The following is a 57,381-nucleotide window of genomic DNA, read 5'->3' on the forward strand; positions in this document are numbered from 1 at the left end:
TTTTACTTCGGGAACCACGTGGTTCGCCGCGCGCGACATTGTAAGTAACGGTTAAGGTGTCTTTATCAAACATCGCGCTTTGGAAGCGGGCGTAAGGACACATGTATTTACACACTTGTTCGCGCATCCACCCCGCATTACCGTAGGTTGCGAAGCCATAAAAGAATATCCAGAAGGTTTCCCAAGGGCCTAATGTCCAGGCCAATACTTCCGCCGATAAATGATGGATGGGCGTGAAATAGCCGACAAAGGTGAAACCCGTCCACAATGCGATCGCTAGCCACAGTCCATGCTTAATTAATTTAAGCGAGATTTTTTTGGCGGAAATAGCACCATTATCAAGACGAATACGAGCATTGCGGTCTCCTTCGACCTTACGCTCAACCCACATGAAAATTTCGGTGTAGACAGTTTGCGGACAAGCGTAGCCACAAAATAAGCGCCCCGCTACTGTCGTAAATAGGAATAAGGATAATGCGGAAATCACCAGCAAGACGGTCAAATAAATGAAATCTTGCGGCCAGATGACCAGACCAAAAATATAGAATTTACGTGCGGTCAGATCAAATAAAATCGCTTGGCGATCATTCCAATTCAACCAAGCGCCGCCGTAAAAAATTAGTTGGGTGAACCAAACTAGAACCCAACGCCATTTAGAAAACCATCCGTGGGTGATACGTGGATAAATTTTTTCGTGAACCTCAAACAGAGTTTGCTCGCCATATTGCGAAGTTGTCGCGGCAAACTCTTCCTTGGTGTATTGCTTAATTGGCGTTGGTTCCATTTCTACCCTAGTTACTTACTGCTTTTGTTTCTCAATCGCTTCTAAACCGCTAGCATTCGACAGGCTCCAAACATAGGCAGTTAGAAGATGAATCTTGGCGTCACTGAGTAAATCTTTATGCGCTGGCATGTGGTTGTTATGACCCAAATTAATGCCTTCCATGATGGTATTAATGTCGCCACCATAAAGCCATGTTTTATCAGTCAAGTTTGGTGCGCCTAAAGCTTGGTTACCCTTACCATCCGCACCATGACAAGCCGCGCAAGCCACAAACTTGGATTTGCCGAATGCTGCTTTAATTGGATCATGGGCAGAGCCAGATAAACTTAACACATAGTTAGCCACATTCCGCACATCATCATCGGTTCCCACCACTGCAGCCATTGGCGGCATAACACCGTTGCGGCCTTCGCGAATTGTGGTCTCGATTGTTTGAGGATCACCACCATAGAGCCAATCGTGATCGGTTAAGTTTGGAAAGCCTTTGCTACCTTGCGCGTCGGAGCCATGGCACTGTGCACAGGTATTCAAAAATAGGCGTTCACCGATTGCGCGCGCTGCAGGGTCTTTGGCAACATCTTCAATTTTCATGGCCAAATACTTATTAAATAAGGGACCATATTGCGCCTCGCCGTCTTTGACCTCTTTTTCATAGGCGCCGACTTCGCTCCAGCCCAAAGTACCTTTGAAACTTCCCAAGCCTGGGTACAAAACGAGATAACCCAAGCCAAATACGACGGTGATATAAAACAACCACATCCACCAACGCGGCAAAGGATTATTCGCCTCTTCTAAATCACCATCCCAAACGTGACCTGTTGTACCGACTGGTTGCGGCTTGCCATCCGCATCCAATGGAACAGTAATTTTCGATTGGGACCACAATAGAACGGCACATCCTAAAATACTAATGATGACGAGGATGCCGATCCAGATGCCCCACCATTCGTTAAAAAAATCAGCCATGATTAGTCTTTTCCATTATCGTTATCAATCAGGGAGCGTCCAATGGCTTCAAACTTGGCTTTGTTGCGAGTGCTAAAAGCCCAGTAAAGAATACCAATAAAGACAACCAAACTCAGGACAGTAAAAATACTGCTTAATAGCGAGAAGTCCATGTGAGTTCCTTTCTTAATTTCTATTTTTAATCGCTGTGCCTAACACTTGCAAATAGGCGATTAATGCATCCAATTCCGTCTTATCTTTAAGCTGTTCTGGTGCACCCTGAACATCTGCTTCGGTGTACGGAACACCCAGTGTTTGCATGGCGCGCAGTTTTGGCTGGATTTCGGATGGATCTAATTTGTTTTTCGCTAACCAAGCGTAGGCTGGCATATTCGATTCCGGCACAACGTCACGCGGATTGTTCAAATGAATCCGATGCCAATCGTCGCTATATCGTCCACCCACCCGCGCTAAATCTGGGCCAGTACGCTTACTACCCCATTGGAATGGGTGGTCATAAACAGACTCACCAGCCACCGAATAGTGACCGTAACGCTCGGTTTCAGCACGGAAAGGGCGAATCATTTGTGAATGGCAGCCGTAGCAGCCTTCTTTCAAATAAATATCGCGGCCAGTTAATTGCAGCGCGGTATAGGGTTTTAAGCCGGTGACCGCTTCCGTTGTGGATTTTTGGAAAAACAACGGAACGATCTCAACCAAACCACCGACGCTGACCACCAAGATAACCATTACCAGCAGCAAACCAACGTGGCGCTCGATAAGATCATGACTAAATTTGCTAATACTCATTCAATTTCTCCCGATGGTTTAAGCGTGTGCCAAGGCTGGCGCTGGAATGACTGGATTGACTGCTTCACCACCAATCGCCGTTTTTGCCACGTTATATGCCATCACAAACATACCTGAGATGTACAACAGACCGCCTGCAACACGAATGATGTAGTAAGGGTAAGTTGCTTTGACGCCTTCGATAAATGTGTACATCAACGTACCGTCTTCATTCACACTACGCCACATAATTCCTTGCATCACACCGGCAATCCACATCGCGGAGATGTACAACACCACGCCAATAGTCGCTGTCCAGAAATGCACTTCGATCAACTTCACGCTGTACATCTGAGTCTTACCAAACAAGCGTGGAATCATGTAGTACAAGCTGCCGATGGTGATAAATCCAACCCAACCTAACGCGCCCGAGTGAACGTGACCAATACCCCAATCTGTGTAATGCGATAACGCGTTGACTGTTTTAATCGCCATCATCGGGCCTTCAAATGTCGCCATACCGTAGAAGGATAAGGAAACGATTAAGAAGCGCAGAATTGGATCGGAACGCAACTTACTCCAAGCACCAGACAACGTCATAATCCCGTTAATCATGCCGCCCCAAGAAGGTGCCAATAAAATCAGTGAGAACACCATACCGAGCGATTGCACCCAATCTGGCAAAGCGGTGTATTGCAAATGATGCGGACCGGCCCACATGTAGGTGAAAATCAATGCCCAGAAGTGAACAATCGATAAGCGATAAGAATAGATTGGACGTCCGGTTTGCTTCGGAACGAAGTAATACATCATGCCTAAGAAGCCAGCGGTTAAGAAAAAGCCGACCGCGTTATGCCCATACCACCACTGCACCATCGCGTCTTGCACACCGGCATAGACTGAATACGATTTGAGATAGGAAACTGGGAGTGTCATTCCGTTGACCACGTGCAGCAGCGCGACGGCCAAAATAAAACCGCCGTAGAACCAGTTCGCAACGTAAATGTGGGTGACTTTACGCTTAGCCAAGGTTCCAAAGAACACCACAGCGTAGGCAATCCAAACAATGGCGATCAGTATAGTAATTGGCCATTCTAATTCCGCGTATTCTTTACCGCGGGTATAACCCAAAGGTAGGGTCAGAACAGCGCCAACGATCACGGCTTGCCAGCCCCAAAAGGTGAAAGCAGCTAGGCGATCTGAGAATAGGCGCACATTACAGGTACGCTGAACAACGTAGTAAGAAGTTGCCATCAAAGCGCAACCGCCGAAGGCGAAAATGACTGCATTGGTATGCAGTGGACGAATTCGTCCGTACGTCAGCCAAGGTATGCCGAGGTTGAGTTCTGGCCATGCTAATTGCGCGGCAATGACTACGCCGACTAGCATCCCAATCACACCCCAGACAACGGACATAATGGCAAATTGCCGTACCACACGGTAGTTATAAGTAGTTTCTATATTTTGGCTCATGATCTCGCACAGGTGGGTTAACTGTTGGTAGCTTAGACTTAAGTAATCTCAGGCGGATTGACATAAATCAAACCGATTGGAAACATTACTAATATGAAACACAGAAACAAATTTGAAGCATCAGCATCTGTGTATAAAAATGTAACTTTATAACTCAAACACTGTGAATTTGCAAAAATCGTAACGAAGACAGAAATTAAATGCACTGAACACACTACAAAAACTAGGGAATCCAACTACACACAATTCAAACTGGAGAGGCATTACTTCGGAGAGGGTTTTAGTGTAATCCGAACCAGCGATTCAGAAAACAAAAATTATGATTTCCACAAAATATAAATAAAGATTTACTGCGCTACGTCATTTGCAGGCCGATCTTTACACAATCTTTACACCCACCCTTCAAACCTATACAGCAACTTTACCCAGCTTTCCGTATTGTTCTAGCATCTAACCCCCTGGAGCAGATCGCATGGACACTTATTACCTGGTTGGCATCGTCGCGTTTGCCGCTATCACACTTTTGATCGTTAAAGGTTGCAGCCTACTTGGAGGCAAACAATGAGTATTTTGCAAATTATCGTCGCAGTGATCGCCGCCCTGCTTTTTGTTTATCTGGTTTATGCCTTGTTAAAAGCGGAGACGTTTTAATGAACTCATCTATCCACTTTCAGTTAGCACTGTTTTTAATCGTTTTATTGATACTGGCTGTTCCGCTAGGAAGCTACATTGCCACCGTCATGAGCGGCGAGGGCAATCTTGCGACCCGCCTTTTACGTCCGGTCGAGAAACTAATTTATCGGGTATGTGGCGTTGATCCAGAGACCGAAATGGGCTGGAAAAGCTATGCCTTCGGCTTAATCCTATTTAATTTGCTTGGTGTGTTAGCGGTCTATGCGCTGCAACGTTTGCAAGGCATGCTGCCGCTCAATCCTCAAGGAATGGCGGCAATTAGCCCTGACTCCTCATTTAATACAGCCATTAGTTTTGTGACCAATACCAACTGGCAAGGCTACACACCCGAAGCAGCCATGAGTTACCTGACCCAGATGCTCGGTTTGGCGGTACAAAACTTCTTATCCGCGGCGACGGGCTTGGCCGTTGTTGTCGCGCTAATTCGCGGCTTTGCGCGACATAGCGTCTCGACGATTGGCAATATTTGGGTCGATATGACCCGCAGTGTGCTGTACATTTTGATGCCCTTGGCTTTCGTCATTGCGCTCGTATTTATGGGGCAAGGCGTGATTCAGAACTTCGACTCCTACAAAACCGTTACCCTATCCGAGCCGTTGACGTACACCCAACCCAAAGTCGATGCTGCTGGCGCGCCAATCTTGGATGCCAACGGCGTGGCGGTGCAAGAAACCTTAACGACAACGACACAAACCTTGCCGATGGGCCCAGTTGCCTCGCAAGAAGCGATCAAAATGGTTGGCACCAACGGCGGCGGATTCTTCAACGCCAATTCTGCTCACCCTTATGAGAACCCAACTCCGCTGAGTAATTTCGTGCAAATCATTGCGATCTTTTTGATTCCGGCGGCCTTGTGTTTGACCTTCGGAAAAATGGTCGGCGATATTCGTCAAGGTTGGGCGGTGTTAGCGGCGATGACGATTTTATTTGTGGTCATGGCTTATTGCACCAACGCCGCCGAAATGGCTGGCAATCCCGCATTAAATGGCATGGGAATTGACCAAGCTACGCAAGTTAGCGTGGGCAATTTTGCGCAAGCCGGTGGCAATATGGAAGGGAAAGAAACCCGCTTCGGTCTGGTCGCCACCAGTATATTTGCAACCGTTACTACGGCAGCTTCATGCGGCGCGGTGAATGGCATGTTGGATTCCTTTACTGCCCTAGGCGGAATGATTCCAATGTGGTTGATTCAATTGGGCGAAGTTGTGTTCGGCGGCGTTGGTTCCGGCTTATACGGCATGCTCATTTTCGCGATTCTGGCCGTCTTTATCGCGGGCTTGATGATCGGGCGCACGCCAGAATATTTAGGCAAAAAAATCGAAGCTTTTGACATGAAAATGGTCTCGATTTCGATTCTGATCGGGCCGTTCTTGGTATTAGTTGGAACTGCCGTGTCGGTCATCGTCGCGGATGGGAAAGCGGGCATTCTCAATCCCAATTCGCACGGTTTCACCGAGGTTTTGTATGCCTTTTCTTCAGCCGTCAATAACAACGGCAGCGCCTTTGCTGGGCTGACATCGAACACGCCGTTCTACAACATCATGTTGGCGATTGCGATGTGGTTTGGGCGCTTCTTGGTGATTGTTCCTGTGTTGGCGATTGCTGGTTCTTTAGCGCGTAAAAAGCGCTTGGCGACCACCTTGGGTTCCTTACCAACGCACGGTCCTTTATTCGTCACCTTATTAATTGGTAGCGTGATTATTGTTGGCGCATTGACTTACATCCCTGCTTTAGCACTCGGGCCGGTGGTTGAACATCTGATGTTGTACTCGGGGCATTAGGCCGAGCTCCAACTCACACAACATGACATCGATACTCAACACTATTTTTTGCACTTTGACCCAGTTAAAGACGGATTGCGAAAGTTCTTATGACACACAAAATTAATCAATCATTATTGAACCCCGACATTTTAAAAGTCGCGTTGGCGGATGCGTTCCGCAAATTATCGCCCCTCACCCAGATCAAGAATCCGGTGATGTTTGTGGTCTATATCAGCAGTATTTTGACCACTGGCTTAGCCCTGCAAGCCCTTAATGGCAATGGCGAAGCACCAGCCGGATTCATTATCAGCATTTCGTTATGGCTGTGGTTTACCGTGCTGTTCGCCAATTTTGCGGAAGCCTTGGCGGAAGGTCGCAGCAAAGCACAGGCCGAATCCTTACGCGGCGCGAAACAAGATGTCGCTGCCAAAAAATTACAAACGGCGGATATCAATGCCACCCGCGTTTCGGTCAAAGGATCGACCTTAATCAAAGGCGACATCGTTTTAGTCGAAGCCAATGATGTGATTCCCGCTGACGGCGAAGTCATCGAAGGCGCAGCGTCGGTCGATGAATCGGCCATCACGGGCGAATCGGCGCCAGTTATCCGCGAATCGGGCGGCGATTTTAGCTCGGTCACCGGCGGCACTCGCGTATTGTCGGATTGGATTATTGTGCGGGTATCGGTCAATCCTGGTGAAGCATTCTTGGATCGTATGATTGCCATGGTTGAGGGCGCTAAGCGTCAAAAGACGCCGAATGAAATTGCGCTGACTATTTTATTGGTCGCGTTGACCATCATCTTTTTGTTGGCGACCGTCACCTTGTTACCATTTTCGTTATTTAGCGTCACCGCAGCAGGCGCAGGCTCACCGATCACGATTACGGTTTTAGTCGCATTATTAGTTTGCTTGATTCCAACCACAATCGGCGGTTTATTGTCCTCAGTTGGTATTGCCGGCATGAGCCGCATGATGCAAGCCAACGTGATTGCCACGTCGGGTCGCGCCGTGGAAGCAGCGGGCGACGTGGATGTGCTGTTGTTGGATAAGACCGGCACGATCACATTAGGCAATCGCCAAGCATCGGATTTCTATCCAACCATAGGCGTTAGCGCAGAACAATTAGCCGACGCAGCGCAGCTTTCCTCATTAGCCGATGAAACTCCCGAAGGACGCAGCATCGTTATTTTGGCGAAACAAAAATTCCAACTGCGTGAACGCAATATTCAAGCATTGGGCGCGACTTTTATCCCCTTTACCGCCCAAACTCGCATGAGCGGCGTTGATCTGAATGAAAGCGAAAACGGCGCAGCGCCAGTCCAACGGCAAATCCGCAAGGGTTCGGCTGAGGCGATTCGCCAGTACGTGCTTAATTTAGGTGATTCCTTCCCTAAGCATGTCAGCGATTTGGTCGATGTGGTAGCAAAAAAAGGTAGTACGCCCTTGGTCGTCGTGGAAGGTAGCCGCGTCTTAGGCGTGATTGAACTCAAAGACATCGTTAAAGGTGGCATCAAAGAACGCTTTGCCGAGCTGCGCAAAATGGGTATCAAAACTGTGATGATTACAGGTGACAACCGTTTAACCGCCGCCGCCATTGCCGCCGAAGCAGGCGTGGACGATTTCTTAGCCGAAGCGACGCCGGAAGACAAATTAAAGCTAATCCGTAGCCACCAAGCCGAAGGCAAATTGGTAGCGATGACCGGTGACGGCACCAATGACGCGCCCGCCTTAGCGCAAGCCGACGTGGCTGTGGCGATGAATACCGGAACCCAAGCAGCCAAAGAAGCTGGGAACATGGTGGACTTGGATTCCAACCCAACCAAGCTGATTGAAATCGTCGAAATCGGTAAGCAAATGTTGATGACGCGCGGCTCGCTGACCACCTTCTCGATTGCCAACGACGTGGCTAAATACTTTGCGATTATCCCAGCTGCGTTCGCCACTACCTATCCGCAGCTCAACGCGTTGAACGTGATGCACTTAGCGACGCCATCCAGCGCCATCTTGTCGGCTGTGATTTTCAACGCGTTAATCATCATCGTCTTGATTCCGTTAGCGCTAAAAGGCTTGAAATACCGCGCCTTAGGAGCTGCTGTTTTGTTACGTCGTAATTTATTGATTTATGGTTTAGGCGGATTAATTGTTCCGTTTATCGGCATCAAGCTTATTGACGTCATCCTGACTGTATTCGGCTGGGCTTAATTGCTACACCACGCTTAACCAAGGACTATTTATGAAAACTCTTATTCGCCCTGCGCTCAGCTTATTTATCCTATTGAGCTTGATCACTGGCTTGCTTTATCCACTCGTTACCACCGCCGTGGGGAAAGTATTTTTCTCCAACCAAGCCGATGGCAGCTTGATTGAAAAAGACCATAAACTGGTCGGTTCTACCTTAATCGGTCAAAGCTTTAGCGGCACGAATTATTTCTGGGGCCGCCCTTCTGCTACTGGACCGATGCCGTATAACGGCGTTAATTCTGGCGGCTCCAATTTTGGCCCTTCTAATCCTGCTCAAAAAGCCGCGGTTGCCGATCGGATTAAAGCCTTGCAAGAAGCCGATCCAGAAAACAAGCTGCCAATTCCCGTGGATTTGATCACCGCATCCGGTAGCGGCCTTGATCCTGAAATCAGCCCCGCCGCCGCTTACTACCAAGTTGGACGTATTGCCAAAGCCCGTAACTTGAGTCCGGACACGATTAAAAAATTAGTGGCCGACGCAACCTCAGAGCCACAATGGGGAATTCTGGGTGAAGCGCGGGTGAATGTCTTAAAGCTCAATTTGGCACTCGATCAACAGCATTAAGACTTGCTTGGGGGAATCTCTTGCCCCACCTATAATAGAAATAATTTCAAGCAAAGCCGTTAAACCATGAGCGATACCCGCCCAAATCCGGACGAACTACTCGACAAAATTCAGCGTGAAGATGCCAAGCAGCAGCGCGGACATTTCAAGCTGTTTTTTGGTTCGTGTGCCGGCGTGGGAAAAACCTTTGCCATGCTGGCGGCCGCCAAAGTACAAAGCGCACAAGGCGTTGATGTGCTGGTGGGCGTGGTCGAAACCCACGGCCGACGCGACACCATTGCAATGACAGAAGGTTTGGCTATTCTGCCACCGCAAAAAATCAACTACCACGATAAGTTGCGCGACGAATTCGATTTAGATGGTGCGTTAAAACGCAAACCAGCACTGATCTTGATGGACGAATTAGCGCACTCCAACATTCCCGGGGCGCGTCATCAAAAGCGTTGGCAAGATGTGGAAGAATTATTGGCGGCGGGGATTAATGTCTATTCGACTTTAAATGTTCAACACTTAGAAAGCTTGAACGACGTAGTCGGTCAAATTACCGGAATCCGAGTCTGGGAAACCATCCCTGATCGCGTCTTCGATATGGCCGATGAAATTACCTTGGTGGATTTACCGCCGGACGAATTATTGCGCCGCTTAAAAGAAGGCAAAGTCTATATTCCACATCAAGCGGAACGCGCTTCTAAGAATTTTTTCCGCAAAGGGAATTTAATCGCTTTACGCGAATTAGCCCTACGCCGCACCGCCGATCAAGTCGACACGCAAATGCGCGACTACCGCGCCGACCAATCTATCCAAGACGTGTGGCAAGCCAAAGAGCGCTTACTAGTCTGCATAGGCCCGCACGATTCCAGCAAAAAATTAGTCCGCAGCGCTGCGCGCTTAGCCGCGAGTTTGAAAGCCGATTTAATTGCGGTCTATATCGAAACACCGAGCTTGCAAAAACTCTCCGACGCCAAGCGCGAATCGATTCATAAAACGCTCAAACTGGCGCAAGAATTGGGCGCGGAAACCACCACCTTGTCGGGCGAAAAACTCGCTCCGGTATTACTGAGCTACGCGCAAAGCCGCAACGTCAGTAAGCTGGTAATCGGCAAATCGTTACGTCCTACGTGGTCACGGATTTTGCGTACCAGTTTGGCCGACGAATTAGCCAGTCGCACCACTGACGTTGATGTGTATGTGGTCGGACACGACTTCGATACCGAATCGCTTAGTCAAGGCAATCACAGCGAGTACGACAATTTAATTGGCATGCCAGCGGGCCAAATGAGCGCACCCAAAGATTATTTGTGGGCTGCAGCGATTTGTATCGCGGTCACTGGCATTACAGCAGGCTTGGTTAATATTTTTGATTTAGCCAATGTAATCATGGTGTACATTTTGGCCGCGGTATTTGTGGCGATTAAATTTGGGCGCGGCCCGAGTATTTTTACTTCGTTTTTAAGCGTCGCTTCGTTCGATTTTTTCTTTGTCCCACCGCGTTTCTCGTTTTCAGTCTCGGATACGCAATACCTATTTACCTTTGCCATCATGCTGGCGGTGTCACTCATCATCAGCAACTTAACTGCTAATTTCCGCTATCAAGCGCGTATTGCCAGTTACCGCGAACGGCGCACTAACGCCTTAAATCTAATGAGTAAAGCGCTCTCCTCGGCCTTAATGGTTGATCAAATTATTGAAATTAGTAACGAGCATTTGGTGGGTGTGTTCCAAGCCAAAATCGCGTTGTTACTGCCCGATAGTCACGAAGCGATTCGCCAACCGTTGGTCAATACCAGCACCGTGCCTGAGCATTTGGATTTAGGCGTGGCGCAGTGGGTGTACGACAATCAACAACGCGCTGGCCTTGGCACCAATACCCTGCCCGCTAATCCTTTGCTCTATATCCCGTTGCAAGCGCCGATGCGTACCCGTGGCGTTATCGCCATTGCGCCGAATGATCCGAAACAGATTTTTCAACCGGAACAACAACAATTGCTCGACACCTTCGCCGCGCAAATCGCCTTAGCCTTAGAGCGGGTGCATTACGTGGACGTGGCGCAGGATGCGCTCATCAGCATTGAGGCTGAGCGCCTGCGTAATTCCTTGTTGTCCGCCATTTCGCACGACCTCAGAACGCCGCTGACGGCCATCGTTGGATTGTCCAGCACCTTAGCCGCACAAAATCAACTGAGCGAAAGCACTCGTCAAGAACTGATCAGCGGCATTAATGAAGAAGCTCGCCACATGAACAGCTTAATTATTAACCTGCTCGATATGGCGAAACTTCAATCCGGCAAAGTCCTGCTCAATCGTCAATGGCAGCCAATTGACGAGGTAATCGGCAGCGCTTTGCGCTTATCGAGCCAAGTGACGGCTAAAAATCATATTGAGCTTGAGATACAGCCGCATCTGCCGCTGATCTCGTTTGATTCGGTGTTATTGGAGCGTGTGCTGTGCAATCTGATTGAGAACGCCGTCAAGTACGGGCACGATCACATCGTGATTAAAGCCAATATGACTAATAACGACTTGATTGTCAGCGTGATCGATAACGGGCAAGGTTTTCCCGTTGGGATGGAAGAAAAGATCTTCGATAAATTCACCCGCGGCGAAAAGGAATCAGCCACTCACGGCGTTGGATTGGGTTTAGCGATCTGCAAAGCCATTATCGAAGCGCATCAAGGTCGTATTTGGGCGACGAATTTACCGACCCAAGGTGCTAAAATCAGCTTCTCATTGCCCATCGGCAATCCACCACAAATCGAAAGCGAATAAGCCCTGCGCCCATGACTAGCGAATCCATTATTAATCTGGTTTTAATCGAAGATGAAAAGCAAATCAGACGCTTTCTCAGTGCCGCACTGACCAACGAGGGCATCATCGTGCACGAGGCCGAAACCGGCAAACAAGGTTTAATCGAATGCGCCACCCGCAAACCAGATATCGTGATCGTGGACTTGGGCTTGCCCGACATCAGCGGGATTGAGGTAATCCAGGAAGTGCGTAGTTGGAGCGAAGTACCGATCATTGTTTTATCGGCCCGAACGCAAGAACAAGAGAAAGTCGGCGCACTCGATGCTGGCGCGGACGATTACTTAACCAAACCATTTGGCACGGCAGAACTGATTGCGCGAATCAAAGCGCATCTGCGCCGCCGCCAGCCCAGCACCGGCTCAAACGATCACTTATTTCACTTCGGTGATGTTAACGTCGATTTTTCGCTGCGCACGGTCAGCAAAAATGGCGAAGCGGTGCATCTGAGTCCGATTGAATATCGACTGCTATCGGTGCTAGCGCGCAATGCGGGCAAGGTACTCACGCATCGCCAATTGCTCAATGATGTTTGGGGACCCAACCATTCTGAGAGCAACCATTATTTACGGATTTACATGGCAAATTTGCGCCAAAAATTAGAACACTCGCCAGCCCAACCTAAGCATTTTTTGACGGAAACAGGAGTGGGATATCGTTTGGTGGTCGGAGACGTTTTAGCGAGTTAGAAATCACTGCTAATGATGATTATTGAACTGGTTTGAAACGCTGAACATGGCTGAAAATCTTCATTGCAAACATAAAAAAAGGTAGCCGAGGCTACCTTTTTTTACTCCATCGATTCGTTCTTAAGACGCTGCCTTAACCGGCGCGGTTGGAGCCGCTGGCGCAGAGGCCTCAAAGTGCTTGATCACTTTGACCTTACCTTTTTGCTTGAGCAATTCAATGTAAGTGAACAAATCTTCCGAGCCAGCGACTGCTTGCACTTGCTTGTTGATTTCAGCCGTTCTGCCAGGATCGGCGGCGGCTTGTTGCACTTTATTGATGCGGAAAACTGTGTAGCCTTGGCCTGGCACTTCAACACCGACGAAAGCCGGTAATTTACGGGTGTCGGCTTTCATCACCGCTTCAAAAGCTGGTTTTGGTAAGCTTGGCGGCTGCAAACGTGAAACTACTTTGGCTTCGCTAAATTCTGTTGCATCGACTGGGTTAGCAATCAACGCCGCCAATTTAGTTTCACCGGCTTTTTTGGCCAATTTTTCTGCTTCAGCAGCCACTACCCGAGCAGTGACCACGTCTTTAACTTCTTCCAGCGGACGTTTGCTCGCCGCTTTGTACTCAACGATATGAGCAGAAATTAACGTGTTCGTCCCGACTTCCACGGCTTCGGTATTGCGCTTATTTTTGATCGCATCGTCAGAGAACAATGCTTTCAAAAATTTTGGATTCGCCAATAGCGGATTGGTCGTAGCCAATGGGCTTGGAGTGCGTGTTAAGTGGTCCGCTGATTCAATCGTCAACTTCAACTTCTCTGCCGCCGGCTTCAAGCTGTCCGATTGCTCGTACACGGTATTGGTAAATGTTTCCGCCAATTCAGCAAATTTCTTAGACGCTTTTTGCTTTTTAATGTCTGTCGCAATTTGCTCTTTAACTTGTTCTAACGGCTTAACCGTAGCCGCTTTAATCGCCGTTAAATGAATGATGTGGAAACCAAAATCAGACTGAACCAAGCCGCTGATTTCGTCTTGTTTCAAGCTATAAACAGCTTCTTCAAACGGTTTGAGCATCATGCCTTTGCCGAAGAAATCCAAATCACCGCCCTGCGCTGCTGAACCTTCATCTTGCGAATACTGCTTGGCGAGTTGGGCAAAATTGCCTGGCTCTTTGCGCACCAAGGCCAATACTTCTTCGGCTTTAACTTTAGCGGCGGCTTTATCGGCTGGGCTAGCGTCTTTGTTGACCTTGATCAAAATATGGCTAGCACGACGTTGTTCGTCGGAGGTGTAGTTTTTCAGATTTTGCTCGTAGACCGATTTGATCTCTTCGTCGCTTGCGACCATTTGTGCTGCAATGGCGTCACCGCTGAGAACCACATAATTGATCGACGCGGTCTCAGGCAAGCTGAATTGCGCTGCATTGGCATCGTAGTAGGCTTTCAACATCGCGTCAGTTGGCTTTACCTGAGCAGTGAAATCATTTGGTTTAAAACCGATCGCCTGTACTTCACGTTCCTGCGCGGTGATGGCTTCGACTTGGGTAACGACAGTTTTAGGAATAAATGCGCTGCCTTCAACGGCGTTGATTAACTGTTGTTGCGCTAAATCTTGACGCAAGCTGGCTTCGTACATTGCCGGCGTCATACCACGCGCTGCTAAGGCGTTTTTATAACTTTCGGTATCGAACTTACCGTCAGGTAAAGTGAAGCCAGGAATCGCTGAAATATTTTTGTGTAAAACGCTGTCCGAAATCATCAAGTTCGCATTTTTCACTTCGGCTTTGATCGCGTGCTGGGAAATCAAATTATCCAATACCGATTGTTTGGCATCTGGCGTGTTGAACATTGTTTCGTCAAACTGGGCACCGAAACGCTGGCGCATTCTGTCCATTTGATCGCGTAATGCATCATCAAACTCTTGTTGCGTAATATTTTGTCCCGCAACTTTTGCCAAAGCGACTTCGGCTGGATCGCCGCGCAAGTAGCTTGAAATGCCCACGAGAGCAAAAGATGGAACGATAAATAACAGCAAAATAAACTGCATTAAACGCTGGTGCGTACGAACATATTCAAACATGGTGGGGATCACTCATTCACATGCTGGTGGGCGCGTTGGCCGCCACAATCGGTGGCCATTGCATATAAAAAAAAGGAACTTGCGTTCACTTTTTAAATTTCTGGGCAAATAGGGTTGTGGTTTTAACCACTTTACTTACCGAAAAACCGCTATTTCAACCAATTCTTGTATTTTCTTGTATTTATAAGCTGTTGAAATTGTTAAACCTAAGCTATTTCTGTACAGCTATAAACGACCCGCGATTCTAGCAGTGTTTTGAAGACATTGACAACCAAACAGCCTAAATTCCTCGTTCGGACGTTGCTGGGAAATGCAGTAGCAATATTTACATTTCCCAGACTAGCGGACTTATTTAGAAACTATCAGCGGGAACCCGCACCCAGCCTTCCATCAAGACCCGCGCGCTGCGGCTCATGATGGCTTTAGAAACACTCCAAGCGCCCGATGCGGGGTCTTGCAATGCTTCCGCCCCAACCCGCAAGGTGCCCGAAGGATGTCCAAAGCGCACCGCCTTAATGACTCCGCCACCCGCGGCTAAATTGACCAAGGTGCCGGGAATGGCCGCGGCGGTTCCAATCGAAACCGCTGCCGTTCCCATCATGGCGTGATGCAATTTGCCCATCGATAAAGCCCGCACTAGCAAGTCGATCTCATTGGCGTTGACTTGCTTGCCGCTGGAAGACACATAATCCTTAGGCTTAGCGACGAAGGCCACTTTGGGCGTATGTTGACGCTTTGCGGCTTCGTCCAAATGCTTGATCAAGCCCATGCGTAATGCGCCATGTGCGCGAATTGTTTCAAATTTGGCCAAAGCCGCCGCGTCGCTATTAATGGCCTCCTGCAGTTCAGTGCCGGTGTAACCAAGATCTTCGGCATTGATAAAAATGGTGGGAATGCCTGCATTAATCATGGTGGCCTTAAACACGCCAACGCCGGGCACGTCGAGTTGATCGACCACATTCCCAGTTGGGAACATCGAACCACCGGCATCGCTACCCTCCTCGTCAGCCGCTGGGTCTAGAAATTCCAATTGGACTTCCGCGGCGGGAAATGTGACGCCGTCTAATTCAAAGTCGCCCGTTTCTTGAACCTGACCGTTAGTGATTGGAACATGCGCAATAATGGTTTTGCTGATATTGACCTGCCAAATCCGCACCACCGCAACACCGTTATCTTTGCCATCTAATAGCTTTTTGGCGTCCAGCAAGCAGCTAGAAATCGCGAACGAGCCAACTGCTGCCGACAAGTTGCCGCAATTGCCGCTCCAATCAACAAAGGCTTTGTCGATCGCGACTTGACCGAATAAGTAATCAACATCGTGATCCGGCTTGCTGCTGGCAGACAGAATCACGGTTTTGCTGGTGCTGGAGGTCGCACCTCCCATGCCATCAATTTGTTTGCCATAGGGATCGGGGCTACCAATGACACGCAATAACAAGGCGTCACGCGCTGCTCCGGGCGTTTGGGCTGAGGCCGGTAAATCCTGCAGGCGAAAGAACACGCCTTTGCTGGTGCCGCCGCGCATATAGGTGGCGGGAACTTTAATTTGGGGAACCGTGGACATAGTAATTACTCCTGAATTCAAACTTACATCGAATGCGACGAACGTAATGGAAAACTGGCTGGTAAAACTTCACCAGCCAGTTTTGATGCATAAACAATCGCTGCAATTAAGCTGCTTTAGTCGATTCTAAAAAATCCTGCGCGAAGCGTTGCAACACCCCGCCAGCTTCATAAATCGAGACTTCTTCGGCAGTATCCAAACGGCATGTCATCGGCACTTCTAATCGTTCGCCATTGCGACGATGGATGACCAAAGTCAGTGTCGTGCGTGGTTTGCGTTCACCAATCACGTCATACGTTTCTGTGCCATCTAAACCGAGAGTTAGCCGATTGGTGCCAGCTTTAAATTCCAAAGGCAACACGCCCATGCCGACTAAGTTGGTGCGGTGAATCCGTTCAAAACCTTCCGCCGCAATCGCTTCGACCCCTGCCAAACGGACGCCTTTAGCGGCCCAATCACGCGACGAGCCTTGGCCATAATCTGCACCAGCAACAATGATTAATGGCTGTTTGCGTTCCATGTAGGTTTCAATCGCTTCCCACATGCGCGTAACTTTGCCTTCTGGCTCAATGCGCGCTAACGAGCCGGCTTTGACTTTACCGTTCTCAAGCACCATTTCATTTTTCAAGGTTGGATTGGCGAAGGTCGCACGTTGCGCAGTCAAGTGATCGCCGCGGTGGGTGGCATACGAATTGAAGTCCTCTTCCGGCAAACCCATTTTGGCTAAATATTCGCCCGCCGCGCTGTCCAACATAATCGCGTTTGAGGGCGACAAATGATCGGTCGTAATGTTGTCACCCAAAAGCGCCAACGGACGCATGCCAGTTAATGAACGTGCGCCAGCCAAAGCGCCTTCCCAATACGGTGGACGGCGAATATAAGTCGTTTGTGGACGCCAATCGTAGAGCGGGCTGACCGAAATACCGTCGTCCGCTTGTTTCGCAAACATCGGGATGTACACTTTGCGGAACTGCTCAGGTTTAACGCTGGAAGCAATAATCGCATCGACTTCAGCATCGCTAGGCCAGATATCTTTTAACGTCACTGGCTTGCCATCTTTATCGATGCCCAAAACATCTTTTTCAATATCAAAACGAATCGTTCCAGCAATCGCGTAAGCCACAACCAATGGCGGCGAGGCCAAGAAAGCTTGTTTGGCGTAAGGATGAATCCGTCCGTCAAAATTGCGGTTGCCCGATAACACCGCGGTCGCGTATAAATCACGCGCAATGACTTCTTCTTGAATCACTGGATCAAGCGCGCCGCTCATGCCGTTGCATGACGTGCAGGCATAGGCCACCACGCCAAAGCCGAGTTGCTCCAATTCGGACAACAAGTTGGCTTCTTCCAAATATAACGAGACTGTTTTGGAGCCAGGCGCTAACGAGCTTTTTACCCAAGGCTTGCGGGTTAAACCACGGGCATTGGCGTTACGTGCAATTAAGCCAGCAGCAATCATATTGCGCGGATTATTGGTGTTGGTGCAACTGGTGATCGCGGCAATGATGACTGCGCCGTCGGGCATTTTTCCGGCTTCATTCTCGACTACGCCGCTGATGCCACGCTCGGCTAATTCGGATGTTGGAACGCGGTTGTGCGGATTGGACGGGCCGGCAATATTTCTTACCACACTGGATAAATCGAATTTCAATACACGCGGGTATTCGGCTTTGGCTAGGCTATCAGCCCACAAGCCGGTTTGTTTGGCGTAGATCTCGACCAAATTCACCAAGTCATCGTCGCGTCCAGTCAGTTTTAAATATTTGATCGTTTGCTGATCGATGTAAAACATCGCTGCGGTTGCGCCAAATTCGGGTGCCATATTGGAAATCGTCGCGCGGTCACCTAGCGTTAAATTGCTGGCACCTTCACCAAAAAATTCCAAATACGACGACACCACTTTTTGCTTACGTAAGAATTCCGTGAGCGCCAAAACAGTGTCAGTCGCCGTAATACCTTCTTGCGGCTTACCGGTTAATTCCACGCCAATAATATCGGGCAAGCGCATCCATGAGGCGCGGCCTAACATAACGCTTTCCGCTTCCAATCCACCAACGCCAATTGCAATTACGCCCAACGCATCGACCATCGGCGTATGACTATCTGTACCGACCAAAGTATCGGGATACGCCACGCCATCTTGTACTTGAATCACGGGCGACATGCGTTCCAGATTAATCTGATGCAAAATCCCATTCCCCGGCGGTATCACGTCCACGTTCTTAAACGCTTTTTTGGTCCAGTTGATGAAATCAAAACGGTCTTCATTGCGACGATCTTCGATGGCGCGATTTTTATTGAACGCATCCGGATCAAAGCCGCCACATTCCACCGCTAAGGAATGATCAACCACCAATTGCGTTGGCACGACTGGATTGACCAACGCGGGATCACCGCCTTGCAAGGCGATCGCATCGCGCAAACCAGCCAAATCAACCAAGGCGGTTTGACCCAAAATATCGTGGCAAACCACGCGCGCTGGGAACCAAGGGAAATCCAATTCCTGCTTGCGCTCGATTAATTGTTTTAGCGAATCGGTCAAGGTCGCGGGGTCGCAACGGCGCACTAAGTTTTCGGCCAAAACGCGCGAGGTATAGGGCAGTTTTTCATACGCACCAGCTTCAATCGCATCGACCGCAGAGCGTGTGTCGAAGTAATCTAATTGGGTGCCGGGTAGAGCTTTTCGATGTGCAGTATTCATAGCGCAATCTACATAAATGAGAGTGATTTTTGGCTCAACGACACTTATTACCGCCGAGCCAAAGAATAAGAAATGACGATCAAGGACGAGTTACTTACGATCTTTGATGGGCACAAACGCCAAATCTTCTGGGCCAACGTAGTTCGCGCTCGGGCGAATGATTTTGTTATCGATACGCTGTTCGATAATGTGCGCGGCCCAGCCAGAAGTGCGTGCGATCACAAACAACGGCGTAAACATTGCTGTCGGCACGCCCATCATGTGATACGAAACGGCGGAAAACCAGTCCAAGTTAGGGAACATTTTCTTCGCATCCCACATGACTGTTTCTAAGCGTTCGGCAATATCAAACATCTTGGTGGAACCCGCTTGTTGCGATAATTCGCGCGCCACTTCTTTAATCACTTTGTTGCGCGGATCGGAAATCGTATAGACCGGATGTCCAAAACCAATCACCACTTCTTTGTTCTCCACGCGCTTCTTGATATCGGCTTCCGCTTCGTCTTGGTTGTCGTAACGTTTTTGAATTTCAAATGCGACTTCATTAGCGCCACCATGTTTTGGCCCACGCAATGCGCCAATCGCGCCGGCAATCGCGGAATGCATGTCTGAGCCAGTTCCGGCGATCACGCGACCGGTAAAGGTGGAAGCATTAAATTCGTGTTCAGCATACAAAATCAACGAAGTATGCATCGCAGAGACCCACTCAGCCGACGGTACCGTTCCATGCAATAAATGCAGGAAATGTCCGCCTATCGAATCATCCGAAGTCTCAACGTCAATGCGGCGACCGTTGTGGCTGAAGTGGTACCAGTACAGCAACATCGAACCAAAAGAAGCCATTAACTGATCGGCGATATCCCGTGCGCCCGGTAAATTGTGATCGTCTTTTTCTGGCAATGTGCAGCCCAATACAGAAACCCCGGTGCGCATCACATCCATAGGATGAGCTGATGCTGGCAGGGTTTCTAGAGCAGCTTTTAAATTGGCTGGCAAGCCGCGTAACGCTTTTAGTTTGGCTTTGTAGGCGGTCAATTCTGCTTGATTTGGTAACTTGCCGTGCACCAGCAAGTGCGCGATTTCTTCAAATTCGCAAGTCGTTGCCACATCCAAAATATCGTAGCCGCGATAATGTAAATCGTTACCTGTTTTACCTACTGTACATAACGCTGTATTACCCGCGGTAACGCCAGATAATGCGACGGATTTTTTAGGTTTGAAAGCTGGCGCGGTGTCGGTGGTTTTATCGGTCATTTTTAGTCCTTAAATAGCGATTTGCTTAATGAGATGTCAAAAATAGTGTGCGGAAAGCGGTCAGTTATTTTGTCTTTTGCTGCAAAAATAGAGCATCCAATTTTTGCTCAAACGAGTGGTAATTAATACGCTCGTACAATTCCATCCGTGTTTGCATGGTATCGACGACATTTTTTTGCGTGCCATCATGACGGATCGCGTTGTAGACGTTTTCAGCCGCTTTATTCATCGCGCGGAAGGCGGACAATGGATACAAAACGATTCCCACGCCAACCGACTTTAATTCTTCTACGGTATATAACGGAGTCGCACCAAATTCGGTAATGTTGGCCAAGATCGGCACTTGCAATTTATCGGCAAAAGTACGGTACATCGGCAATTCAGTAATCGCCTCTGGGAAAACCATGTCCGCGCCAGCCTCGACGTAGGCGTGAGCACGTTCTAGAGCGCGCTCCAATCCTTCATTCGCCAAAGCGTCAGTGCGCGCCATAATGACAAAGTTAGAATCGGTGCGCGCATCCACGGCAGCTTTAATCCGATCCACCATTTCTTGTTGAGTTACGATCTCTTTGCCAGGACGATGACCGCAACGCTTTGCGCCGACTTGATCTTCAATATGCATTGCCGCCGCACCAAATTTGATCATGGACTTAACAGTGCGCGCCACATTAAAAGCGGACGCGCCAAAGCCTGTGTCCACGTCCACCAATAAAGGCAGATCGCAAACATCGGTAATGCGTCGAACATCCGTCAACACGTCATCCAAATTAGAAATACCCAAATCCGGCAAGCCGAGTGAACCCGCAGCCACACCGCCGCCCGACAAATAGATCGCTTTAAAACCAGCTCGCTTAGCTAACAAGGCATGATTAGCATTAATCGCACCAACGACTTGTAATGGCGATTCTTCTTGAATCGCTTTGCGAAAGGCCGCACCAGCAGAATAGTGACTCATTGATTACTCCTTCAGGATGGAAAACGTTGCCACAGCAATAGCAAGCGTCATGCCAGTTTGCAACAACACTGGCTTGTTCCAATAGAATCAACGGCTTAATTCACTTTTACGTATCAAACGGACGTTAGGACGAATGACGATGGTTCAGATTGCTCCGCAAACCGTTGCAAGTGAACAGGCATGAAACAAGTTGAAACAGAAAGAAATGGTTGGCAAATAACAGAAACTTGGTGAAGGCACGTTCAACGATTAGTCGGAATTGAGAGTAATTCAGAGGATTGAGCGTAAGTTACTCTCTGGGATGGGATATCCGGTGCCTGCGAAAAATCTACTTTGATTTGCATGCTGTAAGCTACTGACTCGCTCGCAGGCGAAGCGCTTTGATCGCCACCGAAATCAGCTCAGGTGGATTTCTCCACACCTTGAAATAAAAATGCCTGCTTGCGCGGGCATTTTGTATTTTGGCGGAGTGGACGGGACTCGCCTACAGGCTGCAGGCCGCCGATTCGCACACAGGCGAATCGCTTCGATTCCCACCGAAATCAGCTCAGGTGGATTTCTCCACCCCTTGAAATAAAAATGCCCGCTTGCGCGGGCATTTTGTATTTTGGCGGAGTGGACGGGACTCGCCTACAGGCTGCAGGCCGCCGATTCGCACACAGGCGAATCGCTTCGATTCCCGCCGAAATCCACGCAGGTGGATTTCTGCACACCTCGAAATAAAAATGCCCGCTTGCGCGGGCATTTTGTATTTTGGCGGAGTGGACGGGACTCGAACCCGCGACCCCCGGCGTGACAGGCCGGTATTCTAACCAACTGAACTACCACTCCTGTATCGAGTATGCAATTTTTCGTTTAACTGGTGGGTGCTGAGAGGCTCGAACTCCCGACCTACGCCTTGTAAGGGCGCCGCTCTACCAACTGAGCTAAGCACCCAATCAAACTACTAAAATGCAACAAGGGCATTAGTTTACCGCATCTTTCAAACCTTTGCCAGGTTTAAATTTAGGAACTTTTGCAGATTTAATCTTGATTGCTTCGCCAGTACGTGGATTACGGCCTACGCGAGCGGCACGTTTTCCAACTGAGAAAGTACCAAAACCAACTAAGGTTACAGTGCCATTTTTTTTCAACGTTACTTTAACTGCGCCAATGACTGCATCTAAAGAACGGGTTGCAGCAGCTTTAGAGATATCTGCAGTTTTAGCAATGTGTTCGATCAATTCGGTTTTATTCACTTACATCCCCTAGCAAAAGTTAATTACAGTGTCGATGCCTGTCTAATCGATCTAGGCACCGCCTCTCATCATATTAATTTGGATTTTTTTTCGTTTTCACTATTTTCCACCGTGACAGCAGAAAATCAGCCTTCGTATTAAACAAGCCCTAAAGCACAGTGTCAAGCGGTTTGACCAAAAATTCCCTGCCAAATAAAAAAATAATTAACGAAAATCGCAGACCGCTGGCGAATCAGTATAATTCGAGGTCTTCACGCGCAGACAGCGCCTTTATTTTCTCCTTACAAATATGAATAAACCTACTAATTCGCAGCAAGTTGGCAGCCTTATCGGCACACCGTTATCCCGCACCGCAACCAAAGTCATGCTGCTTGGCTCAGGTGAATTAGGCAAGGAAGTTATTACTTCTCTACAACGATTAGGGATTGAGGTAATCGCATTGGATCGTTATCCGGATGCTCCCGGACATCAAGTGGCACATCGCTCTCACGTGATTGATATGACTGACGGCAAAGCCTTGGCCGAGCTTATCGCTTTGGAAAATCCTGATTTAATCGTCCCTGAAATCGAGGCGATTGCGACGCCAACTTTGGTTGAGCTTGAAAATGCCGGCAAGGTTCGGGTAATTCCAACCGCCCGTGCTGCATGGCTGACGATGAATCGCGAAGGCATACGCCGACTGGTAGCGGAAGAATTGAGTCTGCCAACTTCACCATATCGTTTCGCAGACACTTTAGATGAAATGCGCGCGGCTTGTGATGCTATCGGCTATCCATGCATCGTAAAGCCAGTGATGTCATCGTCGGGTAAAGGGCAATCAAAAGTCGATAACGCTAGCGAAGTTGATGCAGCTTGGGAATACGCGGCAACGGGTGGACGGGTAAAAAATGGGCGGGTAATTGTCGAAGGATTTGTCGATTTTGATTATGAAATCACCCTGCTCACAGTGCGCGCAATCAATGCAAACAGCCAAGTAGAAACGCAGTATTGCGAACCGATTGGGCATGTCCAAGTACACGGCGACTACGTTGAATCTTGGCAGCCTCAAATCATGCATCCCAAAGCGCTCGAAAACGCGCGCCACATTGCTAAAAAAGTTACCGATGACTTGGGCGGACTTGGATTATTTGGCGTCGAATTATTTGTCAAAAACGAGATGGTGTGGTTCTCAGAAGTCAGCCCACGTCCGCACGATACCGGCATGGTAACCATGGCCTCGCAAGTTCAAAATGAATTTGAATTACATGCCAAAGCAATCTTGGGACTTCCTGTCGATACCAGCCTGCGCTCCCCTGCCGCTTCGGCGGTGATTTACGGTCAACATAACGCTAAAGCGATTGCGTTTGAAGGCGTGGCCGAAGCCTTGGCGATTCCGGGAACTGATATCCGCCTGTTTGGCAAACCAGAATCGTTTGAGCGTCGTCGGATGGGCGTTGCGTTGGCGACTGCCAAAGACACCGACACTGCGCGTGTCAACGCCAAACAAGCGGCGGCTAAAGTTAAACCGATGATTGTGGATTAATCATTTTTACGCCTAACGGCCAGAGATTTACGACTTCAATCCACATCTCTGGTTTAAGCCTCGTTATCGCCTACTGTCCCACTTATTTCTACAGGCTTTTGCTTGTTTGCCCAAATATTATTTTACCGATTTACGCAAAAAGCCTATAGTTTGTCCCTCTCATTCCCTCAATTTGAATTATGAACTACGACGTTGCAATCATTGGAAGTGGCTTGGCTGGTTTTTCAGTCGCCCTCAATCTGGCTGAGAATCATAAAGTCGCAATTTTTTCTAAGCGCGCTTTGCTCGATGGCTCAAGCAGTTGGGCCCAGGGTGGAATTGCCGCCGTGCTGGATTCCCACGACAGCGTAGAACAACATCTGTCGGACACGCTGATCGCTGGTGGTGGCTTGTGCGATGAGGCAGCTACACGCTACATCTTAGAAAATGGTCGCAGCGCTATCGATTGGTTAATCGACCAAGGTGTGCCATTCACGCCTGATGCGGAAGCTGAATTAGGCTACCACTTGACACGCGAAGGCGGACATAGCCAACGGCGCATTATTCACGCGGCTGACGCAACCGGCCAAGCCGTTCAAATGACGCTAGAACAACGCGTTCGCAATCATCCCAATATCAGTTTGTTTGAACAGCATTACGCTATTGATCTGATTACATCAGACAAATTTGCCGACCCAAATAGTCCAAATAGCAGCTCGCCGCGCTGCCTTGGCTTGTACGTACAGGATGTCGAAACCGGCAAGGTGCATACGGTCGCGGCCCAACATACGGTATTAGCCACTGGCGGGGCTGGCAAGGTTTATTTGTATACCACCAATCCTGACACGGCCACCGGTGACGGCATTGCTATGGCGTGGCGCGCTGGCTGTCGAATCGCCAATATGGAATTCATCCAATTTCATCCAACCTGCTTGTACCACCCTTATGCCAAATCTTTTTTGATTTCAGAAGCGGTGCGCGGCGAAGGCGGATTATTAAAACTGCCAGCAGAGGCGGGAGCGTCTGCTGGCAAACGTTTCATGCCGGCGCACGACGAACGCGCCGAATTAGCTCCGCGCGACGTGGTGGCTAGAGCCATTGACTTTGAAATGAAAAAGCGCGGTTTAGATCACGTTGATTTGGACATCACGCATCAGCCGCCAGAATTTTTAAAAGAACACTTCCCAACAATCTACGCGCGTTGCTTAGAACTTGGTATCGACATCAGCAAGCAACCGATTCCGGTGGTGCCGGCGGCGCATTACACCTGCGGCGGGATTGTGACCGACATGACTGGTCGCACTGACTTGCCGGGCTTGTACGCTGTTGGTGAAACTTCTTACACCGGTTTGCATGGCGCTAATCGACTCGCTAGTAACTCACTTCTAGAATGTGTAGTCATTGGTAAAGCGGTTGCCGAACAGATTGCTGCTCAAGAATCAGTTGAACTGCCAGAATTGCCAACTTGGGATGAAAGTCGAGTCACTAACGCCGATGAAGAAGTCGTGATCGCCCATAACTGGGACGAGTTGCGCCGCTTTATGTGGAATTATGTTGGCATCGTGCGCACCACCAAACGTCTCGAACGGGCGCAACATCGGATTCGTTTGCTCAAAGAAGAAATCGACGAGTATTACGCCAACTTCCGCATTACCAATCACTTATTGGAATTGCGTAACTTGGTCGATGTGGCATCGTTAATCGTCAACAGCGCCCTATCGCGCCGTGAAAGCCGCGGCTTGCATTTTAGTCGCGATTTCCCCGACACCTTGCCAAAAGCGATACCAACGGTATTACCGCCGCAGTTACGCGAAAAAAGATCGAACGCGGACCGTCGGCACTAACTATGAGCAACCAAGAGAGCATTTATTGCTCTCTTTTCCCTTGATTTTATAACTCCGCACCGCTACTCCAACCATCCAAAGCCGCTATGCCAAATCGTCCAATCACCCTACTTGTGCTGTACTACTCTCGTCACGGATCTACCAAAAAAATGGCGGAATTCATCGCGCAAGGAATAGAAAGTGTCCCAGGTTGCAGCGCTCGACTGCGCACGGTGCCAGCGATCTCTACCGTCTGCGAAGCAACGCAACCCGATGTGCCGAGCGAAGGCGCGCCATATGTTGAATTAAGCGATCTACAAGAATGTGCAGGCTTGGCGCTAGGTTCGCCAACCCGTTTTGGCAACATGGCTTCTGCGATGAAATATTTCTGGGATGGCACGGTCGCGGACTGGCTGTCGGGCAGCTTGATCGGGAAACCAGCTTGCGTGTTTACCTCGACCGGCAGTTTGCACGGCGGACAAGAATCTACCTTGCTGTCGATGATGCTGCCGCTACTGCATCACGGCATGATGATTCTGGGCATTCCCTATAACCAACCGGCGCTGATGTCCACCTCTAGCGGCGGAACCCCCTACGGCGCAAGTCATTGGGCTGGTGCTGATGGCAGTAAAACCATTACCGAAGACAGTAAACAATTGGCCATTGCGTTAGGCGTCCGTCTAGCAAAAACCGCGCAGCAACTTGACGCAGCACAACACTAAGACACGATGACTCAACTTGCCACGAACGAAAATTATTTAACCTCCAGCAAAGCTTCATTGTTTGCTTACGGTGCCGCAGTGAGCTTGATGTTCATCATCGCTCTCGGAATCGCGCAAGAAATGTGGATCGCGCCGTTGCGCCCTGGCGGCTCTTGGCTAGTGCTAAAAATCGTTCCTTTATTGTTTTCTTTGCGCGGCGTTCTCAAGCGCGACAACTACACCATGCAATGGTCATCCATGCTGATTTTGTTGTACTTCACCGAGGGAATCGTGCGCGCCAACTCGGACAAGTTAGCATTATCGGCTCAACTCGGTTGGTTGCAGGTGGCACTTTGCTTAGCGTTTTTTTATTGCACTCTGCGCTATTTACGCCCAATTAAACAAGCTGCCAAAGCGGCAGCAAAATTGCGTGCTGCTTCGGAAAGCGAGGCTCCAGCAATTGCTCCAACGCCTTCCAATTCCGAATCGACTCCGACATGAACACCTTTCTAGAGCGCTGCCAACAAATCGTCGGCGCAGATTTTGTGCTTACCGACGACGCTGAAAAGCTCAGCTATGTCACCGATTACCGCCAACGATTTATCGGCCGCGCGTTAGCTGTGATTAAGCCAGCAAATACGCTTGAAGTTGCCGCTATCGTCAAATTATGCGCGGAGCATAAAGTTGCCATCGTCCCACAGGGTGGCAACACCGGCTTGGTATTAGGCAGCGTGCCCGATCAGTCGGGTAATGCCATTGTTTTGTCGCTGTTGCGCCTTAATCAAATTCGCGCCATCGACGCCATCAATAACACCATTACCGTCGATGCTGGCTGTCGCTTGACCCAAGTCCAAGATGCCGCCACATCAATACAGCGACTTTTCCCCTTGTCACTCGCATCCGAAGGCACTTGCACGATTGGTGGCAACCTTTCAACCAATGCCGGCGGTACAGCGGTTCTACATTATGGTAATTGCCGGGCCTTGTGTTTGGGTTTGGAAGTGGTAACCGCCCAAGGCGACATTTGGGACGGGCTGCGTGGGCTGCGTAAAGATAATACCGGCTACGATTTACGCGATTTATATATTGGCGCGGAAGGCACCTTAGGCGTTATAACTGGCGCGCTGTTTCAGCTTTTCCCGCTGCCACAAAGCCAGCTCACAGCGCTGGTAGCGCTTAATTCGGTGGCGGATGCCGTTGCCCTATTCCATCTAGCACGCTCTAACAGCAAAGATACCGTGTTAAGCGCGTTCGAGTTAATTTCTAGTTTTTGTTTGGAATTGGTGGGCAAACATTTCCCCGCCATCAGACAACCGACATTAGCTGCCCATCCGTATTACGTTTTAATTGAATTATCAAGCCAAGAGCCAGAAGCCAACAGCGTGACTGCGCTAGAGAATCTCATCGAACTAGCGATGGAGCAAGGTATTGTTCACGATGCAGTGCTGGCGTCATCATTGACGCAATCGAACGCTCTCTGGCAATTGCGCGAATCGATATCGTCCGCGCAAGCCGCCGAAGGAAAAAATATCAAGCACGATATTTCTCTGCCTATTTCAAACATCGCTGCGTTTATCGATGCAACTGACGCACAACTGCAAAAGCAATTTAGTGGCTGCCGAATGGTGACGTTTGGTCACCTTGGCGATGGCAATTTGCATTACAACGTTTCAGCTCCCCTGAACGATTCGCACGACGAATTTTTAGCGCAACAAAGCGCGGTGAATCGAGTCGTATATGACAGCGTGGCTCATTTCTGCGGCTCGATTTCTGCCGAACACGGTTTGGGCGCGTTAAAACACGACGAGATTTTGCGCTATAAAAGTCCGGTTGAAATGCAGTTAATGCGCCAGATTAAGCAGGCTCTCGATCCCCACAACATCATGAATCCCGGGAAGGTGGTGACGCCTTTCTGATAAAGGCGTTATGCACACACCATTTTTTAAATCCGCCGTATTTAGCCACCTAATTTTCTGCTTATGCTTGGCCAGCGCATGCCTGTCAAACTCAGCATTCGCGATTCATAAATGTGTCAATAAGGGACAGGTCACCTATTCCGACCTTCCGTGTCCTGCCGGTTCCGATACGCAACCATTCACTCAAGCCATTCCACCGCCGGTTGATCCGGCAGCGGCTAAAGCGCAACATCAATCCAACGTAAAGCAATTAGAAAAAATCGACAAAGCGCAAGAGACGGAACGGCTGCGCGAACAGCAATTAGCAAATCTGCGCGCCACGCAACTTAAGCGCGAAGAAAAACAGCGACAACAACGCGAGCGGCAATGCAAGCGTCTGGATGTCCAATGGCAGCTTGCGCGAAAGCGATTAAGCGCGCCTTATTCCAATCGCTACGAACTCGACAAAATTAAAGAAAAAGACCTAGCCGAGCAATATCGCGCACTCTGCAAGTAACATTTTCACCAATAATTCCCCATCGACTCCACTCACAAAATTAAAAGAAATCCTCTACTCGCCTGCCGCTTGAGCTAGCAAAAACTTGATCGGCATCAATTTCTTGGCGCGTTCAAAGTGCGACGATCAGTGATCCCATCTAGGCAGAGTAATCACGACTAGATAATGTCAACTAAGCACTCAGGAGTAACTAATGAACGCACCAAGCAACACCTACATGATAGGCGGCGGTATCGGCACACTAGCGGCCGCCGCTTTTATGATCCGCGATGGCAACGTTGAAGGCAAAACCATTACCATTTTGGAGGCACTGCCGCTGCTCGGCGGCAGTTTAGATGCGGCGGGTTCGCCTGAGACGGGCTACTCGCTGCGCGGCGGACGCATGCTGACCTTTGATAACTACGAATGCACCTGGGACTTATTCAAAACAATTCCGTCGTTGAAGTCACCCGAAAAAAGCGTTTATCAAGAAACTGTCGAATTTAACGAGCTCTACAAATCCTACTCGCAAGCCCGTTTAGTCGATAAACAGCGCGCTAAAGTGCCAGTCGAATCGATGGGATTTTCCATGCACGACAGATTGGAATTACTCAAACTCAGTGAAGCCAGCGAAGAACAACTTGGCAATAGCTGCATCACTGATTGGCTATCACCGAGTTTTTTTGAGACCAACTTTTGGTTTATGTGGTCCACCACCTTTGCCTTTCAACCTTGGCACAGCGCGGTCGAATTTAAGCGCTATTTGCATCGCTTTATGATGGAATTTGCTCGCATCGAAACGTTGGGCGGCGTCAAGCGCACTATTTATAACCAATACGATTCCTTCGTTCAACCGCTGCGCCATTGGCTGGCGGAACATGGTGTGCAGTTTGAAACTGACTGCACCGTGACCGATCTCACAACCAGCATCAATAATGGCTTAATTGTCGTCAACGAAATCCATTGCCTAAACAAATCCATCCCAACGACCATCCGAGTCGATGCCGATGATTTGGTATTTTTCCAAAATGGCTCGATGACGGACGCTTCTAGCATAGGCAGCATGAGCGCGGCTCCCGCCAAATTAAACAAAACGACTAGCATAGGCTGGACATTATGGGAAAAATTAGCGAAACAAAGTCCGGCATTCGGCAACCCTGCGGCGTTTAATAGCTGTGTCGCACAGTCTTATTGGGCCTCATTCACCGTAACGCTAAAAAATACCCAATTTATCGATCAGATCATTAAGTTTAGTGATAACCAACCGGGCACCGGCGGGCTTGTGACGTTCAAAGATTCCAACTGGCTCATGTCGATTGTGATTCCACATCAACCGCATTTCGCCAACCAGCCCGACGATGTGCAAGTGTTTTGGGGCTACGCCTTGTTCCCAGATCGCATCGGCGACTACGTTGCCAAACCAATGTCGGATTGCAATGGCGAAGAAATCTTGCGCGAATTATGCGGCCATTTACGCTTTGATTTAGATGCGGTGAGCGATGCGATTTGCCTTCCTTGCCGCATGCCGTATATCACCAGCATGTTTATGCCGCGCTTAAAAAGTGATCGGCCTTTGCCTGTGCCATTAGAGTCAAAGAACTTGGCGTTGATTAGTCAGTTTGTTGAAATTGCCGATGATGTGGTGTTTACGGTCGAATATTCCGTGAGAGCGGCGCAAATGGCGGTCTATCAGTTACTGCACATTGATCGTCCAGTTCCACCGATTATTGCCCACGATAAATCGGTTAAGGTGCAATTTGAAGCACTGATCAAAGCGTTAAAATAAGCCTAAATTAATGCCTGCTCTATAAAAAAAAGCGAATCAACCGATTCGCTTTTTTAGTTTAACGCCTGCCATTGCTACCAAGTGGAATATGGCTGACGCTGCAAATTTGAATTCAAATAACGTGCATCGTCGCTGACTTCTGCGCCTATCCAATCAGGTTTAGCAAAAACTTGATGCTCGCTTTCCAGTTCAATTTCCGCCACCACCAAGCCTTGATTGGCACCAATAAACACATCCAATTCCCACAACATGTTGTCAAACGGAATTCGGTAGCGGTATTTTTCAATTAATGGCTGATCGCATAACTCCAGCAACTCCTGCGCATCTTTTACTGGAATTGCATATTCCCATTCACCGCGCGAAATACCCTGCGTTGCGCCTTTAATTGTGAGCATCGCTGCGTCACCTTCAATCCTAACCCGCACGACTTTTTGCTTACTGGCCGTCAAATAACCTTGGCGCATTAATTCACCCTTGGGCAATGAAGCCCAAGGTGTGCCTAGTACCAAAAACTTGCGTTCAATTTCAGTTGCCATGTGGGTCGCTTATTTACGGGACAAATGCTGCAAAATTGGTTGCAACATTGCTTCGCCTAATTTAGCGCTCCGCTCGCCATCCCAACCGACCAATACGTCGGGCAAATTGGCGTTATCTTTGAACGGCAATTCCAACGTCAGTGACACGCATTTGAAATGGTGGCCGACGTATTTAGAAGCCAGCTTTAAAACATCTTCGTAATATTTATCGGTGGGATAGCCATACTCCGTTTGGAAATCTGGGCTCGCTGCGACGAAATTTTGCACGAAAGCATTTTGTTCTTCCGTTTGTTTTTCCGTAAAGCCTTGGAGCATTTCGCTACCAGCTACAAACACATAAGGCAGACCTTCGTCACCGTGAATATCCAAGAACAAATCACAGCCGGTTTCATGGATTTTATTTTTGACGTGGAATACTTCTGGACTGGTTTCTAAACTTGGCGTCATCCATTCGCGATTCAAATTTGCACCAGCCGCATTGGTGCGCAAGTTACCGCGCACTGAACCATCCGGATTCATATTCGGCACGACATACAACACCGCTTTTTGCAAAATTTTGCGCCCAATTGGGTTGGCCGGATCGAGCAATCCATCAAGCATCCCTTCGACCAGCCATTCGGCCATGCTTTCACCGGGATGTTGACGCGCAATCACCCAGACTTTTTGCTCGGCATCTTCATCTCCAATGACCAACATATTCAGATCGCGGCCATCGACAGTGTTGCCTAAATCTTCAACGCGCACAAAAGGCGAATACGCTGCGCGTCCTAATAACGATAAATGGCGTTCCCACGAATACGGCTCAAAGTAGGCGTAATACACGCTGTCTTCGGTTGGCGTGTGCTTGATGGTTAGCACTTTTCCATCGTACTCGGTATCCACCCGGAACCACTCTTCGCGGTCATAGCTCGCCACGGCGCGGTAGCCCTCCCAACCCGATGGATAAGTCGCTTGACCGGCATTCAAAATCCGTAAGCTGCATTCTTGATCGCGTGCGCCTTGCAAACGGAAATAAAACCATTGCATAAAATCAGCGTTGGAATCTTTACGCAGGTTTAAATCGATTTGGCTGGCGTGCGCTGTGCTAACAACTTCAATAGCACCGGCATCAAAGTGGGAACTAATTTTGATCGGCATAATTATCGGGATCGTTCGGATCGGAGAAATGAAAAGCGCTATTCTGCGCCGTTTCAACTGTTTTCATCAAGCAATCCATAAAATTTAATCGTGACGCTTCAGTCAGCCTAGCCACAGCCCTAAAAATTTACTATAATCTGCGCCTTGTCGGGGCGTAGCGCAGCCTGGTAGCGTACATGCATGGGGTGCATGGGGTCGTGTGTTCGAATCACACCGTCCCGACCAAATCAACACATTCAGTTCACTTCGGTAATTCCTCTTCATTTCCCAGCTCTTCATTCATGCTTGTCTTTGGTCGCTAAAATCGATATTGAAGAGCGCATGCGATTTGGCGTTCTCGTCACGCCATAGCACAAAAACTAGTCACCACCTTTCTTGCTTGCTTGCGACGCCGTTAAATTAAATCGGCATAACGGTTCGTCTGGTTTGGTAACGTCGGAGGTGAGCGAAAAACCAGCTTCAGCAGAAACTACATAACGACTGCACCTGAATTGCTATTTCTGTCTCATTTGTGAAAATGTTTGAAGTTTTAACAAAAGTTACTAATTTGAATAAAAATTTCAAAATTAACTAAATTAATCCGCTTAAATTTTTTTAAAAAATCAGATAACCGCATAATATTGCAAGAATACCCTCAAGCAACTAACAAACGCGCATTTATGACGACATTTAAAATGCCCTAAATAGGGTATTTACAGTCGTTAAATGGCACGATATTCTGACTTAAAGTACTATTCGGCAACATTGGAGTGAGCCCGATTGCAATACCAAAGGTCAGAATTTTTAATTATTCATCCACGCAAGGGAATTCTTAAATGCCATTAAATGAAAAAAATAGCCTCGCCGCTGAGTCTCACGATGTCCATCAGGAAGAGAAAGATAACGCTTGGCTAGATCGCACCAACAAAGAAATCGCCGCGGCGGTCAATCGTGGCATTGCGGTGGCTAGGTTGGAGGGAATTCCAGCGGGCGCAAAGATCATGTTTGAAGCCGGCGTGCCAATGGATGTCAGCACACGGGTTTTGGTCAACCAACTCAAACGTCGCTCGTCCGACTGGCAATAAATCGGCAACTGAGTCGCTTCCCAAATCAAAACGGCGATAACACTAACCATGTTATCGCCGTTTTTTATCAACTAAACCAACTGCTGATTACTTCAGCGGCTGCAAGATTTCCGTCAAACGATCTGGCGTGCCTTCGATGCGCACCAAATGTGGGTACTTCAAACCTTCGTGATAATCAAAGCTGTAAGTACGATAGCGATCGTCTTTTTTGATCAGCAATTCGACCGGCTCTTTGCTAGTTTTCGCTGCTTTGATCGCCTCTTTGATCAGCTCTGGTTTAAAGCTACGGCCATTCACCGCTACCAACGTAGCGCCATTGGTCAAGCCCTTCTTAAACGCCAATCCGCCCCAAGTCACATTGTCCAAGCGACCTTCTTTGCCGATAGAAAAACCGAGCGAATAGGTTAAGTCAGTAACGTGACGCTCGTCTTCCATCATCTTGGTCGCTTCGCTGCGCTCTTCGGTGTAGACCAATTTCCAGCCGCCACGAGTCAAACCGTCCTTAGGACCTTCTTTGGCATGTTCATCCAAACGAGTACGTAAGAACTTGGCCCAGTCGTAAGCCTGAATACCGTTTAAGGTTTGCACCACATCCTCAAAGGTATAAGTCAGCGCGACATTGCGACCATTTTCAACACCAAAAAACGCTTTAGCGAAGTCGTTCAAGGATTTTTGCTCACCGGATAACTCGCGAATTTTGGTATCCACATCCAACCAAATTAATTGTCCTTCGGAGTAGTAATCTTCTGGACGCTGCCACGATACCCAAGCCAATGGGCCGCGTTGCGAAATAATCGGCATGTTGGTGGTATCTTGCAAGGCACGCCATGTGCGACCAACGCGCGCGTCGTAAGTAGCGGCAACAGCCGCCAAAGAATCACGCACTTGTTCCACAGTTTGCAAGCCGGAACGCGCTGCTAACACTTCGCCCCAGTATTGTGTTTGCCCTTCATAGACCCACAATAAAGAATCCTGCATTGGGACATTAAAGTTTGGCGTCCATAAGTCAGCTGGACGGCGGAATTTACCGTCCCATGAATGGGTAAATTCATGCGGCAACAAGCCACGCGCGCCCCAGGCTTTATTCCACTCGGTGAAATAATTTGATTTCACGCCGTTTTCACTCGATTGATGATGTTCCAATCCGATGCCGCTGAATTCATCCGATAAGGACAACAAGAAATCGTAGTGCACGTAGTGCTGCGAACCGTAGAGTTTGTAGGCTTGCTGAACCAAAGTGCGATGTAATTCGATCTGCTCTGGCTTGGCTTCTAATGCCGCTGCGTTGTCGGCGACCAGATTTAAAAATACCGGCACTTTTGCACCCGGATCCAAATCGATTCGTTTGAAGTATTTACCGGCAAACAACGGCGAATCAACCAATTGATCTAAATCCGTGAGCTTAAATTGGGCTTGCGCACCGACTTGCTTCTCTAATTCCAACGCCGTGCCAAATTTCCATTCGTTAGGCAGCGTCAGGTTAACTTTGTAATTGATATCGCGTGCGTAGTAACCAGCGGGATACAACACTACCGCATTCCATTGCACGCCGACGATTTCTTGGGTTGCGGTAATGCGGCCTTGATTGCCTTCAACGGGCGATAAAAATTGGTAGTCAGCGTCGATAAATTTCACGCCTTCTGGAATATCTAAGTGGAACGCATACATTTCAACCGGATCGCGTTTCCATTCAATGGCTTTGCCATTGCCAGTGATGAGCAAGCCGCCGAGTTGCGTCAATGGGCCTGACGGTGAATGATGACCAGGCAACCATTGCGGGTAAAACAATGTCAGCTGACCCGCACTGACTGGAATCCGCTCATGGATTTTAAAAATCTTTTGATCCAAATTGGTCGCGTCCACATCCAGCACGATTGTGCCGGGATAGGCTTTATCAACTGGAGCTGGGATGCTTTGAGCCGAGGCAAAGGGAGCGGAAGTGGCGGCTAAAACGGCTAAAGTTAGCGCTGATTTATTAAACGTAGCCAGCACATTACCAGCGACGTTTTTTTGTTTTGATGCGGATGACATAGATCTCCATTCTTTAATTCGAGTAATAGGTTTTAGGCGTGCTTCCCATTGATTAGCGGCAAGCAAGCCCGATCAATGAATTTATTATTTTTTGCTTCAACATAACGTTTTACTTCTTTTTGTTTAAAACAAACATGACTTAGGTACTGGGAGCGGGTTTGTTCAACCTGCCTTAGATGCCCTTAGGCAATAAAGTTTCAACTTTTTTTACGTAAAGCAATATTACTTGAAATAAATTTCCCGAAACGATTTTTTGCAGATAACAAAACTCACAATTTTTCTACCAGAATTGCCAGATTAGAAAAAGTCTTGCAATAAATATTATTATGGGAAATACTCTGCAGCACTTTCTTACTCAAAAGGTAAAACAATGAATTTCACCGAATCGATTAGTACCTGTTTTAACAAATATGCCGACTTCAATGGTCGCGCCAGCCGTTCCGAATATTGGTGGTTTGTGCTGTTTTTATTTTTAGCATCGGCTGCACTGAATATGGTGAACCATTCTGGCATGCTCGGCGGCTTGTTTTCCCTAGCAACCATATTGCCGCATTTGGCCGTAGGTGCCCGCCGCTTGCACGACACCAATCGCAGCGGCTGGTTGCAATTGCTGTGGATTATTCCCGTGATCGGCTGGATTCTGTTGATCATTTGGATGGCGCAAGAAAGTCAACCTGGCACGAATCGCTTCGACTCCGCCGCGTAACACTGCCACCACCAGTTAAACATTCTGCCCGGATAGTCGGTTCTAAGCGACTTTCCGGCAGGATGATTTAATTGTTCTGACGTCGCTAAATTCAGCCCTGATTGCCGCCTTGGTCACGCCATCAACTGGCCCTATAATCGAGCCTCATTCATTCTCTAGTTCATCCCATCCTGCCTTTCATGAGCGTCGATCACTACGAAAACTTCCCCGTTGCTTCGTTTTTATTACCCGCCCGATTGCGTCCTGCAGTCGAAGCGTTGTACCTCTTCGCGCGCAGTGCCGATGACATTGCAGATGAAGGCGACGCCACCGATGCCGAACGACTCGCTGGGCTGAGCGCTTATGAGGCGCAATTAGCGTTGATCGAGCGCAACGAACTGCCCACCGATGTGCAATTTCAGCGCTTGCAGCAAATAATTCGGCAATACCAACTTCCAATCCAACCGCTATACCAATTATTGTCCGCGTTTAAGCAAGACGTGGTGAAAAAGCGCTACGCCAGCTACCCCGACTTGCTCGATTATTGCCAACGCTCGGCCAATCCCGTTGGTCAGCTTATTTTGCATTTATACGGTGCGGCAACAGCACAAAATTTTCGGGATTCGGATGCAATATGCTCCGCTTTGCAGTTGATCAATTTTTGGCAAGATGTCGCCATTGATTGGCAAAAGCAGCGAATTTATATCCCACAAGATGACTTGAGGCGCTTTGCCGTTACTGAATCCGATATCGATCAACAATGCTCACACGATGCATGGAAATCGTTAATGCAATTCCAAGTGCAACGCAGTCGCGAGTTAATGCTGTCCGGCATGGGGCTCGGGCGCAGGTTGCCAGGTCGCTTGGGCTTGGAACTGCGAGCGGTGATCCAAGGTGGATTAAGAATTTGTGAAAAAATTGAACTTGAGCAACATAACGTGTTCCAACGCAGGCCCAAATTAGGGCGCTGGGATTGGCTGGTAATTGGCTACCGGGCAATCTTTAAATGAACTGAGGCATAACATTTAACCAAGAATGGCTTTTTTACGATAATAAATTCAAGTATGATACGGTCACAAAACGACAAAGCCCGGAGAACGCTGCAACATTGCGACGCAGCAAAATTGTGCAAAGTTAAGTAGAATCAAGGTTTAACAAATTCCCAATCGCAACACTAACTAGACAAACCAACAGTCAGCATGTTTTCTTTAACGCAATCTAAAGCCCGCACTCGCTTTGCCTTTAAGTTTAAGGCAGCGACTTGGTGCGCACTGATTGCTTTAATTACCGCGCTCGCTTTTGTCTCGCTCGTTACGACCGCGGCAACCCACCTGCACAGCACAGTTCAAGAAACTCAGGACTGCTCGATCTGCGGCGTTGTGACCAACAAAATTGGCAGCGGCTTGACCAGTTTGTCGCTCTCCGCAACCCAGTTTTTCTTATTATTTGCGGCCCTCGTCGTCGCCTTACGCAGCGCTAATTACATAGCGCCTGCAGAGCTTCCTCCAAGCTGCGGCCCACCCCGCGCCTAATCCCCTCCCCTTTAAAACGCTGCGCCCGTTGTCCTAGCTCGATTGGGTTAACACCAATCGGCCATTGACAGCGCGGTAGCGAAGCACTCATTTCCGTCAACTTGGCAGCGTACCGATTCATCGGCCTGCCGCGGCCCTGCTTGACATAGTTACCCAACACGTCATTTCGTAAAAGATTAAGGCTTACCATGCAACACCAATCCAGTATTCCCGCGCGCCGCACACTTTCATTGGCTATCGCTACCATGTTAGCCGCCAGCGCCAGCTATTCATCCCCGCTCAAGGCCGCTGAACCGGATGCAGATCAATCCACTGTGACGCCTGCCACCACCTTGCCAGTACAAAATACGATTGTTATCACTGCACCAGAGCACTTACGCAGCGCCCGCACCGAATTGCTGCCTAACATCGGCACCACGGTTTATTCGATTGATAAAAATATGATCGACAATCTAGGCCAAGGCGACAGCACGCCGTTTGACGATGTGTTGTTGCGTATGCCGGGCGTAGTGCAAGACTCCAAAGCGTCTGGCTCGCTGCACATTCGCGACGATCACGGCAATGTCCAGTACCGCGTTAACGGGGTTGAGCTGCCGGAAGGCATTTCAGGATTCGGTCAATCGGTTGATACCCGCTTTATTTCCAATATTGATTTTGTGACGGGCGCACTGCCAGCTCAATATGGCTTGCGGACTGCGGGCATTATCGATATTCAAACGAAAGAAGGAAATATAGAACCCGGCGGACGTATCGGTATTTTGATGGGTAGCAACAATTATGTTGAGCCAAGCGCGGAAGTCTTTGGTGGTAAAGGCGGTTTTAGTTACTACTTGTCGGGCAGTTATACCCAAAATTCCATCGGTATCGAAAACCCTACGCCAAGTAAAAACCCCATTCACGACGATACGCATCAAAGCAAATCATTCGGCAATCTTTCCTATTATTTCAACGATGATTCGCGCGTCAGCTTACTGTTTGGAACCTACGATGGCCGCTTTCAAATCCCGAATAATCCCCAACAAACGGCGCAATACTCATTGGCTGGTTACAGTGATTTAACGACTGGTTTTAATAGCTATCCCTCTGCCTCATTGAATGAAAATCAAAAGGAAGAAAACCGCTTCGTGGTGCTGTCGTATCAAAAAAGTCTGGGTAATTTGAATTTCCAAGTTTCGGGCTACCACCAATTCTCTAAAACGCTGTACACGCCTGATCCAATCGGCGATTTGATTTATAACGGTATTGCGTCAGAAAACATGCGTAGTAGTTCTTCCAATGGACTGCAATTCGATAGCAGCTACAAACTCAACGATCAACACACAGTACGCGGCGGTGTGGCGTACAAAAATGAAGTAACCCATAGCAATAACAGCTCGCAAGTCTTTGCGGTAGACGGTGAGATCATCAGCACCACGCCATTTACGATTATCGACAACGCCAGCAAGACCGGCACGACCGGTAGTTTTTATTTGCAAGACCAATGGACTCTGTCGAAACAGCTCACCTTGAATTACGGTGTACGTTACGACCAAGTGTCGGCTTACATTCAAGAACATCAATGGAGTCCGCGTTTAAATTTGGCGTTTAAAGCAACTGATAGCACGGATTTCCATGCGGGTTATTCGCGCTATTTCACACCGCCGCCACAACAATTACTCGCGCCTAACAGCGTCAACAAGTACGACAACACCTCTGCGCAAGGTGAGATTTTGTATTCCGACCCAGTCAAGGCAGAGCGGACTAATTATTATGATTTGGGCGTGAGTCACAGAGTGAATGACAAACTCTCGCTGACTGCTGACGTGTACTACAAGCAAATCAGCAACTTGCTCGACGAAGGCCAATTCGGCCAAGCCTTGATTTTGTCGCCCTTTAATTACGCCAAAGGCTATGCCAAAGGCTTGGAATTATCGGCAATTTATAACGATAAAAATTGGGGGGGCTTCTTAAATTTCTCTATGCAGAAAGCCCAAGGAAAAGACATCATCTCGGGTCAAGCGACGTTTGCCCCAGACGAATTAGCCTACATCGCCAATCATTACGTTTATCTAGATCACGACCAAGCATTCTCCGTTTCTGGCGGCGCAAATACAAAATTAGGCGAATACAAACTAAGCGGCGATTTCATTTACGGTAGCGGCTTACGCAATACACCGGACGGTGGCGCGCCGAATTCGGCCTCATTGCCGGACTACGTGGTCTTCAACACCAATCTAACGCGCAATTGGAAGAACAGCCCCATCGGTAACGTCGAAGCGCGGGTAGCGTTATTAAACTTATTTGATCGTTCCTATTTATTGCGTGATGGCACCGGCATCGGCGTGGGCGCGTCGCAATACGGCGCTCGTCGCACTTTGTTTGTCGGGATTTCGACTAGCTTTTAAAGGAGTAGCCCGCTCATCGATGATGCAAAATCGATGAGCGGGAATGAAAACGCACCAAAGTTTTACCATTGACTTGATGCACAGAAATACTATTTAATACGGCGGAGCTACGGAAACGTTAAATCAGTTCACCGCCGATCCCCATTAAATAGAGCGTCGTATTCCAACGACGAAACCATCATGACAAAACTCGCTGCGCTCCCCATCGCTTTACTAAGCGTCTGCTGTACCCTGATTTCCCCTTCCCAGGCCGCCGAAACGAAACTTAGCACCATTGCAGAGCGATCGGGATTTCAGAAAACTGGCCGCTATGCCGAAGTGATCGAACTCTGCACAAAATTCCAGCGAACCTATCCTAAGCAAGTCCACTGCACAGAATTCGGTCGCACTCCAGAAGGACGTCCCATGTTGGCCTTGATCGCCAACAATAACGGCGTATTTAGCGCCAAGCAAGCCAAACAGCGCGATCTGCCCGTGCTGTTGATTCAAGGCGGTATTCATGCGGGCGAAATTGATGGCAAAGACGCCGGATTTCTTGCGCTACGCGAATTGCTCGACAACAAATCACCAACCAATCCGCTCACCAAGCAAGTCTTGATCTTTGTTCCAGTATTCAATGTCGATGGACACGAACGCTTTGGTCGCTGGAATCGCCCTAATCAAGTCGGACCAGAAGAAATGGGCTGGCGCACCACGGCGCAGAATTTAAATTTAAACCGCGATTACGTCAAAGCCGATGCGCCTGAAATGCAAGCGATGTTGGGCTTGGTGAATCAGTGGGATCCCTTGGCTTATATCGATTTGCATGTCACTGACGGAGCCAAGTTTCAACACGATGTATCGGTGCAAGTCTACCCAGCACAAGTCGGTAGCAAACCGATCAAAGCGGGCCAAAGCGACGAGTTACAGCAAGCAGGAACGCAATTGCGCGATAGCGTTTTGGCCGATTTAACGGCACAAGGATCGATGCCTTTACCGTATTACCCGTCATTTGCGCAAAACGACGATCCGAGTTCGGGATTTATCGACAGCGTTTCCCCTCCCCGCTTTTCACATGGCTACTTTGTGCTGCGTAATCGTTTCGGCATGTTGGTTGAAACGCACTCGTGGAAGGATTACGCCACCCGAGTGCGCGTGACCCACAATGCGATTGTTGCGGTGATTAAGCAAATTGCGCTGCACGGCGCCCAATGGCAAAAATGGGCCAAGCAAGCAGATTTCGATGCGAGCAAACTGGCTGGCTTGCCGGTCATCATGAGCTACAAAACGGACGAAACCGCGCGCACTATTGCCTTCCAAGGCTATGCCTACACGCGCGAACCTTCCGATATCTCGGGCGGTTTAATGACGCATTACGACGACACCAAACCACAAACCTGGCAAGTACCGATGCGCGATCAACTGGAAGTCGATTTAGCCGTCGTTGCGCCCAAGGGCGGCTACCTTGTTCCTGCGGCAGAAGCAGGCTGGGTCGCGCAAAAACTCACTCAACATGGCATTGAATTTCATCTATTAAAACAAGCGCAGAACCAAGTCGAACTGCAAGCGTTTCGTGCGGATAAAACTAGCTTCTCGGCTGGCTCATTTGAAGGACATCAAACGTTAAAACTACAAGGTCAGTGGAAAGCAGAAAAACGTTCGGTCGCCGCTGGCGCGCTGTTCGTTCCCATCGCGCAGCCCAAGGCACGCTTAGTAATGACCTTACTAGAACCGCAATCGGTTGATTCACTCGCGGCGTGGGGCAAATTCAATAATGCCTTTGAGATGAAGGAGTACATGGAAGAATATGTCGCCGAAGACGTTGCACGCGCTCAATTGGCAGCCGATCCGCAGTTAGCTATCGAGTTTAAAAATAAACTCGATAGCGATCCCGCGTTTGCCAAAAATCCGTTCGCTCGCTTGCAGTTTTTTGCACGTCGGCACGCTTCTTGGGATGAGCGTTTCAATCTATATCCGGTATTGCGCAGCGACTTTATTCCAAACTGAGGTCAATGGCTTTGCGAACGTAACCTAGCTATTTAGGACGAAAAGAAAGGGCAGATTTCTGCCCTTTTCTATTTCATGCGACTCGTATCCACTTATTTTAAGAATGGATAATCGGTGTAGCCTTTTTCGTTACCGCCGTAGAACGTGTCACGATCCGGTGTATTCAATTCGGCACCTTGTGCAAAACGCGCTACCAAATCAGGATTAGCGATAAATGGACGACCAAACGCGACCGCATCAGCCAAACCTTGCTCGATCAATGCATTGCCTTCCTCCGCGCTGTAATTACCGCAGCAAATCAATGTGCCATTAAACGCAGCGCGCATTTGTTGACGGAATTCATCCGATAACACCGGACCGCCAACCCAATCTGGCTCGGCGATATGCACGTAGGCGATACCGCGCTCGGACAATGCTTTTAATAAATACAAAGCCATTGCTTCTGGTTCCGCGTCCGCGATACCGTGCGCGTTAAAGTGCGGCGATAAGCGAATACCAACCCGATCTGCGCCGATTTCAGCAATCGCTGCATCGACTACTTCCAAGGTCAAACGCGCACGATTTTCTAAGCTGCCACCATAATTATCGGTACGCTGATTACTGTTGGTCGCCATAAATTGCTGCAGTAAATAGCCATTGGCAGCATGCACTTCCACCAAATCAAAGCCCGCACGTTTGGCGCGCTGGGCTGCTTGGCGATATTGAGCGACGATGCCTGGGATTTCACTGTTTTCCAAAGCGCGCGGCATTTCTGGTGCGACGTTGGACGGAGTACCATCCGGCAAAATCACAAAAGAGCGGCTGTTCTCAGGAACAATAGCGGACGGGGCTACAGGCTGCGCACCGTTTTCTTGCAATAGCGGATGAGAAATTCGGCCGACGTGCCACAGTTGCAACGCGATATGTCCACCTTCGGCATGCACCGCATCGACCACTTTTGCCCAACCCGCTTCTTGGGCATCGGTGTAGATGCCCGGCGTCCAAGCATAACCTTGGCCTTGGCGCGAGACTTGACTCGCTTCGGTGACGATTAAGCCAGCCGTGGCGCGCTGCTTGTAGTATTGAACATTCAATTCGCGCGGCACATCACCAGCACCGGCGCGTGAACGTGTTAATGGTGCCATGACGACACGGTTGTTTAATTGAATCGAACCCGTTTTAACTGGGGAAAGTAATTTTTTATACATGAAAACCTCGAAATACTAGACTGGTCGTCTAGTCACTAGTTAAAAAAATGAGCGATACCATTTCGCTCAAACCTTACTAACTACACTTTAAAATCTACTTAAAAACCTCTAACTGAAACCAACCTTAAAATCTTGCTGGGAAAGCTATTTCACCCCAACAAGCCAATAATTCATCACAACAACAATTCGGTCTGCTGCAAGGCCAAATCCAACGGCAACAAACTGCGTTTAACTTTTGCCACCAAGGACGCGCCGACCCACATCGAATACAGTGTTTCAGCTAATTCCACTGGGTCTTTTTGGGCTGATACGCTGCCATCGGCTTGCGCCAGTTTGATCGCTTGTGCAATCTGGCTAGTAATCCGTTCCATTCCCTCGGCCAAGGTGCAACGCATCGGTTCGGATAAATCCGATACCTCAGCAGCTAATTTAACCGCTAGGCAAGAATTATGACCTTCGTGGGCGGCAGACTTTTCGCGCCAATACGTGAAATACGACAAGATACGGTCGCGCATTGAGCTGGACTCATTGGCAAACAAGGTTGTGAGCCGCTCGTCATAATCGGCAAAATAGCGCTCTAATAAGGCAACGCCAAAACCTTCTTTGGATTGAAAATAATGGTAGAACGAGCCTTTGGGAACTTTTGCGGTTGTCAGAATTTCGCTCAACCCTAAATCCGAGAAGCCACGGTTAACAATCAAACTCTCGCCCACCGCGAGAATTCGTTGTTTGGTATCTTGAAATTGAGCAATTTTTTCCATAAGCAGTATTTTATTAGACCAGTCGTCTAGTTGTCAAGTAAACCGAACTTTTTACTCCCAAAACAATCGTGGCAAGCTATTTTTCATTCACATCTATATTTGATTGATAAAGCGCAGCCTTTCAGATACGCTAGCTTTTTTTGCAATAAAACAAATCGCGACACTCCGCTTCCGAGACAATTCACCATCGAATAATCGCCATGACTGCACAAGCAACTTCCGCCACGCCAACATTGCTACCGAATCGCCCACTAAACTCAAATGACATTAAAGTCCTGTCGCTCGCTTCGCTCGGTGGCGCACTCGAGTTTTACGACTTCATTATTTTCATCTTTTTTGCTTCAGTTTTTAGCGGGCAGTTTTTCCCAGCCGATTTAAGTCCATTTTGGAAAACCTTAAATACTTACGGCGCTTTCGCCATTGCTTACTTCATGCGCCCAGTCGGTGGCATTATCATGGCGCACTTTGGTGATTTAGTTGGCCGAAAACGCATGTTCACGTTGTCCATCGTGTTAATGGCGCTACCAACCTTATGTATCGGCTTCTTGCCAACGTTTGAACACATAGGCTACGCGGCCCCGATTTTATTATTGGCGATGCGCATGCTGCAAGGAATTGCCATCGGGGGCGAAATCCCAGGCGCGTGGGTATTTGTGTCTGAACACGTTCCGGCAAACCGAGTCGGTATCGCCAACGGAATGGTTACCGGCGGATTAACCGCGGGTATTTTGCTTGGCTCGTTAATGGCTTTATTGATTAATTCGAGCTTTTCCAAAGCCGACATCACCGACTACGCTTGGCGCATTCCGTTCATCGTTGGCGGATTATTGGGCTTTGTGACGGTCTATTTACGTCGCTACTTACACGAAACGCCCATCTTCAAAGAAATGCAGGCACGCAAGGCGTTGAGCGAAGAATTGCCAATCGCAACGGTCTACAAACACTTCAAACCACAGATTTTGCTCTCCTGTCTAACAACCTGGTTGCTCACCGCGGGAATTGTTGTGGTGATTCTATTTGCGCCGGAGCTGATGAAGTCCGATATTTTTAACGTTCCACCTAAAGTCGCGTTAACTATGCAGAGCTTTACCATCATTGCTTTGGCGATAGGCTGCGTTTTTACCGGACATATGTGTGACAAGCACGGCGCTGGTAAAACGTTTGTAGTGATGTGCATTGGGCTGGCCATTAGCAGCACTATTTTTTATCACAGCATTGGCAACGTGGATTATGTAACTCTCACTGTGATGTATGTGGTGACCGGATTTTTCGTCGGGATTGTTGGTGGAGTACCGAATATTATGATTCTGCTCTTCCCTGCCAAGATTCGCTTTACCGGCATTTCTTTTTGCTACAACGTGTCGTATGCCATTTTTGGTGGCTTAACCCCACTGTTTTTAGGAATCGCCAACAAGAGCTATCCATTAAGCGCGTCGTATTACGTTGATTTCCTCAGCATTGTTGGCGTTTTTTGCGGGCTGTATTTAGTAAAGAATCGCTTAAAGCTTGCAAACTAATTTGAAACGAAAACAAAAAAGCCGACTGAAGTCGGCTTTTTTATAGGTCCATGCTTTATCCGAGGATAACAATCCGTTGAAGAGCTTCAACGAATAAATAAGAAGTTGGCGAGCCTGATCTGCGGCACTTACGGGAAATGACTGTGGCTGCTTCGTTCCCGACCTGACCAGATTGGTCACACCGCAATGCGCAGGGACCCGCCAGCGCGCATTATACTGTAAGTCCGACTGAATGGGAACCTTGGATTCCCCGTCGATTCTCAATCAGATTCCGACCATTATTACAAACCGAGCTCCTGCCAAATACTATCCACCCGCTTCTTCACGTCCGGCGACATGGCAATCACTTGCCCCCATTCGCGATTGGTTTCGCCCACCCACTTGTTGGTCGCATCCAAGCCCATTTTGCTACCCAAGCCGCTCACCGGCGAAGCGAAGTCCAAGTAATCGATCGGCGTATTGTCCACCATTGTCGTATCCCGAAGGGGATCGACCCGCGTGGTAATGGCCCAGATGACTTCCTTCCAATCGCGAATATTCACGTCCTCGTCCACCACGATGATAAATTTGGTGTACATAAACTGGCGTAAAAAGCTCCACACCCCAAACATCACGCGTTTTGCATGACCCGGGTACGCTTTTTTAATCTGCACCACCGCCATGCGATAACTACAGCCTTCGGGTGGCAAATAAAAATCGGTGATCTCTGTGAACTGCTTTTGCAGCAATGGCACAAAAACTTCATTTAATGCCACACCCAAAATCGCCGGTTCATCCGGTGGTTTGCCGGTATAAGTGGAGTGGTAAATCGGCTTTTCACGCATAGTAATTCGATCAATCGTGAAAACAGGGAAATAATCTTGCTCGTTGTAATAGCCGGTATGATCGCCATAAGGACCTTCCAGGGCGTGTTCATAGCCGCTTGGATGCGATGAGTCGGGATAGATATGTCCTTCCAACACAATCTCAGCTGAAGCGGGTACGCGCAACTCGCTGCCAATTGCTTTCACTAGTTCAGTCCGGCTGCCACGCAACAGTCCTGCGAACTGATATTCCGACAAACTATCCGGCACCGGCGTTACCGCTCCTAATATAGTAGCGGGATCAGTTCCTAACGCGACCGCAATCGGATAAGGCTTACCCTTGTTAACGATTGCATGCTCACGAAAATCCAGTGCGCCGCCGCGATGCGCCAACCAGCGCATGATGACTTTATTGCGCGCTAAAACCTGCTGTCTATATATACCTAAATTTTGGCGCTTCTTATGCGGACCTTTTGTGATCACCAAGCCCCACGTAATGAGTGGGGCGACATCGCCCGGCCAGCAATGCTGAATTGGCAATCGGGCCAAATCAACTTGATCGCCTTCCCACACGATTGTTTGACATGGCGCACTACGTAATTCTTTGGGAGCCATATCCCACATCGCTTTAACTAGACTGCCCATCCCAATCAAGTCTTTAAATCCTTTGGGTGGTTCAGGTTCTTTTAAGCTCGCTAAGACGTGACCGATTTTGCGTAAGTCACTCAAATTTTCTGCGCCCATTCCCATTGCCACACGCCGTGTGGTGCCGAATAGGTTCCCTAACACGGGCATATCAAAACCGGTAGGTTGATTGAATAAAAGTGCAGGACCTTCAGCGCGCAAGGTTCTATCGCACACTTCGGTCATCTCCAAAACGGGAGAAACAGGGGTGTTTACCTCTTTTAACTCCCCTTCTGTTTTCAATTGAGCAATAAAATCGCGTAAATCGACATATTTCATACAAATTTTAAGTTTTTCTAAGGTTAAACGGCTCAATCAAGAAAAAATGCCAAGTGATTGATTTCATTGTTATTTATTGCGGCGCAGCATAAATATTTAGATTTAAAAGTAATAGCTTTTAATTTTTATAGTATTGACTCGATATAAACAGCCCCCTACAATTCGCCCAATTCAGAAATAGTTCGGATTAAGCAATCAATGCCTAAGCAGAATTATTTGTTTTATTCGGGATTCCATTAGATTTAAGGATGGTTGCAGTACCAGCCCTGACACGGCACCCCCGACAAGTTGTTTGACACTGTGGCGACGAGCGTTTGCGCGAAATCACGACAGTGCATGATGTTAGGCTAATTTGTTAGCTTACGCCAGACAACTCCGGCATCTGGATTGATTAACTTACATGATCGGCCAATAGAATTGACCGCTCCTCCAAAGTTAAAAGTTATGGTCGCCTAGACGTAACGCCAGATGATGTATCTGACTCGCATTATTTGTCTACCGCTAGATATTCAGCGGTATCCGAGCAAAGCGACATTTCAGGAGAAAAAATGTTTCAACAAATGTTTAACCCGACGCCCAGTTTTAGCGAACCCGGCGTCCAGCTTCAAATCGTTGTGCCGACCAAGCGCAACTTTGTCCTCACGATGTTGCATCACGCCTTGATGGTTTTGGGTGTGGCAGCAATTACAGCGCTGGCGATCATGTTCTTCAAACCAGAGCTTACAGACGAATTCCAATCTATTTCCCCCTTCTTTAAAGAAACCGAAATGGATGATGCGCCACCAATTTCACTGGCCACCATTGCAACCGATACGGCAACATCCGCAGCGAGCAATATACAAGACGCTCAATTGATTGGAGATGCAAGACAGCAGCAATCCGTCACGAATTGGCTATCAAAGCGTTATCGCGTGGCCAACGATGCGACCAACATGCTGGTGTCCGCAGCGTACTTGACCGCCAAAGATATTAAGCTGGACCCACTGCTGATTCTGTCGGTAATGGCGATTGAATCGGGGTTGAATCCTTTTGCTGAAAGCCCAGTTGGCGCACAAGGCTTGATGCAAGTCATGTCCAAGGTGCATCAAGAAAAGTTCGACGATTTGGGCGGCGTGAAGGCTGCTTTAAATCCAGTTGCTAATATCCGCGTTGGGGCCCAAATTTTAAAAGAGTACGTCACTCGCGGCGGCTCAGTTGAAGCGGGTTTAAAACTGTATGTTGGCGCGGCCATGTCGGATAACGACGGCGGCTACGGCAATAAAGTCATCGCAGAGTACAAAAAGCTCAAAGATGTGGCTAACGGCAAAAACGTGCCTATCTATAACACGACAAGTACAGCAAGTGCACCGAGCGCAGTGTCTAAGCCAGCCGTGATTAAGGTCACCGATAAGTTGACTGAAAGTCGCGCTGAACCAGAGCGTTTATCAGCGATTTGATTTTTGCTCGCTTGGGCAAGAACGAGAACGAAAAAAAACGGCACTTAATTAAGTGCCGTTTTTTGTTAGCTGAAACTAACGATCAATTACTTGCCCGCGTCAATTTCGACTTGGCGCAATTGGCCTGACAATTTATCCAATACGCCGTTGACGTATTTATGCCCATCGATCCCACCGAACGACTTGGTCAATTCAACCGCTTCGTTGATCACGACACGATACGGAATCTCTAAATGATTCTTTAATTCAAACGCGCCGATTAATAAGGCGGCATGTTCAACTGGCGACAATTCGGTAATCGGACGATCTAATAGGGGCGAAATCACAGCGCGTAACGCCGCCACATCTTTAATACTGCCATAAATGAGCGCGTCGAAATGCTCTTGATCGGCTTTGTCAAAGCCATGAGCTTGACGGATATGCGCTTCAATCACGGCAACATCTTCGTGATTTAATAGCCATTGATAAATTCCTTGCAGAACAAATTCACGGGCTCGATGGCGCGGTGAACGGCTTTTACTTGGATTTGCGTGTTGGGTTTTGGTAGTCATTATTCTTAAATTCCGAATTAGGCGTCGTAGTTGGCGTCTTTGGCAGTTTCAGCCAATTCTTCCAACGCCAGAGTTAAATTGGCCATTTCAACCGCAACACGGGCAGCGTCACGGCCTTTTTCATGCATGCGCGCGATGGCTTGCTCGTCGTTTTCGGTCGTCAATACCGCATTAGCGATTGGCAGGCCAAAATCTAAACCGATGCGAGTAATGCCAGCGCCTGATTCATTGGAGACTAATTCAAAATGATAAGTCTCGCCACGAATCACGGCACCCAACGCGATCAATGCATCAAATTGCTGAGTATCGGCCAATTTTTGTAATGCTAATGGAATTTCTAAAGCGCCCGGAACGGTAACATGCAGGATGTCTTCACCGACCACGCCCAATGCCAACAACTCAGTCACGCAGGCGCTGAACAAGCCTTCGCCGATTTCTGAGTTAAAACGGGCTTGAACGATGCCTACGCGAACGCCTGCACCGTCTAAATTCATTTCATAAGCTCCAACTGTCATCGTATTCTCTCTTGCGCACTGTGCGCGTTAGTATTAATTAAAAAAGCTGCGATCAATTTGCGTTTTTTTCTTGATAGCCAACAACTTCCAGATTGAAACCGGTCATCGAAGGCATTTTGCGTGGGCTGGATAATAATTTCATTTTTCGCACGCCAACGTCTTTCAAAATTTGAGCGCCGATCCCGTAGGTGCGCAAGTCCATGCTGGCGGCGCGACCTTGTGGCTTAGCTTTTGGCGTTGATAACGCTGAAAACTGAGCGAACATTTGTTCGGCAGATTCTTCGCAATTCAATAGCACCAAAACACCGCTGGGTGCAGCTTGAATCGCTTGCATCGCTGATGCAATATCCCAAGAATGCGTAGTGACCTTGCATTCCAATAAATCGAGCAACGAAACTGGTTGATGAACGCGCACCAAGGCTGTTTCATCGGCCACGATATTGCCCTTCACTAATGCTAAGTGGGCCGAGCCGCTTGGTTTGTCGCGGTAGGCGATCGCTTTGAATTCGCCATGTGCAGTCGTCATAGTGCGCTCTGCCACGCGCTCGACAAAACTCTCGGTCTGGCTGCGGTAGTGAATCAAGTCGGCAATCGTGCCAATTTTAATATTGTGCTGCTGACTAAATTCAATCAAATCGGGCAAACGGGCCATGCTGCCATCGTCATTCATGATTTCGCAAATTACGGCGGCGGGAATCAAACCGGCTAATTCAGCGAAATCGCAACCCGCTTCGGTATGGCCGGCACGCATTAACACGCCGCCTTTTTGCGCGCGCAACGGGAAAATATGCCCCGGTTGCACAATGTCGCTAGCGCCGCGTTTAGGATCGACCGCCACTTGAATCGTTTTGGCGCGATCTGCGGCGGAAATACCGGTCGTGACGCCTTCGGCGGCTTCAATGGAAACGGTAAAATTGGTGCCGTAAGCAGTACCGTTTTTGGTCGCCATCATCGGCAATTGCAATTCGTCGCAACGTTCTTCGGTCAGCGTTAAACAAACCAATCCACGGCCATATTTGGCCATAAAGTTAATTGCTTCTGCTGTAACGAATTCGGCCGCCATGACTAAATCGCCCTCGTTTTCGCGATCTTCTTCATCGACTAAAACGACCATGCGCCCTGCGCGCAATTCGGCAACGATTTCTTGAGTGGTGGATATAGACATTTATAGTGTTTGGATGATGTTGGTGTAACGAATTTCTTGCGGAGTAGCTCGCGCTAACAGGCTTCATTTAGTCAAACTCTGCCTATCGGTAATGCAGCTATTCGACTAATAAACTTGTGGAATTCGGGCAAAGCGACATTTTATAGGATTTAGCAACCCGCGTTGTACTAGATCATGACGGATTCGGGCAGAACTCCAATTAATTTTGACTAGAACTACAATTTTATACAAATAACATTGCTGCACTTACAATTTAGCAAGATTTTGGACGTAGTTTTGACGTAAACTTCTGTTCATGCAATTTTCTCCCGTTGTTGCATGAGTGAACTTGATCCCTGCCTAGTGCAGGGATTTTTTTGTCCGTGCTTACAAAAGAATTATCTAAAATTGGCAGCCATCAACAGCACCGGGCGACCGCCGTTGATTTCGAGATAATCACGAGCGGCTTGGAAGATTTGCTTTTTGCCGTTATAGAACGAATAGAGCAAATCATTGCAATCCATCGAGTACGCGCCGAATTGCTCACGCAGCGCCTCACAGGAAATTTCGCACCAAATATAGTGGCCGTCGACCAAGGTTTGAAAAGAGATGGTGCCCATGGCAGTGACTTTGGGCATAACCAAGTTGGGGAAGCTGATGTCCATTGAAAACCTCTGACTCAATAAAACGCGCTAAATAATCCACTAAGACAGGGGCGCTTTTTATCAAGAAAACTCCGGTCACCACAGCATCTGCAAAGCAGGATGAATAAAAACGCCTGCAACTAATATAAGCACTTCACATATCGGTAGCAATGATTTTCCGCAATATTTCCGATAATAAATCGTGACTTTGCCGAAAACAAAATGTTGAGCAAAAGCATCTTAAAACCGATACCATACTGCAACTCAAATTAATCATTTCAATAATGAAACTATTCCTACGATTTAGTCCAACGAAAACCATGCGCCAATTGATGGTTTTATTGCTTGCCGCCGCGGCGTTCAACGCCGACGTATCGGCTAAACCGCTGGTGCGCTGCGAAGTCACCTACGCTGGCACGACCCACATTATTGATAGCATCATCAATAACAATCCGGAAGTCGATGCCGGTGGCGCCTACATTGCAGAAGCAAGCGATATTGGTGGGCGCTTTCGCTTCAAAACAATTATGTTGGGCAAAAATGATGCGTTGACCACGATCAAAATTTATGTGTTTTATGAAGCACGTCGTCAGCCGGTTTTGCTACAAGAAGTCAAGTATGAGGCGCCGTTTTCGCTGTCTAAAAAGCCGCATGATTTAACTGGGATGAACTATTTATATTCACCGCCATTAGGACGCGAATTGCAATACGGCTGCGCATTATTGGACGACAACAAAAATGATTAAACCAATGAAAACTATCTTATCCACTGCCCTATTTTGTGCGACATGCATCGCGCCGCTGGCAGTTTATGCACAAACATCGAGCGTGAGTTTGGTATTTGCCGGCGACATTGTGCTTGATGGCGGCCCGGGTAAAGTCGTTGAAAAAGGACATGATCCCTTTGCCGCTTTCGCCTCAGTATTTAGCAGCGCCGACATCCGCGTTGGAAACCTAGAATGTGTCGTAGCGACCAAAGGTGTAGCAGAAGAAAAAAACTTCAACTTTCGCGCCAATCCACGCACCTTACCGATCCTGAAAAAACACTTTGATGCGGTGTCGATTGCCAACAATCATTCCGGCGATTTTGGGCGGCCTGCGTTTGAGGAAATGCTAGGCTTACTGGACCAATCTGGGATTAAGAAATTCGGGGGCGGACATAATCTGACCGAGGCGCATACGCCAGTTTTAATCGAACGCAAGGGAATCAAAATCGCCTTGCTAGGCTACAACGAATTTATGCCGCGTAGTTTTGAAGCGGACGAACATGGTGCCGGAACGGCATGGAGCGAGGACGAACAAGTCGTTGCCGATATTAAAAAAGCGCGTGAGTTTTATCACGCTGATTTAGTTATTCCGGTTATGCATTGGGGCTGGGAAAACGAACCGCATTCTAGCGCTCGGCAGCGCCAATTGGCGCGTCTCATGATTGATGCCGGTGCGGATTTAATTATCGGCGGCCATCCGCACGTGACAGAAGAAGTCGAATATTACCAAGGTAAATTAATCGTTTATAGCGTGGGAAATTTCATGATCGATGCGTTAGATAACGACGCGCAAACGGTGGGTTGGGTGATGAAATTCAATTTAGAAAAGACTGGCTTGCAAAGCTGGAATACGACCATTGCGCATATCAATCCGCAAGGAATCCCAACGCCGGGTTGGAATGAGTCTAGTCCATGCGGAGGCATAGATGCTGCTTCCCTTGGGCAGTGCGTTAATACCAAACCGACCAAGTAAGACTGCACTCAACTTTGCTTAAATTAGTTAGCTAGCAACGGTTCTTTAACCCGTTCTGGCTTGCCGTAGACGTGCCGAATTTCCATATAAATGCTAATCAAGCGCAGCAATTGCGTGAACGGAACAGGTTTGCTGAAATGAGTAATTCCGACCGGCAAACCGCCGCGCTGTTTTAGCTCGTCCTCATTTAAACCAGTCACCACAACGATGTGCATGGTGTGACCCAATGTGATTTTCTGCAGCGCGTCCAACATTTGGATGCCGTCCATACTTGGCATGACGATGTCAGTAATCAATAAATGCGGGCAGCGTTCGCCAATACGGATTAACGCTTCAAATCCGTTACTGACTGTGCGAATCCGCACGCCTTGCCCCAAGCTCGACAATTGCAATTCAATCAAACGGCAATTAATGTCGTCGTCTTCACAGATCAATATTTCAAAAAACTCGCTGGTGGAATCGCGCGTCTGACGCGCCTCCATCATTTCCTCGACCGAATGCCGCAAAATGCGGCGATGGCCACCCGGCGTTTTCCACGCTTGCAAGCAGCCGTTTTCCACCCATAGTTGAACGGTTCTGACGCTAACATCCAGATAATTCGCCGCTTCGCGGGTTGACATAATGTCCGCAGAAGGCTCGTTGCCCATACTGACTCCCTAATTGTATTAATTGAGTTTATTGGCAATGTCAGAAATTACAAGGAACAAATGAATAAGCCCAATCGAAGCGCTTATCTTTGAACTGCACGAATAGTGCGACAGAATTGAAGAGGTCGAAATTCAGTAGTTGTTAACGCAGCAAAACGGCATAGCATTGCAAAAACCGCTCTATTTACCGAACAAAATTGGAATCAACCAAGGCAATCGACAGCGCTAAAATTTGACTCAATGTCCCTCGTCAATAATCCAGTCAGGTTGATGCACCTCCAAATAGTTAAACAAAGCGTCGACCACATCCGGATCAAATTGCGTTCCTCGGCGCTCTTTAATGTAGGCGATGACTTCGGGTAACTCCCAGGCATCTTTATAAGGACGACTATGCAAGAGCGCGTCGAACACATCGACGACCGCAACGATACGCGCTGAAAGCGGAATCGCGTTGCCGACCAATCCTCGTGGATAACCGCTGCCGTCAACATGCTCGTGATGACCACCAGCGATCTCCGCACCAATGCTCAAACTGCTAATTCCTTCCACCGCGCTCGCCGAGTGATTAAGCACGGCCTCTCCTATCGTGGCATGCGCTCGCATAATGGCGCGCTCTTCATCCGTATGCTTGCCAGGCTTGAGCAAAATGGCGTCGGGAATTCCGACCTTGCCCACGTCATGCAAGACGCTGGCAATGCCGACGAAAGAAATGAAACTTGGATCGATATCTTTGCCTAATTTTCCGCTCGCCAATAATTCGGCAACGATCGCATCGGTTAAACGACTCACGCGCCGCACGTGTCCGCCGGTGTTGGCGTCGCGCGATTCGGCCAAATCGGCGAGCGCGATTACTGTCGCTTCTTGCGTAGTTTTGAGCAGCTCAAACATTTGCAGATTATCAAACGCCGCCGCAATCCGATCACAGAAAATATCCAACAAATTGCACTCAGTCGGTGTTAATGAGCGCGCTGGCGCAAACGCTACCGCAAATTGTTTGCCTTGTGCGGCACTAATCGACAGCACATCAACATTGGGACTGAATGAATTTTTTTTGTCGCGGAAAGACTGGAGAATAGCCGCTGACCACGGATGGTCGTCCGGCAAAATATCTTGATCAAGTAAATCCCTCGGGTGACCAATCGTGGCAATCACTGTTGGGATCGGATTGTTATCCGCGGCTACTTCGGACATCACGCATAAAATGCCTTCGGTTCCAAAATCAAGAATCGCGCTAATTTGCGTTAATACGCCAGAAGCGAGCTCCTTGAGTGAATCGGTTTTGTACAGATTGTTTACCGCTTGCAGAATTTTATCCAAGCCGCGTCGATTGGCTTCAATAGTCTTTAAGCCCTCGTAAGCGCGCAAGGAGGCGATCACGCAGGTAAACATTTTTTGCGCGGTTAATTCGGTTTTTAATTTGTAATCGTTAATGTCGTAATCAACGATAATTTTTTGTTCCGGCGCCAAGCCCGGTTGACCGGTGCGCAACACGATACGCACCATGTCATTTTTTAATTCATCGCGGATACGTTTAGCTAACACCAAACCGGCATTTTCGGTTTCCATTACGACGTCGAGCAAAACCATACAAATATCGGGTTCGTCGCGCAGCATCCGAAAACCCTCTTCACCGGAATAAGCCGATAGCAGCTCAATATCGCGATTTTTAAATGAAATATTGTTGAGCGCTAATCGCGTGACGGCGTGCACATCGGCCTCATCGTCCACAATTAGGATGCGCCATTTGTTCGACAATTTGTTGTCGATTTTGGGACTGTCGGCCAAGTCTTCTTCCAGCCAATCGACGTCATCGTTGTTGTCATGCGGCATAGTGTGTGGTCTCTTTATCAATTGAAATTCACGTTTCGTAGAGTAATGAGTCCTATCGGCTTCAATTCAGCATAGCAGTTGGCATTAATTTTTCAATTCCAGATTGCGTCGATTATTCGAAGTCGATTTAACTAGTACGATGGGTGCGGATGAAGTGATACATTGCCGTTTTTTGGGTGGATGAGCACATTTACGATCGAATTACAGTGCGATGATAAATTTGATTTATATTTAACAATAGATGCCGAAAATCAATGCTAAAATTCTCACTCGATATTCGCACAACCAATCCCAAGGAGATTCGCTTGACCGCTCAGCACACGGCATCCAACGGCTCGTTATTTCAGCAGATCAAAGATCATATCCTGCATGAAATAAAGCTAGGGCATTGGCGTGAAGGAGATGTCATTCCAACCGAGCAGGCATTATCGAAACAGTTCAACGTCTCGCGCATGACGGTCAACCGCGCACTGCGCGAATTAACCGCGGAACAAATCCTAACGCGCATCCAAGGCTCCGGCACTTATGTAGCGCAGCAAAAATACAAAGCTACGTTGATTCAGGTTAAAAATATTGCGGAGGAAATTAAAAACCGCGGTCACTTTCACCGCAGCGAGTTGCTATGTTTGGAGCGCTGTAAGGCAACTGAAAAGCAAGCACGCCAATTTGAGGTGAACTTGAATCACCTGTTGTTCCATTCGGTGATTGTGCATTTTGAAAACGATGTGGCAATTCAAATTGAGGATCGCTGGGTTAACGCCGAGATTGCGCCGGAATACATGCACCAAGATTTTTACACTATTACGCCGAATGAATATCTGATGAAAGTCGCTCCGCTACAAGGCGCAGATTATTCCATCGAGGCTTGCATTGCACCCGCCAACATTACCGAAATGCTGGCCATGAATCCCAAAGAACCTTGCTTGGTGCTCAATCGGGTAACCAAATCCATGGACCGCATTGCTTCAGTCGCCACCATGTGGCATCCGGGCATGCGCTACCAATTTACCGGCAGTTTCAACTAGAACGCTTATCTAGAATCTATAGACGTAAAAAAAAGCAGCGCAGAATTATCTGCGCTGCTTTAATCTTTATAGCGTTGAAACGTTGCCGCTGTGACTGCCTTAATTCATTAACGAATCAAGTTAGTCAACAAACTGCTCATTACCCACCATACCGATTTTAGTCACACCCAAACGCTGTGCTGCGGCCATCACGCTAGCTACCGTTTTATAGGCAACCAACTTGTTCGGACGCAAATGCATTTCTGGTTGATCTGGAATCGCGGCAACCGCGCGCATGTGATCTTCCAGCGATGCGTGGTCAGGGATGACTTCACCGTTCCATAAAATCGTGCCATCAAAATCGATGTCAATATTGACCACCGTCGGCTGCACCAATTGCGGTGGTGGCGTGCCGTTGGGCATGTTCAAATTTACCGCGTGATTTTGAATCGGAATTGTAATAATCAACATAATGATCAATACCAACATCACGTCGATCAACGGCGTCATGTTCATCTCGATCATTACATCCGGTTCGGCTGAACTGCCGCCCGAGCTGA

Annotated in this window: 48 protein-coding genes, 3 tRNA genes and 1 other RNA gene (1 of these 52 running past the window's edge); 25 read left to right on the plus strand and 27 right to left on the minus strand. The window is 48.4% G+C overall.

Annotated elements, in window-relative coordinates; translation table 11 throughout:
• The 5 genes in view from ccoG to ccoN are tightly spaced (at most 18 nt apart) and all read right to left on the minus strand, a layout consistent with a single transcriptional unit that may run on beyond the window.
• Nucleotides 1-784, minus strand: the 5' portion of a protein-coding gene (ccoG, locus tag E2I14_RS03885; protein ID WP_133325567.1) for a cytochrome c oxidase accessory protein CcoG. 653 nt of this gene lie to the left of the window's left edge; the window shows 784 of its 1,437 coding nt (coding positions 1-784); its start codon is at nucleotides 782-784; its stop codon lies off the left edge, out of view.
• A 15-nt stretch (nucleotides 785-799) separates the two neighbouring features.
• Nucleotides 800-1,750: a cytochrome-c oxidase, cbb3-type subunit III gene (ccoP, locus tag E2I14_RS03890; protein ID WP_133325569.1), complete on the minus strand. Its 951-nt coding sequence runs from the start codon at nucleotides 1,748-1,750 to the stop codon at nucleotides 800-802.
• 2 nt (nucleotides 1,751-1,752) lie between these two features.
• Nucleotides 1,753-1,902 carry a cbb3-type cytochrome oxidase subunit 3 gene (locus E2I14_RS03895; protein WP_133325571.1) on the minus strand — a complete coding sequence of 50 codons (150 nt, stop codon included), beginning with the start codon at nucleotides 1,900-1,902 and terminating at the stop codon, nucleotides 1,753-1,755.
• 13 nt (nucleotides 1,903-1,915) lie between these two features.
• Nucleotides 1,916-2,539: a cytochrome-c oxidase, cbb3-type subunit II gene (gene ccoO / locus E2I14_RS03900; RefSeq protein ID WP_133325573.1), complete on the minus strand. Its 624-nt coding sequence runs from the start codon at nucleotides 2,537-2,539 to the stop codon at nucleotides 1,916-1,918.
• Between the two features lie 18 nt (nucleotides 2,540-2,557).
• Nucleotides 2,558-3,991, minus strand: coding sequence for a cytochrome-c oxidase, cbb3-type subunit I (ccoN, locus tag E2I14_RS03905; protein ID WP_133325575.1), 1,434 nt, complete (start codon nucleotides 3,989-3,991; stop codon nucleotides 2,558-2,560).
• A gap of 561 nt (nucleotides 3,992-4,552) precedes the next feature.
• Here ccoN and kdpF point away from each other — a divergent pair.
• From kdpF to kdpE, 6 genes are all read left to right on the plus strand, one after another.
• Nucleotides 4,553-4,642, plus strand: a complete 90-nt coding sequence (gene kdpF / locus E2I14_RS03910; RefSeq protein WP_133325577.1) for a K(+)-transporting ATPase subunit F — start codon at nucleotides 4,553-4,555, stop codon at nucleotides 4,640-4,642.
• Entirely contained in the window at nucleotides 4,642-6,465 is a 1,824-nt protein-coding gene (gene kdpA / locus E2I14_RS03915; protein ID WP_133325579.1) for a potassium-transporting ATPase subunit KdpA, read from the plus strand. Before kdpF ends, kdpA begins: the two co-directional genes overlap by 1 nt.
• Before the next feature lie 89 nt (nucleotides 6,466-6,554).
• Complete coding sequence (gene kdpB, locus E2I14_RS03920; protein WP_133325581.1) at nucleotides 6,555-8,651, plus strand: potassium-transporting ATPase subunit KdpB; 2,097 nt, start codon at nucleotides 6,555-6,557, stop codon at nucleotides 8,649-8,651.
• Between the two features lie 31 nt (nucleotides 8,652-8,682).
• Nucleotides 8,683-9,255, plus strand: a complete 573-nt coding sequence (kdpC, locus tag E2I14_RS03925; RefSeq protein ID WP_133325583.1) for a potassium-transporting ATPase subunit KdpC — start codon at nucleotides 8,683-8,685, stop codon at nucleotides 9,253-9,255.
• Between the two features lie 66 nt (nucleotides 9,256-9,321).
• Nucleotides 9,322-12,021 carry a DUF4118 domain-containing protein gene (locus E2I14_RS03930; RefSeq protein ID WP_133325585.1) on the plus strand — a complete coding sequence of 900 codons (2,700 nt, stop codon included), beginning with the start codon at nucleotides 9,322-9,324 and terminating at the stop codon, nucleotides 12,019-12,021.
• A gap of 11 nt (nucleotides 12,022-12,032) precedes the next feature.
• Nucleotides 12,033-12,746 carry a two-component system response regulator KdpE gene (kdpE, locus tag E2I14_RS03935; protein WP_133325587.1) on the plus strand — a complete coding sequence of 238 codons (714 nt, stop codon included), beginning with the start codon at nucleotides 12,033-12,035 and terminating at the stop codon, nucleotides 12,744-12,746.
• A gap of 120 nt (nucleotides 12,747-12,866) precedes the next feature.
• On the opposite strand, the gene E2I14_RS03940 is transcribed toward kdpE, so the two are convergent.
• The 8 genes from E2I14_RS03940 to E2I14_RS03975 form a co-directional block, all read right to left on the minus strand.
• Nucleotides 12,867-14,810 carry a SurA N-terminal domain-containing protein gene (locus tag E2I14_RS03940; protein ID WP_133325589.1) on the minus strand — a complete coding sequence of 648 codons (1,944 nt, stop codon included), beginning with the start codon at nucleotides 14,808-14,810 and terminating at the stop codon, nucleotides 12,867-12,869.
• A gap of 352 nt (nucleotides 14,811-15,162) precedes the next feature.
• A complete protein-coding gene (gene prpF / locus E2I14_RS03945) occupies nucleotides 15,163-16,374 on the minus strand; it encodes a 2-methylaconitate cis-trans isomerase PrpF (protein WP_133325591.1) in 1,212 nt (403 codons plus the stop codon).
• A 106-nt stretch (nucleotides 16,375-16,480) separates the two neighbouring features.
• On the minus strand, nucleotides 16,481-19,075 hold the full coding sequence (gene acnD, locus E2I14_RS03950; RefSeq protein ID WP_133325593.1) for a Fe/S-dependent 2-methylisocitrate dehydratase AcnD: 2,595 nt from the start codon (nucleotides 19,073-19,075) through the stop codon (nucleotides 16,481-16,483).
• A gap of 90 nt (nucleotides 19,076-19,165) precedes the next feature.
• Nucleotides 19,166-20,329 (minus strand): bifunctional 2-methylcitrate synthase/citrate synthase, encoded by a 1,164-nt coding sequence (prpC, locus tag E2I14_RS03955; RefSeq protein WP_133325595.1) that lies wholly within the window; start codon nucleotides 20,327-20,329, stop codon nucleotides 19,166-19,168.
• Nucleotides 20,330-20,393: 64 nt separating this feature from the next.
• Nucleotides 20,394-21,284 carry a methylisocitrate lyase gene (prpB, locus tag E2I14_RS03960; protein WP_133325597.1) on the minus strand — a complete coding sequence of 297 codons (891 nt, stop codon included), beginning with the start codon at nucleotides 21,282-21,284 and terminating at the stop codon, nucleotides 20,394-20,396.
• A 754-nt stretch (nucleotides 21,285-22,038) separates the two neighbouring features.
• Nucleotides 22,039-22,115 (minus strand) — tRNA-Asp (locus tag E2I14_RS03965).
• A 29-nt stretch (nucleotides 22,116-22,144) separates the two neighbouring features.
• Nucleotides 22,145-22,220, minus strand: a tRNA-Val gene (locus E2I14_RS03970).
• A gap of 29 nt (nucleotides 22,221-22,249) precedes the next feature.
• Nucleotides 22,250-22,522 (minus strand): HU family DNA-binding protein, encoded by a 273-nt coding sequence (locus E2I14_RS03975; RefSeq protein WP_133325599.1) that lies wholly within the window; start codon nucleotides 22,520-22,522, stop codon nucleotides 22,250-22,252.
• Between the two features lie 289 nt (nucleotides 22,523-22,811).
• Here E2I14_RS03975 and purT point away from each other — a divergent pair, with 289 nt between their 5' ends.
• From purT to E2I14_RS04010, 7 genes are all read left to right on the plus strand, one after another.
• Nucleotides 22,812-24,044 carry a formate-dependent phosphoribosylglycinamide formyltransferase gene (gene purT / locus E2I14_RS03980; RefSeq protein WP_133325601.1) on the plus strand — a complete coding sequence of 411 codons (1,233 nt, stop codon included), beginning with the start codon at nucleotides 22,812-22,814 and terminating at the stop codon, nucleotides 24,042-24,044.
• A 179-nt stretch (nucleotides 24,045-24,223) separates the two neighbouring features.
• A complete protein-coding gene (gene nadB, locus E2I14_RS03985; RefSeq protein ID WP_133325603.1) occupies nucleotides 24,224-25,867 on the plus strand; it encodes an L-aspartate oxidase in 1,644 nt (547 codons plus the stop codon).
• An 86-nt stretch (nucleotides 25,868-25,953) separates the two neighbouring features.
• Complete coding sequence (gene wrbA, locus E2I14_RS03990; RefSeq protein ID WP_133325605.1) at nucleotides 25,954-26,568, plus strand: NAD(P)H:quinone oxidoreductase; 615 nt, start codon at nucleotides 25,954-25,956, stop codon at nucleotides 26,566-26,568.
• 6 nt (nucleotides 26,569-26,574) lie between these two features.
• Entirely contained in the window at nucleotides 26,575-27,048 is a 474-nt protein-coding gene (locus tag E2I14_RS03995; protein ID WP_133325607.1) for a DUF2069 domain-containing protein, read from the plus strand.
• Nucleotides 27,045-28,463, plus strand: coding sequence for an FAD-binding oxidoreductase (locus E2I14_RS04000; protein WP_133325609.1), 1,419 nt, complete (start codon nucleotides 27,045-27,047; stop codon nucleotides 28,461-28,463). Before E2I14_RS03995 ends, E2I14_RS04000 begins: the two co-directional genes overlap by 4 nt.
• Before the next feature lie 10 nt (nucleotides 28,464-28,473).
• Nucleotides 28,474-28,959, plus strand: coding sequence for a DUF4124 domain-containing protein (locus E2I14_RS04005; RefSeq protein ID WP_133325611.1), 486 nt, complete (start codon nucleotides 28,474-28,476; stop codon nucleotides 28,957-28,959).
• 193 nt (nucleotides 28,960-29,152) lie between these two features.
• Nucleotides 29,153-30,724: an oleate hydratase gene (locus E2I14_RS04010; protein WP_133325613.1), complete on the plus strand. Its 1,572-nt coding sequence runs from the start codon at nucleotides 29,153-29,155 to the stop codon at nucleotides 30,722-30,724.
• A 74-nt stretch (nucleotides 30,725-30,798) separates the two neighbouring features.
• Here E2I14_RS04010 and E2I14_RS04015 read toward each other — a convergent pair whose 3' ends face one another.
• Both E2I14_RS04015 and E2I14_RS04020 read right to left on the minus strand, forming a co-directional pair.
• A complete protein-coding gene (locus tag E2I14_RS04015) occupies nucleotides 30,799-31,260 on the minus strand; it encodes a CYTH domain-containing protein (protein WP_133325615.1) in 462 nt (153 codons plus the stop codon).
• Nucleotides 31,261-31,269: 9 nt separating this feature from the next.
• Nucleotides 31,270-32,397 (minus strand): M14 family metallopeptidase, encoded by a 1,128-nt coding sequence (locus E2I14_RS04020; protein ID WP_133325617.1) that lies wholly within the window; start codon nucleotides 32,395-32,397, stop codon nucleotides 31,270-31,272.
• A 148-nt stretch (nucleotides 32,398-32,545) separates the two neighbouring features.
• On the opposite strand from E2I14_RS04020, the gene E2I14_RS04025 reads away from it, so the two are divergent.
• Nucleotides 32,546-32,622, plus strand: a tRNA-Pro gene (locus E2I14_RS04025).
• Between the two features lie 590 nt (nucleotides 32,623-33,212).
• Nucleotides 33,213-33,461 (plus strand): hypothetical protein, encoded by a 249-nt coding sequence (locus tag E2I14_RS04030; RefSeq protein ID WP_133325619.1) that lies wholly within the window; start codon nucleotides 33,213-33,215, stop codon nucleotides 33,459-33,461.
• An 87-nt stretch (nucleotides 33,462-33,548) separates the two neighbouring features.
• On the opposite strand, the gene E2I14_RS04035 is transcribed toward E2I14_RS04030, so the two are convergent.
• Entirely contained in the window at nucleotides 33,549-35,492 is a 1,944-nt protein-coding gene (locus tag E2I14_RS04035; protein WP_133325621.1) for a M61 family metallopeptidase, read from the minus strand.
• Nucleotides 35,493-35,862: 370 nt separating this feature from the next.
• Between E2I14_RS04035 and E2I14_RS04040 the strand changes: the two genes are divergently transcribed.
• The 5 genes from E2I14_RS04040 (at nucleotide 35,863) to E2I14_RS04060 (ending at nucleotide 42,079) form a co-directional block, all read left to right on the plus strand.
• A complete protein-coding gene (locus tag E2I14_RS04040) occupies nucleotides 35,863-36,198 on the plus strand; it encodes a DUF805 domain-containing protein (RefSeq protein WP_133325623.1) in 336 nt (111 codons plus the stop codon).
• A gap of 179 nt (nucleotides 36,199-36,377) precedes the next feature.
• Nucleotides 36,378-37,187 (plus strand): squalene synthase HpnC, encoded by an 810-nt coding sequence (gene hpnC / locus E2I14_RS04045; RefSeq protein WP_133325625.1) that lies wholly within the window; start codon nucleotides 36,378-36,380, stop codon nucleotides 37,185-37,187.
• A 189-nt stretch (nucleotides 37,188-37,376) separates the two neighbouring features.
• On the plus strand, nucleotides 37,377-37,709 hold the full coding sequence (locus tag E2I14_RS04050; RefSeq protein WP_133325627.1) for a hypothetical protein: 333 nt from the start codon (nucleotides 37,377-37,379) through the stop codon (nucleotides 37,707-37,709).
• 188 nt (nucleotides 37,710-37,897) lie between these two features.
• Entirely contained in the window at nucleotides 37,898-40,093 is a 2,196-nt protein-coding gene (locus E2I14_RS04055; protein ID WP_165967740.1) for a TonB-dependent receptor, read from the plus strand.
• 180 nt (nucleotides 40,094-40,273) lie between these two features.
• Nucleotides 40,274-42,079: a M14 family metallopeptidase gene (locus E2I14_RS04060; RefSeq protein WP_133325629.1), complete on the plus strand. Its 1,806-nt coding sequence runs from the start codon at nucleotides 40,274-40,276 to the stop codon at nucleotides 42,077-42,079.
• Between the two features lie 92 nt (nucleotides 42,080-42,171).
• Here the strand turns inward: E2I14_RS04060 and E2I14_RS04065 are convergent, their stop codons facing one another.
• Both E2I14_RS04065 and E2I14_RS04070 read right to left on the minus strand, forming a co-directional pair.
• Nucleotides 42,172-43,266 carry an alkene reductase gene (locus E2I14_RS04065; RefSeq protein WP_133325631.1) on the minus strand — a complete coding sequence of 365 codons (1,095 nt, stop codon included), beginning with the start codon at nucleotides 43,264-43,266 and terminating at the stop codon, nucleotides 42,172-42,174.
• Nucleotides 43,267-43,439: 173 nt separating this feature from the next.
• Entirely contained in the window at nucleotides 43,440-44,027 is a 588-nt protein-coding gene (locus E2I14_RS04070) for a TetR/AcrR family transcriptional regulator (RefSeq protein ID WP_133325633.1), read from the minus strand.
• A gap of 200 nt (nucleotides 44,028-44,227) precedes the next feature.
• On the opposite strand from E2I14_RS04070, the gene E2I14_RS04075 reads away from it, so the two are divergent.
• Entirely contained in the window at nucleotides 44,228-45,544 is a 1,317-nt protein-coding gene (locus tag E2I14_RS04075; protein WP_133325635.1) for an MFS transporter, read from the plus strand.
• A 104-nt stretch (nucleotides 45,545-45,648) separates the two neighbouring features.
• Here the strand turns inward: E2I14_RS04075 and ffs are convergent.
• An RNA gene (gene ffs / locus E2I14_RS04080) (signal recognition particle sRNA small type) lies at nucleotides 45,649-45,747 on the minus strand.
• Nucleotides 45,748-45,825: 78 nt separating this feature from the next.
• Entirely contained in the window at nucleotides 45,826-47,310 is a 1,485-nt protein-coding gene (gene ubiD, locus E2I14_RS04085) for a 4-hydroxy-3-polyprenylbenzoate decarboxylase (protein ID WP_133325637.1), read from the minus strand.
• A 548-nt stretch (nucleotides 47,311-47,858) separates the two neighbouring features.
• On the opposite strand from ubiD, the gene E2I14_RS04090 reads away from it, so the two are divergent.
• A complete protein-coding gene (locus E2I14_RS04090; protein ID WP_227544572.1) occupies nucleotides 47,859-48,746 on the plus strand; it encodes a lytic transglycosylase domain-containing protein in 888 nt (295 codons plus the stop codon).
• An 86-nt stretch (nucleotides 48,747-48,832) separates the two neighbouring features.
• On the opposite strand, the gene nusB is transcribed toward E2I14_RS04090, so the two are convergent.
• The 4 genes from nusB to E2I14_RS04110 form a co-directional block, all read right to left on the minus strand.
• Entirely contained in the window at nucleotides 48,833-49,297 is a 465-nt protein-coding gene (gene nusB / locus E2I14_RS04095; protein WP_133325639.1) for a transcription antitermination factor NusB, read from the minus strand.
• A gap of 17 nt (nucleotides 49,298-49,314) precedes the next feature.
• Complete coding sequence (gene ribH / locus E2I14_RS04100) at nucleotides 49,315-49,812, minus strand: 6,7-dimethyl-8-ribityllumazine synthase (protein WP_133325641.1); 498 nt, start codon at nucleotides 49,810-49,812, stop codon at nucleotides 49,315-49,317.
• Nucleotides 49,813-49,864: 52 nt separating this feature from the next.
• The gene (gene ribBA, locus E2I14_RS04105; protein WP_133325643.1) at nucleotides 49,865-50,977 is read right to left on the minus strand and encodes a bifunctional 3,4-dihydroxy-2-butanone-4-phosphate synthase/GTP cyclohydrolase II; all 1,113 of its coding nucleotides are present in this window, start codon (nucleotides 50,975-50,977) and stop codon (nucleotides 49,865-49,867) included.
• Nucleotides 50,978-51,354: 377 nt separating this feature from the next.
• Nucleotides 51,355-51,621, minus strand: a complete 267-nt coding sequence (locus E2I14_RS04110; protein ID WP_133325645.1) for a DUF1488 family protein — start codon at nucleotides 51,619-51,621, stop codon at nucleotides 51,355-51,357.
• A gap of 299 nt (nucleotides 51,622-51,920) precedes the next feature.
• Between E2I14_RS04110 and E2I14_RS04115 the strand changes: the two genes are divergently transcribed.
• Nucleotides 51,921-52,346, plus strand: a complete 426-nt coding sequence (locus tag E2I14_RS04115) for a hypothetical protein (RefSeq protein ID WP_133325647.1) — start codon at nucleotides 51,921-51,923, stop codon at nucleotides 52,344-52,346.
• 4 nt (nucleotides 52,347-52,350) lie between these two features.
• Nucleotides 52,351-53,340 carry a CapA family protein gene (locus E2I14_RS04120; protein WP_133325649.1) on the plus strand — a complete coding sequence of 330 codons (990 nt, stop codon included), beginning with the start codon at nucleotides 52,351-52,353 and terminating at the stop codon, nucleotides 53,338-53,340.
• Nucleotides 53,341-53,363: 23 nt separating this feature from the next.
• Here the strand turns inward: E2I14_RS04120 and E2I14_RS04125 are convergent, their stop codons facing one another.
• Both E2I14_RS04125 and E2I14_RS04130 read right to left on the minus strand, forming a co-directional pair.
• Complete coding sequence (locus tag E2I14_RS04125; protein WP_133325651.1) at nucleotides 53,364-53,987, minus strand: response regulator; 624 nt, start codon at nucleotides 53,985-53,987, stop codon at nucleotides 53,364-53,366.
• A gap of 237 nt (nucleotides 53,988-54,224) precedes the next feature.
• Nucleotides 54,225-55,817, minus strand: coding sequence for a response regulator (locus E2I14_RS04130; RefSeq protein ID WP_133325653.1), 1,593 nt, complete (start codon nucleotides 55,815-55,817; stop codon nucleotides 54,225-54,227).
• Nucleotides 55,818-56,071: 254 nt separating this feature from the next.
• Here E2I14_RS04130 and hutC point away from each other — a divergent pair, with 254 nt between their 5' ends.
• Nucleotides 56,072-56,842, plus strand: a complete 771-nt coding sequence (gene hutC, locus E2I14_RS04135; protein ID WP_133325655.1) for a histidine utilization repressor — start codon at nucleotides 56,072-56,074, stop codon at nucleotides 56,840-56,842.
• A gap of 120 nt (nucleotides 56,843-56,962) precedes the next feature.
• Here the strand turns inward: hutC and E2I14_RS04140 are convergent.
• The coding region (locus E2I14_RS04140) for an ExbD/TolR family protein (protein WP_206105568.1) at nucleotides 56,963-57,381 on the minus strand (419 nt) is incomplete at its 5' end.

Source organism: Sapientia aquatica, assembly GCF_004358105.1.
GTDB classification, from domain to species: Bacteria; Pseudomonadota; Gammaproteobacteria; order Burkholderiales; family Burkholderiaceae_D; genus Solimicrobium; species Solimicrobium aquaticum.

Bases quoted from the DNA above. Each gene is read 5' to 3' on its own strand.
- E2I14_RS04075 (WP_133325635.1), top strand. From the start codon at position 44,228: ATGACTGCACAAGCAACTTCCGCCACGCCAACATTGCTACCGAATCGC.
- kdpB (WP_133325581.1), top strand. From the start codon at position 6,555: ATGACACACAAAATTAATCAATCATTATTGAACCCCGACATTTTAAAA.
- E2I14_RS04050 (WP_133325627.1), top strand. From the start codon at position 37,377: ATGTTTTCTTTAACGCAATCTAAAGCCCGCACTCGCTTTGCCTTTAAG.
- hutC (WP_133325655.1), top strand. From the start codon at position 56,072: ATGCTAAAATTCTCACTCGATATTCGCACAACCAATCCCAAGGAGATT.
- E2I14_RS03930 (WP_133325585.1), top strand. From the start codon at position 9,322: ATGAGCGATACCCGCCCAAATCCGGACGAACTACTCGACAAAATTCAG.
- E2I14_RS03995 (WP_133325607.1), top strand. From the start codon at position 26,575: ATGACTCAACTTGCCACGAACGAAAATTATTTAACCTCCAGCAAAGCT.
- hpnC (WP_133325625.1), top strand. From the start codon at position 36,378: ATGAGCGTCGATCACTACGAAAACTTCCCCGTTGCTTCGTTTTTATTA.
- E2I14_RS04035 (WP_133325621.1), bottom strand. From the start codon at position 35,492: ATGTCATCCGCATCAAAACAAAAAAACGTCGCTGGTAATGTGCTGGCT.
- ccoN (WP_133325575.1), bottom strand. From the start codon at position 3,991: ATGAGCCAAAATATAGAAACTACTTATAACTACCGTGTGGTACGGCAA.
- E2I14_RS04070 (WP_133325633.1), bottom strand. From the start codon at position 44,027: ATGGAAAAAATTGCTCAATTTCAAGATACCAAACAACGAATTCTCGCG.
- E2I14_RS04000 (WP_133325609.1), top strand. From the start codon at position 27,045: ATGAACACCTTTCTAGAGCGCTGCCAACAAATCGTCGGCGCAGATTTT.
- E2I14_RS04130 (WP_133325653.1), bottom strand. From the start codon at position 55,817: ATGCCGCATGACAACAACGATGACGTCGATTGGCTGGAAGAAGACTTG.
- E2I14_RS04020 (WP_133325617.1), bottom strand. From the start codon at position 32,397: ATGCCGATCAAAATTAGTTCCCACTTTGATGCCGGTGCTATTGAAGTT.
- E2I14_RS04125 (WP_133325651.1), bottom strand. From the start codon at position 53,987: ATGGGCAACGAGCCTTCTGCGGACATTATGTCAACCCGCGAAGCGGCG.
- ribBA (WP_133325643.1), bottom strand. From the start codon at position 50,977: ATGTCTATATCCACCACTCAAGAAATCGTTGCCGAATTGCGCGCAGGG.
- ribH (WP_133325641.1), bottom strand. From the start codon at position 49,812: ATGACAGTTGGAGCTTATGAAATGAATTTAGACGGTGCAGGCGTTCGC.
- E2I14_RS04090 (WP_227544572.1), top strand. From the start codon at position 47,859: ATGTTTCAACAAATGTTTAACCCGACGCCCAGTTTTAGCGAACCCGGC.
- prpB (WP_133325597.1), bottom strand. From the start codon at position 21,284: ATGAGTCACTATTCTGCTGGTGCGGCCTTTCGCAAAGCGATTCAAGAA.
- E2I14_RS04115 (WP_133325647.1), top strand. From the start codon at position 51,921: ATGCGCCAATTGATGGTTTTATTGCTTGCCGCCGCGGCGTTCAACGCC.
- kdpC (WP_133325583.1), top strand. From the start codon at position 8,683: ATGAAAACTCTTATTCGCCCTGCGCTCAGCTTATTTATCCTATTGAGC.
- ubiD (WP_133325637.1), bottom strand. From the start codon at position 47,310: ATGAAATATGTCGATTTACGCGATTTTATTGCTCAATTGAAAACAGAA.
- E2I14_RS03895 (WP_133325571.1), bottom strand. From the start codon at position 1,902: ATGGACTTCTCGCTATTAAGCAGTATTTTTACTGTCCTGAGTTTGGTT.
- E2I14_RS04040 (WP_133325623.1), top strand. From the start codon at position 35,863: ATGAATTTCACCGAATCGATTAGTACCTGTTTTAACAAATATGCCGAC.
- E2I14_RS04110 (WP_133325645.1), bottom strand. From the start codon at position 51,621: ATGGACATCAGCTTCCCCAACTTGGTTATGCCCAAAGTCACTGCCATG.
- E2I14_RS04010 (WP_133325613.1), top strand. From the start codon at position 29,153: ATGAACGCACCAAGCAACACCTACATGATAGGCGGCGGTATCGGCACA.
- E2I14_RS04065 (WP_133325631.1), bottom strand. From the start codon at position 43,266: ATGTATAAAAAATTACTTTCCCCAGTTAAAACGGGTTCGATTCAATTA.
- prpF (WP_133325591.1), bottom strand. From the start codon at position 16,374: ATGTCCACGGTTCCCCAAATTAAAGTTCCCGCCACCTATATGCGCGGC.
- ccoO (WP_133325573.1), bottom strand. From the start codon at position 2,539: ATGAGTATTAGCAAATTTAGTCATGATCTTATCGAGCGCCACGTTGGT.
- kdpA (WP_133325579.1), top strand. From the start codon at position 4,642: ATGAACTCATCTATCCACTTTCAGTTAGCACTGTTTTTAATCGTTTTA.
- kdpF (WP_133325577.1), top strand. From the start codon at position 4,553: ATGAGTATTTTGCAAATTATCGTCGCAGTGATCGCCGCCCTGCTTTTT.
- E2I14_RS04005 (WP_133325611.1), top strand. From the start codon at position 28,474: ATGCACACACCATTTTTTAAATCCGCCGTATTTAGCCACCTAATTTTC.
- E2I14_RS04015 (WP_133325615.1), bottom strand. From the start codon at position 31,260: ATGGCAACTGAAATTGAACGCAAGTTTTTGGTACTAGGCACACCTTGG.
- E2I14_RS04060 (WP_133325629.1), top strand. From the start codon at position 40,274: ATGACAAAACTCGCTGCGCTCCCCATCGCTTTACTAAGCGTCTGCTGT.
- E2I14_RS04055 (WP_165967740.1), top strand. From the start codon at position 37,898: ATGCAACACCAATCCAGTATTCCCGCGCGCCGCACACTTTCATTGGCT.
- prpC (WP_133325595.1), bottom strand. From the start codon at position 20,329: ATGACCGATAAAACCACCGACACCGCGCCAGCTTTCAAACCTAAAAAA.
- acnD (WP_133325593.1), bottom strand. From the start codon at position 19,075: ATGAATACTGCACATCGAAAAGCTCTACCCGGCACCCAATTAGATTAC.
- nusB (WP_133325639.1), bottom strand. From the start codon at position 49,297: ATGACTACCAAAACCCAACACGCAAATCCAAGTAAAAGCCGTTCACCG.
- wrbA (WP_133325605.1), top strand. From the start codon at position 25,954: ATGCCAAATCGTCCAATCACCCTACTTGTGCTGTACTACTCTCGTCAC.
- purT (WP_133325601.1), top strand. From the start codon at position 22,812: ATGAATAAACCTACTAATTCGCAGCAAGTTGGCAGCCTTATCGGCACA.
- kdpE (WP_133325587.1), top strand. From the start codon at position 12,033: ATGACTAGCGAATCCATTATTAATCTGGTTTTAATCGAAGATGAAAAG.
- E2I14_RS03940 (WP_133325589.1), bottom strand. From the start codon at position 14,810: ATGTTTGAATATGTTCGTACGCACCAGCGTTTAATGCAGTTTATTTTG.
- E2I14_RS04120 (WP_133325649.1), top strand. From the start codon at position 52,351: ATGAAAACTATCTTATCCACTGCCCTATTTTGTGCGACATGCATCGCG.
- ccoP (WP_133325569.1), bottom strand. From the start codon at position 1,750: ATGGCTGATTTTTTTAACGAATGGTGGGGCATCTGGATCGGCATCCTC.
- E2I14_RS04030 (WP_133325619.1), top strand. From the start codon at position 33,213: ATGCCATTAAATGAAAAAAATAGCCTCGCCGCTGAGTCTCACGATGTC.
- nadB (WP_133325603.1), top strand. From the start codon at position 24,224: ATGAACTACGACGTTGCAATCATTGGAAGTGGCTTGGCTGGTTTTTCA.